The sequence below is a fragment of the Pontibacter sp. SGAir0037 genome (assembly GCF_005491705.1).
Taxonomy (GTDB): Bacteria; Bacteroidota; Bacteroidia; order Cytophagales; family Hymenobacteraceae; genus Pontibacter.
This window is the reverse complement of the sequence record NZ_CP028092.1, coordinates 2,939,688-2,997,358: the sequence shown is the minus strand read 5'-3', so window position 1 is coordinate 2,997,358 and position 57,671 is coordinate 2,939,688. Positions and strand designations below refer to the sequence as shown.

At 45.0% G+C, this 57,671-nt stretch carries 48 protein-coding genes (2 of these 48 cut by a window edge); 34 read left to right on the top strand and 14 right to left on the bottom strand.

Going from position 1 to position 57,671, the window contains the following annotated elements; translation table 11 throughout:
• On the top strand, window positions 1–79 hold the 3' end of the coding sequence (locus C1N53_RS12225) for a hypothetical protein (protein ID WP_137759581.1). The gene continues 674 nt to the left of window position 1, outside the view; the window shows 79 of its 753 coding nt (coding positions 675–753); its start codon lies beyond the left edge, outside the window; it ends in the stop codon at window positions 77–79.
• A 204-nt stretch (window positions 80–283) separates the two neighbouring features.
• A complete protein-coding gene (locus C1N53_RS12220) occupies window positions 284–595 on the top strand; it encodes a hypothetical protein (RefSeq protein ID WP_137759580.1) in 312 nt (103 codons plus the stop codon).
• 16 nt (window positions 596–611) lie between these two features.
• On the opposite strand, the gene C1N53_RS12215 is transcribed toward C1N53_RS12220, so the two are convergent.
• On the bottom strand, window positions 612–1,844 hold the full coding sequence (locus tag C1N53_RS12215; RefSeq protein WP_168194020.1) for a site-specific integrase: 1,233 nt from the start codon (window positions 1,842–1,844) through the stop codon (window positions 612–614).
• Between the two features lie 199 nt (window positions 1,845–2,043).
• Here C1N53_RS12215 and C1N53_RS12210 point away from each other — a divergent pair, with 199 nt between their 5' ends.
• From C1N53_RS12210 to C1N53_RS12200, 3 genes are all read left to right on the top strand, one after another.
• Entirely contained in the window at window positions 2,044–2,784 is a 741-nt protein-coding gene (locus tag C1N53_RS12210) for a GLPGLI family protein (protein ID WP_137759578.1), read from the top strand.
• Between the two features lie 17 nt (window positions 2,785–2,801).
• Window positions 2,802–5,600 (top strand): outer membrane beta-barrel protein, encoded by a 2,799-nt coding sequence (locus C1N53_RS12205; RefSeq protein ID WP_137759577.1) that lies wholly within the window; start codon window positions 2,802–2,804, stop codon window positions 5,598–5,600.
• 164 nt (window positions 5,601–5,764) lie between these two features.
• A complete protein-coding gene (locus C1N53_RS12200; RefSeq protein WP_137759576.1) occupies window positions 5,765–6,661 on the top strand; it encodes a LysR family transcriptional regulator in 897 nt (298 codons plus the stop codon).
• 115 nt (window positions 6,662–6,776) lie between these two features.
• Here the strand turns inward: C1N53_RS12200 and C1N53_RS12195 are convergent, their stop codons facing one another.
• From C1N53_RS12195 to C1N53_RS12165, 7 genes are all read right to left on the bottom strand, one after another.
• Complete coding sequence (locus C1N53_RS12195) at window positions 6,777–7,103, bottom strand: DUF3817 domain-containing protein (protein ID WP_137759575.1); 327 nt, start codon at window positions 7,101–7,103, stop codon at window positions 6,777–6,779.
• Between the two features lie 270 nt (window positions 7,104–7,373).
• Window positions 7,374–8,501 (bottom strand): chorismate mutase, encoded by a 1,128-nt coding sequence (locus tag C1N53_RS12190; RefSeq protein ID WP_137759574.1) that lies wholly within the window; start codon window positions 8,499–8,501, stop codon window positions 7,374–7,376.
• Window positions 8,488–9,678 (bottom strand): pyridoxal phosphate-dependent aminotransferase, encoded by a 1,191-nt coding sequence (locus tag C1N53_RS12185; protein WP_137759573.1) that lies wholly within the window; start codon window positions 9,676–9,678, stop codon window positions 8,488–8,490. Before C1N53_RS12185 ends, C1N53_RS12190 begins: the two co-directional genes overlap by 14 nt.
• A 7-nt stretch (window positions 9,679–9,685) precedes the next feature.
• Window positions 9,686–10,576, bottom strand: coding sequence for a prephenate dehydratase (locus C1N53_RS12180; protein WP_137759572.1), 891 nt, complete (start codon window positions 10,574–10,576; stop codon window positions 9,686–9,688).
• A 374-nt stretch (window positions 10,577–10,950) separates the two neighbouring features.
• Window positions 10,951–12,045 carry a chorismate mutase gene (locus C1N53_RS12175; RefSeq protein WP_240773209.1) on the bottom strand — a complete coding sequence of 365 codons (1,095 nt, stop codon included), beginning with the start codon at window positions 12,043–12,045 and terminating at the stop codon, window positions 10,951–10,953.
• A 318-nt stretch (window positions 12,046–12,363) separates the two neighbouring features.
• Entirely contained in the window at window positions 12,364–13,305 is a 942-nt protein-coding gene (locus C1N53_RS12170) for a TerC family protein (protein ID WP_137759571.1), read from the bottom strand.
• Between the two features lie 174 nt (window positions 13,306–13,479).
• Complete coding sequence (locus C1N53_RS12165; RefSeq protein WP_137759570.1) at window positions 13,480–14,214, bottom strand: polyprenol monophosphomannose synthase; 735 nt, start codon at window positions 14,212–14,214, stop codon at window positions 13,480–13,482.
• A 281-nt stretch (window positions 14,215–14,495) separates the two neighbouring features.
• Between C1N53_RS12165 and C1N53_RS12160 the strand changes: the two genes are divergently transcribed.
• Complete coding sequence (locus C1N53_RS12160) at window positions 14,496–15,029, top strand: HAD-IIIA family hydrolase (RefSeq protein ID WP_137759569.1); 534 nt, start codon at window positions 14,496–14,498, stop codon at window positions 15,027–15,029.
• 292 nt (window positions 15,030–15,321) lie between these two features.
• Here the strand turns inward: C1N53_RS12160 and C1N53_RS12155 are convergent, their stop codons facing one another.
• On the bottom strand, window positions 15,322–16,719 hold the full coding sequence (locus tag C1N53_RS12155) for an arginine decarboxylase (RefSeq protein ID WP_137759568.1): 1,398 nt from the start codon (window positions 16,717–16,719) through the stop codon (window positions 15,322–15,324).
• A 176-nt stretch (window positions 16,720–16,895) separates the two neighbouring features.
• Here C1N53_RS12155 and rocF point away from each other — a divergent pair, with 176 nt between their 5' ends.
• The 5 genes from rocF (at window position 16,896) to C1N53_RS12130 (ending at window position 21,906) form a co-directional block, all read left to right on the top strand.
• On the top strand, window positions 16,896–17,867 hold the full coding sequence (rocF, locus tag C1N53_RS12150) for an arginase (RefSeq protein WP_137759567.1): 972 nt from the start codon (window positions 16,896–16,898) through the stop codon (window positions 17,865–17,867).
• The gene (gene argS / locus C1N53_RS12145; RefSeq protein ID WP_137759566.1) at window positions 17,867–19,657 is read left to right on the top strand and encodes an arginine--tRNA ligase; all 1,791 of its coding nucleotides are present in this window, start codon (window positions 17,867–17,869) and stop codon (window positions 19,655–19,657) included. Before rocF ends, argS begins: the two co-directional genes overlap by 1 nt.
• A gap of 236 nt (window positions 19,658–19,893) precedes the next feature.
• Window positions 19,894–20,379, top strand: a complete 486-nt coding sequence (locus tag C1N53_RS12140; protein ID WP_240773208.1) for a glutathione peroxidase — start codon at window positions 19,894–19,896, stop codon at window positions 20,377–20,379.
• A gap of 78 nt (window positions 20,380–20,457) precedes the next feature.
• Complete coding sequence (locus C1N53_RS12135) at window positions 20,458–21,393, top strand: 1,4-dihydroxy-2-naphthoate polyprenyltransferase (RefSeq protein ID WP_137759564.1); 936 nt, start codon at window positions 20,458–20,460, stop codon at window positions 21,391–21,393.
• 222 nt (window positions 21,394–21,615) lie between these two features.
• Window positions 21,616–21,906: a hypothetical protein gene (locus C1N53_RS12130; protein ID WP_137759563.1), complete on the top strand. Its 291-nt coding sequence runs from the start codon at window positions 21,616–21,618 to the stop codon at window positions 21,904–21,906.
• A gap of 69 nt (window positions 21,907–21,975) precedes the next feature.
• On the opposite strand, the gene C1N53_RS12125 is transcribed toward C1N53_RS12130, so the two are convergent.
• Both C1N53_RS12125 and C1N53_RS12120 read right to left on the bottom strand, forming a co-directional pair.
• Window positions 21,976–24,435, bottom strand: a complete 2,460-nt coding sequence (locus C1N53_RS12125) for an outer membrane beta-barrel family protein (RefSeq protein ID WP_137759562.1) — start codon at window positions 24,433–24,435, stop codon at window positions 21,976–21,978.
• A gap of 350 nt (window positions 24,436–24,785) precedes the next feature.
• Entirely contained in the window at window positions 24,786–26,153 is a 1,368-nt protein-coding gene (locus C1N53_RS12120; protein WP_137761488.1) for a DEAD/DEAH box helicase, read from the bottom strand.
• A 773-nt stretch (window positions 26,154–26,926) separates the two neighbouring features.
• Here C1N53_RS12120 and C1N53_RS12115 point away from each other — a divergent pair.
• Together C1N53_RS12115 and C1N53_RS12110 are read left to right on the top strand one after the other, a co-directional pair.
• Window positions 26,927–27,682 carry a YebC/PmpR family DNA-binding transcriptional regulator gene (locus C1N53_RS12115; protein WP_137759561.1) on the top strand — a complete coding sequence of 252 codons (756 nt, stop codon included), beginning with the start codon at window positions 26,927–26,929 and terminating at the stop codon, window positions 27,680–27,682.
• A gap of 168 nt (window positions 27,683–27,850) precedes the next feature.
• On the top strand, window positions 27,851–28,522 hold the full coding sequence (locus tag C1N53_RS12110; protein WP_137759560.1) for a hypothetical protein: 672 nt from the start codon (window positions 27,851–27,853) through the stop codon (window positions 28,520–28,522).
• A gap of 87 nt (window positions 28,523–28,609) precedes the next feature.
• On the opposite strand, the gene C1N53_RS12105 is transcribed toward C1N53_RS12110, so the two are convergent.
• The 3 genes from C1N53_RS12105 to C1N53_RS12095 all read right to left on the bottom strand — a co-directional run bounded on the left by C1N53_RS12105 (window position 28,610) and on the right by C1N53_RS12095 (window position 31,570).
• Entirely contained in the window at window positions 28,610–30,493 is a 1,884-nt protein-coding gene (locus tag C1N53_RS12105) for an ABC-F family ATP-binding cassette domain-containing protein (RefSeq protein WP_137759559.1), read from the bottom strand.
• 96 nt (window positions 30,494–30,589) lie between these two features.
• The gene (locus C1N53_RS12100) at window positions 30,590–30,976 is read right to left on the bottom strand and encodes an SPW repeat protein (protein ID WP_137759558.1); all 387 of its coding nucleotides are present in this window, start codon (window positions 30,974–30,976) and stop codon (window positions 30,590–30,592) included.
• A gap of 84 nt (window positions 30,977–31,060) precedes the next feature.
• Window positions 31,061–31,570 (bottom strand): RDD family protein, encoded by a 510-nt coding sequence (locus C1N53_RS12095; protein WP_240773207.1) that lies wholly within the window; start codon window positions 31,568–31,570, stop codon window positions 31,061–31,063.
• Between the two features lie 324 nt (window positions 31,571–31,894).
• Between C1N53_RS12095 and murI the strand changes: the two genes are divergently transcribed.
• The 21 genes from murI to nuoL form a co-directional block, all read left to right on the top strand.
• Entirely contained in the window at window positions 31,895–32,698 is an 804-nt protein-coding gene (gene murI / locus C1N53_RS12090) for a glutamate racemase (RefSeq protein ID WP_168194019.1), read from the top strand.
• A 128-nt stretch (window positions 32,699–32,826) separates the two neighbouring features.
• Window positions 32,827–33,378: a hypothetical protein gene (locus tag C1N53_RS12085; protein WP_137759556.1), complete on the top strand. Its 552-nt coding sequence runs from the start codon at window positions 32,827–32,829 to the stop codon at window positions 33,376–33,378.
• 108 nt (window positions 33,379–33,486) lie between these two features.
• Window positions 33,487–34,662, top strand: coding sequence for a glutathionylspermidine synthase family protein (locus C1N53_RS12080; protein ID WP_137759555.1), 1,176 nt, complete (start codon window positions 33,487–33,489; stop codon window positions 34,660–34,662).
• 222 nt (window positions 34,663–34,884) lie between these two features.
• On the top strand, window positions 34,885–35,508 hold the full coding sequence (locus C1N53_RS12075) for an RNA polymerase sigma factor (protein WP_137759554.1): 624 nt from the start codon (window positions 34,885–34,887) through the stop codon (window positions 35,506–35,508).
• 204 nt (window positions 35,509–35,712) lie between these two features.
• On the top strand, window positions 35,713–36,777 hold the full coding sequence (locus tag C1N53_RS12070; protein WP_137759553.1) for a FecR family protein: 1,065 nt from the start codon (window positions 35,713–35,715) through the stop codon (window positions 36,775–36,777).
• 82 nt (window positions 36,778–36,859) lie between these two features.
• Window positions 36,860–40,267 (top strand): TonB-dependent receptor, encoded by a 3,408-nt coding sequence (locus C1N53_RS12065; protein ID WP_137759552.1) that lies wholly within the window; start codon window positions 36,860–36,862, stop codon window positions 40,265–40,267.
• A 22-nt stretch (window positions 40,268–40,289) separates the two neighbouring features.
• Window positions 40,290–41,828 carry a RagB/SusD family nutrient uptake outer membrane protein gene (locus tag C1N53_RS12060; protein WP_137759551.1) on the top strand — a complete coding sequence of 513 codons (1,539 nt, stop codon included), beginning with the start codon at window positions 40,290–40,292 and terminating at the stop codon, window positions 41,826–41,828.
• Window positions 41,829–41,967: 139 nt separating this feature from the next.
• A complete protein-coding gene (locus C1N53_RS12055; RefSeq protein WP_240773206.1) occupies window positions 41,968–43,035 on the top strand; it encodes a family 43 glycosylhydrolase in 1,068 nt (355 codons plus the stop codon).
• Between the two features lie 122 nt (window positions 43,036–43,157).
• On the top strand, window positions 43,158–44,183 hold the full coding sequence (locus C1N53_RS12050; RefSeq protein ID WP_137759550.1) for a glycoside hydrolase family 43 protein: 1,026 nt from the start codon (window positions 43,158–43,160) through the stop codon (window positions 44,181–44,183).
• Between the two features lie 49 nt (window positions 44,184–44,232).
• On the top strand, window positions 44,233–45,396 hold the full coding sequence (locus C1N53_RS12045; protein WP_137759549.1) for a glycoside hydrolase family 172 protein: 1,164 nt from the start codon (window positions 44,233–44,235) through the stop codon (window positions 45,394–45,396).
• Window positions 45,397–45,454: 58 nt separating this feature from the next.
• Entirely contained in the window at window positions 45,455–47,317 is a 1,863-nt protein-coding gene (locus C1N53_RS12040) for a glycoside hydrolase family 2 protein (protein ID WP_137759548.1), read from the top strand.
• Window positions 47,318–47,459: 142 nt separating this feature from the next.
• Window positions 47,460–48,545, top strand: a complete 1,086-nt coding sequence (locus tag C1N53_RS12035) for a family 43 glycosylhydrolase (RefSeq protein ID WP_137759547.1) — start codon at window positions 47,460–47,462, stop codon at window positions 48,543–48,545.
• A gap of 94 nt (window positions 48,546–48,639) precedes the next feature.
• Window positions 48,640–50,229, top strand: coding sequence for a family 43 glycosylhydrolase (locus tag C1N53_RS12030; protein WP_137759546.1), 1,590 nt, complete (start codon window positions 48,640–48,642; stop codon window positions 50,227–50,229).
• 77 nt (window positions 50,230–50,306) lie between these two features.
• Window positions 50,307–51,530: an aldose epimerase family protein gene (locus tag C1N53_RS12025; RefSeq protein WP_137759545.1), complete on the top strand. Its 1,224-nt coding sequence runs from the start codon at window positions 50,307–50,309 to the stop codon at window positions 51,528–51,530.
• A gap of 253 nt (window positions 51,531–51,783) precedes the next feature.
• Complete coding sequence (locus C1N53_RS12020; RefSeq protein ID WP_137759544.1) at window positions 51,784–52,887, top strand: complex I subunit 1 family protein; 1,104 nt, start codon at window positions 51,784–51,786, stop codon at window positions 52,885–52,887.
• Between the two features lie 105 nt (window positions 52,888–52,992).
• Complete coding sequence (locus tag C1N53_RS12015) at window positions 52,993–53,637, top strand: CoA pyrophosphatase (protein WP_137759543.1); 645 nt, start codon at window positions 52,993–52,995, stop codon at window positions 53,635–53,637.
• Window positions 53,638–53,709: 72 nt separating this feature from the next.
• Window positions 53,710–54,309: an NADH-quinone oxidoreductase subunit I gene (locus tag C1N53_RS12010; protein WP_137759542.1), complete on the top strand. Its 600-nt coding sequence runs from the start codon at window positions 53,710–53,712 to the stop codon at window positions 54,307–54,309.
• Between the two features lie 60 nt (window positions 54,310–54,369).
• A complete protein-coding gene (locus tag C1N53_RS12005; protein WP_137759541.1) occupies window positions 54,370–54,885 on the top strand; it encodes an NADH-quinone oxidoreductase subunit J in 516 nt (171 codons plus the stop codon).
• Window positions 54,882–55,202 (top strand): NADH-quinone oxidoreductase subunit NuoK, encoded by a 321-nt coding sequence (gene nuoK, locus C1N53_RS12000; protein ID WP_137759540.1) that lies wholly within the window; start codon window positions 54,882–54,884, stop codon window positions 55,200–55,202. The genes C1N53_RS12005 and nuoK overlap by 4 nt, the downstream gene beginning before the upstream one ends.
• Before the next feature lie 7 nt (window positions 55,203–55,209).
• Window positions 55,210–55,665 (top strand): energy transducer TonB, encoded by a 456-nt coding sequence (locus tag C1N53_RS11995; protein ID WP_137759539.1) that lies wholly within the window; start codon window positions 55,210–55,212, stop codon window positions 55,663–55,665.
• A 226-nt stretch (window positions 55,666–55,891) separates the two neighbouring features.
• Window positions 55,892–57,671, top strand: partial view of an NADH-quinone oxidoreductase subunit L gene (nuoL, locus tag C1N53_RS11990; RefSeq protein ID WP_137759538.1) — the 5' portion only. 407 nt of this gene lie beyond the right edge of the window; only the first 1,780 of its 2,187 coding nucleotides appear in the window; the start codon lies at window positions 55,892–55,894; the stop codon falls past the right edge of the window.

Sequence of the window (57,671 nt, the reverse complement as noted above, 5' to 3'; positions counted from 1 at the left end):
TTCAAAAGAGCGAGCAGAGTTGCCATTTGCTAAACCTCAGAACATTGTTTTAAAAATGAAGAGTTCGAGTGCCTTCTAAGCCTTTATGAATATAATATTTCAAAGCCCCTGTCAAAAGCAGGGGCTTTTTGTTTACATATTTAGCATAATTAGTCTAAATCTGAATTTCTTACTTCTTTTGTTATTTCTAATTAATCTAAATAGATTAATAACCCGCTAGTAAAAACACAACCAACCAAATATTACCGCATCCGCTAAGCGGAGGATGCAAACGGCCTTTTTTATGATCACAAACCATACACCCCCAGGTACAGGCGAACAGCCTGGTATCCAGCTGTGCACGAAAGGCAACAGCTGCCCGTTTAAAAAGAGAAACCGGCTTCCTGATTCTCCAGAATTGTATCTGGAGATTGAAAGGTTTATGCTGGATTCTGATTTTTCGGTATTGAAGCGATTCCTTTTTAAGGCGCTGGTTATGCAGGTGGAACACCCGGAGCTTGCCGATCTTCTGCAGGTAAAGCAGATCGGGGAGATATCCATGCTGTACGACCTGCTCTGCACCATGAACGAATCAAAAGCCAAGATGGCCTCATGAAAAAAGAAACCCCAGCCTATTCGGTTGGGGTTTCTTTTTTTTCATCGAAAAGCTTTTCCATGTTTTTCATCTCAATCCTTTGCCGGGATTGGCTTACGTGCACATAGTGCATGGTGGTGGTAATGATACTATGCCCCATCAATTTTTGAAGCACTTCAAGACTACCTCCTAGTTCTAAGTAAAGGGTTCCAAATGTTTCTCTACTAACGTGAAAATGCATATTGATATTAAGCCCTAATTTAGTAGCAGCTTCTTTTAAATACCTGCTATGAAGCACGTAACTGTAAAGTTTAAAAATATATTCTCCATTGCCACCTTCAGCTAATGCATCTTCGATTAAACTCATTGCCATTTCAGTAAGAGGAATCTCAATACGCCTATCATATTCAATCGTTTTTTGCGGCATGAAATACAAGGAGGGTGTTGAACCAAAGTTTATCCATGACTTTTTCACTCTTTTTACATCTGCCGTTCTAAGGCCTGAACAACAACTAAATAAAAAACCTCTTATGATGTTTTTTCTGGAGGATCTTGGCTCCAGAGATTGGTAGTATTTATATAATTGCGGCAGGTTTTCCTGATCCAGTGATTTAAAACTGCTGTTTCCTCTGGTTAAAGGGTAATTTGAGTACGGGTTTACAATATTGATATTGTCTTTTGTTATGGCGAGATTTAAATATGCTTTTATAACAGAATGCCTGGAATAGATTGAAGACTTTGCGGGGCCTTTAACCTTATTTTTGCAGTTCTTTTTTAATGATGATTCAAAATCTTTAGGGAATTTTGAGTTTATATCTCTGAATGGAATACAAGCTTTAAATTTTTTTAAAGCAAGGAGCACCTGTTCATGGTTGTCTTTAGTCTTTTTAACAATTTCTTTTCTCTTATACCTGTATATAATTTTCTTTTCCATGTAAGCAACAAAATCCTGCTTGCTTAACTCTGAATTATATTCATCTTTAAATATTTCGTTTGTTAGTATTTCGTTGTTCAATCTATACAGCTTAAATATTTCATTAGCCTTCGAGACTGCATCCCTAAGAATTATATTATAATCGTTAGCGTCCGTATCTGCTTTATTTCTCTCTAAACACAATTCTTTTTCGCTAAATTTTTCTGGTGGCCAGTACAGGTTGAGGTTGATTTTATCAGGCTTTGAATTAATGATTACCTGCAGATAAAGCAAAGCCGTGCCGTCTCTTCTAATGCTATCTTTTCTGATCTTAATTTTAGCAGAATATCTATTCATAAATTCTTCGGGAAATTTTCGGGAAATGAGTTTGCGAAAACAGCCAAAACAGAAAGTAATCATACACGCTGTAAAAGGGCTTTTTCCTTATTTAAAAGCTAATATAACAGTTTTAACATATGTTTAACTTTTCTTTAACTCATCTTAACTACTTCCGATAGCTCTTCATATATACTTTTACTGAAAAAGAAAAGTATATATGAAGAGCTTTATTTCAATTCTGTCGGCTTTTATACTGGCTCTGGTGCATACAGGTGCTATGGCACAGGACCAGGGAGCCATTACCTACGAATCCAGAATTAATCTGTACCGGAATATTCCGAAAGATCAGGAGGCCATGAAAGATATGTTGCCTGAATATCGGACTTCACGTCAGATCCTCACATTCAACGAGAAGGAGTCGCTCTACAAGCCTTTGGTAGACGAAGAAGACGACATGGCTATGGACGCAACAGGTGGTGGCACCCGCATGGTGCTCCGGACGCCCCAGAACGAGACCTATATGAGTACCGCCTCTTCCAGAAAGACCAGTCTTCGGAAGTTTATGGGCAAGAACTACATCATCAGCGATTCCATAACAATACAGCCCTGGAGGTTCAGCGACGAAACGAAAATCATACAAGGCTATACCTGCAAAAAAGCCTCTTATACCGATGAGAAGCGCCAGCAGGAAATAGTGGCCTGGTATACCGAACAGTTACGCCCCTTCCTGGGACCAGAGGCGTATGCCTCGCTGCCAGGTACAGTACTGGAGGTAGATGTGAACAATAGCCAAGTAATAACCAGAGCCACCAAAGTTGATCTGCGAAACCTGAAAAAGAATGAGTTGTATGAGCCGGTGAAAGGACAGCAGGTGACCGAGAAAGAATACCAGGAGCTTGTGCAGGAGCAGATGAAAAAGATGGGTGATGGCAACGGCAGAATTATCATCAGGAATTAAAGAAGGAGGCATTCGAGATGAAAAATATTCTACTTTTTTCGTTCCTGCTTTTAAGTCAGCTTGCTTTTGCGCAGAAGTATGTTGTAAAAGGGCGCGTGTCCGATAACACAGAGGAGGCCCTGCCTGCTGCAACGGTGCTGCTACTACAGGCTAAAGACTCCTCGCTGGTAAGTTTCAGTACAACTAATGCAGAAGGTGCTTTCGAGATAAAAAGCATCAACCAGGGCAATTACCTGTTAAAAATTACCTTTCTGGGCTTTAATCCATATTTTAAAAAGCTAGAGCTACCCACCACCACTGTTGTACTAGATTTGGGCAGTATAAAACTTCAGGCCCTTTCTAAAGAGCTGCAGGAGGTACAGGTGCAGGCAGACAAAAGTCCGGTTGTCATCAAAAAAGATACTATAGAATTTAATGCGGGTTCCTTTAAAACCAGGCCCAATGCAGCAGTAGAAGAGATGCTGAAGAAAATGCCCGGGGTTGAGATTGATGCCGATGGTGCTATTACAGTGCAGGGACAAAAGGTGCAGCGGGTAACAGTAGACGGCAAAGAGTTTTTTGGAAAGGACCCTAAAGTGGCAACCAAAAACCTGCCAGCCGATGCTATTGATAAAGTACAGGTGTTTGATAAAAAATCGGATCAGGCGACGTTTTCAGGTATAGACGACGGGCAGCGGGAAAAAACCATTAACCTGCAATTGAAAGAAGAAAAACGTAACAGTGCCTTTGGCAATGTGATGGCCGGGGCCGGTACAGATGAGCGTTATCAGGTAAAAGCCAGCGTTAACCGCTTCAAGAAGGGACAGCAACTGTCTTTTTTAGGAATGGCCAATAATATAAACAGCCTGGGCTTTGGCTTTGATGAATACATGAACTTTAACGGCGGTCCTCAGGCAGGTGGCGGAGGACTAAGCATTATCAGGCGGGGGAACAGCACTACAACAGAGTCTGGCATTCCATTGAACGTGGGTGGCCGCATGAACGGGCTAATGGGCACACAGGCAGGAGGTGTTAACATAAACCATCAGTTTAATAAAAAGACTGAAGCTAACGGCAGTTACTTCTTCAATAACCTAAGCCAGCACATCAACTGGGATGCTGAACGCGAAAATTTCGGGCAGGCAGGTAATTTCCTGTCGACGGAGAACGCGAGGCAGCACAGCTCCAACCTGAACCACAGGGGAAGCTTTACTTTAGATCATAAAATTGATACTGTTAATTCGGTAAAGATTACAGGCAGCCTGAGTTATAATGAAACAGGGCAGGAGCAGGTAAGCACCAACAGGACTTTTTCTCCGGAAGGCACGGTGGCCAGCAATAGCAAAACGGATGCCTACGACGAGAGCAACAGCTTTAACTTAAACACAAACCTGCTGTACCGGCACCGTTTTCAGAAAGCCGGTCGCTTTTTTTCTGCCAATGCACTGGCCACAGCCTATCAGCAGCGGTCCGACGGGTTCTTTAACGAAGAAACACAGCTGGAAAACAGGCCTGCCCGCATCCGAAACCAGGTGAACGACCAGAATAGCCTGAACCAGACATACCACCTCACTCTTTCTCATACAGAACCTTTAGGCAATAGAAGATACCTGGAAGGGAACTACAGCTACAGAGTAAACCTGAACCAATCTGACCGGAGTGTGTACGACATCGTGGAAAACGACCGAAACCTGAACAATAGCCTTAGTAACAGCTACAACAGTAATTACCAGTACCACAGAGCCGGAGTTAATTTTAAAATGAACCGCCAGAAGTACAACCTGACGGTCGGTTCGGCTATGCAGCAAAGTAACCTGAATGGGGAGGTGATGCTGATGAGTGAAGACAAGAGCAGGGTAATTGACAGGTCGTTTACGAACGTTCTGCCTACAGCTCAGTTCAACTACGATTTTGCCAACAACCGCAGGCTGAACTTTGGCTACGAAACAATGGTACAGGAGCCAACATTAAGGCAGTTACAGCCGGTGCCGGACATAAGTAATCCTTTGAGCATTTATATCGGCAATCCGGAGCTGGAGCCGGCTTATATGCACCAAGTCAGGTTAAGCTTTAACAGTTTTGATGCGCACACCTTAAAGAGCTTCTTTGGGAACATAAACGTAATGCATACGACCAACGCTATCATAAATGCCCAGACACTAAACCCGGAAACCTACGAAAGAACCACACAGCCTGTAAACGAAGGGAATACAACCATGATCAGTGCCTTCTTAAACTATAGTTTCCCGATTAAGAAGTATAATAGCCGGTTCAACTTCGGAGCCAATGTGCGCGACCAGTACATGGTAAATGTACTAAATGAAGTGGCAAGCGATGTAAACGTGAAAAGTGCAACCGGTAATATGCGCTATACTTACCGCTTTAAAGAAAGCCTGGAGCTAAGCCTGAGAGCCGACCTGACAGCGCAGCGCACCAGGTATGAAGAGGTAATGGATGGCAGAAGCAATCAGTTTTTCTTTAACAAGACCTTAGCCGGAGAAGCAAACTATACGTTCCTGGAGTCTTTTAATTTTAATGCAACCTTCGATTACCTGTTGTACAACAATCCCGGCACAAATTTTAACCAGGCTATCCCGTTGCTGAATATGTCTTTTTCGAAGCAGTTCCTGAAAAATAATACAGGCGAACTCAAATTATCTGCTGTAAACATGCTTGATAGAAATGTAGGCGTTACCCAAACAGCGAATGCTATGTATGTGGAACGGGAGACCCTGAACTCACTTGGGCAGTATTATATGCTGAGCTTTACCTATACTATCAACAAGCATCTTAACCCAACGGCCGGAAAAGGAGGCGCTGTTCAGATTATCCGGTAATAAGTTCTCAGGCCCAGGTATAATAGCAGGAGCCTTTGTAAGGCTATAGGTGCTTTGGAAGCAGAAAGGTTGCCAGGCTGAGAGGGCTGGCAACCTTTTTTGTGTTGCAGGGTGTGGTAAAGAATAAAGTCGGTTTATCTATAGCAGTTTACTACTTTTGCAATATGTTCGATTTTCGGTTAAAGGTCTTTTATACGGTAGCCCAAAAGCTCAGCTTTACAAAAGCCGCGCAGGCTCTGTTTGTGACACAACCAGCCGTTACCAAACATATTCGTGAACTGGAGCAGCAACTGGGTGTTGCCTTGTTTAAGCGGAATGGGAACAGTATTGCTTTAACTGCTGCAGGCCAGTTGCTCCTGCAACATGCCCAGAAAATACAGGAAGCCTACACAGCCCTGGAAAACGACCTGGCACAGTTTAGCAGCAATGCCGGAGGCAGCCTTAGAGTAGGGGCAAGCACTACACTGGCGCAGTATGTATTACCTAGCATACTTGCCTTGTTTAAAACATCTCAACCCACAGTTAATTTTAGCTTTGTTACAGGTAATAGCAACCAGGTAGAGCAACTCCTGATGCAGGGGCAGTTGGATATGGGCATTGTAGAAGGGAATTCACATCATCCGCAGGTTACCTACGAGCCTTTTGCCAGAGATGAAATTGTGCTGGTAACAAAGGCAGGGAACCAACTTTCGCGTTATGCTGAAATAAAGCTGGAGCAACTGCTGACAGTGCCTCTGGTAATGCGGGAACATGGTTCTGGTACGCGCGATGTAGTGGTGAGATCTTTAGCCGGAGCAGGTATACATGCCAAAGATTTAAAGGCAGAAATCTTCCTGGATAGTTCTGAAAGTATAAAACAGTACCTGCTGCATTCGCAATGCGCTGCTTTCCTTTCCATGCATTCTGTAAGTAAAGAGCTGAAGCAACGCGAATTAACCGTAATTGATGTAAAAGGATTGGATATTTCCCGTACGTTCCAGTTTATTTCGCTCCATGGGCAAAACGCACCTTTGGTAGATCTGTTTAAAAGATTCTGCCTGCGACACTATAACCTGGGGTAAGCCCAGATATTAGGCTGGTAAAGCAGCACGAGAGCTTTGTGTATGCCGCTCTACCAGAAAAGTTATTATGTATAAGTATGGCTGTGTAAGCGTGTATTGCTGCTGAAGCAAGGGGTTAAACAGCTTGCTTCGCCCCCTGGTGCTCTTTTGCTTTCTCTTCATTCTTAAGCAGGCGGGCATCCAGGATAAATGGTCCGAAAGGAATGAGCGAAGCCAGAACGCCGGCCGCTACTTTTAAAACCGACCACCGATGCACCAGCGTTACTTGTAGCAGTGCCATGATGTATAGTATAAAGAGCACGCCATGTGCCCAGCCTACATATTTTACAGCCTCCGGTATGCCAGCCAGGTACTTGAGTGGCATGGCTACAAAAAACAGAACCAGAGCAGAAATACCTTCATAAATGCCAATGGTGCGGAAGCGGGAGATAGGAGTCTTCATATCAGATGAAATTTTATGCAATATATCAGCACCCTAACAGAACAACAATAGAAATCGTGCCTCTTGCCTTTAGATTTAACAAAAAGCCCTGCAACAGTTGCGTTAAAGCTGTTACAGGGCTTTTTAGTAATTGGATATGAAATTAAACTTATCCCGCTCCAACTTTTGCAGATAAACGCCGGAAACGCTTTTGTACCTGCTGGTGAGTACGAGCTACAAGGCCTACTGCCTTTGTGTGTTCGGATAAGCGAAACTTTATAGGGCTTCTTCTTATTTTACAGCCTCAGTAGCTTTAGAAGAATTTACCGGTGTATTGAAAATCTCGTTTTGAATACCCATAGAGTGTACGTGGATAGCATCGAAGATAGCTCTGATAAGTGTTTCCTCCAGGCCTGTTTCCTGCGCCGCCTTTAGCCTTTTTTCCACCATCTGGTTCCAGCGGTCTGCCTGAAAAATATCCAGTCCGTTGGCTTTTTTATACTCGCCGATTCTTCTGGAAACATCAGAACGAAGGAACAATGTATTGATGAGTTCCTGGTCCAGCTTGTCGATCAGCATGCGCAGGTCCTGTAGCTGTTCAGCACTTGCCACATGTTCCGCATCCAGGTCGAGTGAGTTTAGAAGGGCGTCAAGGCCTGCCGGAGTTACTTGCTGCGACGCATCGCTTAGGGCTACAGCCGGGTTAATGTGCGTTTCAATCATCAGGCCATCCACACCCAGGTGAAGCGCCTGCTGGCTTACGGCCTGCAACAGATCGCGGCGTCCTGCAATATGGCTTGGATCTGTGAAAATAGGAACACCAGGTGCCAGTTCGCGGATCTGCTGGATAGACTCCCATTTCGGGTGGTTACGGTAAGGCTTGTTGTTAGGAGTTGAGAAACCTCTGTGGATTAAACCTAAATCTGTAATGCCTGCCAGGTTTAAACGCTCCAGGGCCCCTAACCAAAGCTGCAGGTCTGGGTTAACCGGGTTTTTTACCAGTACCGGAATATTTACGCCTTTTAAAGCATCGGCTACTTCCTGCACCGAGAAAGGGTTAACAGTTGTGCGGGCCCCAACCCATAGAATGTCTACGCCATATTCCAAGGCTTCTTCTACGTGTTTGGTGTTGGCAACTTCTACGGCCGTTGGTAAACCTGTTTCATGCTTTACAGTTCTCAGCCATTCAAGACCAACTCTTCCTACGCCTTCGAACATACCAGGGCGTGTACGCGGTTTCCAGATACCAGCTCTGAAGATGTGTACTCTTCGGCTGTCTTTTTGCAGCTCACGTGCTGTCTGGAGCATTTGCTCTTCGCTCTCGGCACTGCAAGGGCCTGCAATTACTGTTGGCAATGTACCTCCTTTCAATAAGCTTGATTTGGCGGCTAACTGAAGTGTTGAATTATTTGAGCTCATGGCTAACTGTAGATATAATGTGTTGATTGATTCGTTTAATGGATTCTTCGAGCTGAGGTATAGTGACACAAAGCGATACTCTTAGAAATCGTTCCCCTTGACTACCAAATACTTTGCCCGGTGTAAGAAAAACAGAAGCTTCGTAAAGCAGTTCGTCCAAGTAGGCTTCTACATCGGAAACATGGTCGGGTACCCTGGCCCATACAAACATGCCCACGGCATCTTTCTGATACTTGCATTCCAGCATATCCAGTAATCGGTATACCAGTTCTCTACGCCCGGCGTACTCGTTGTTGCGCTGCAGGTGCCACTCATCGTTGTTGTGCAGGGCCTCTATAGCGGCATGCTGAGTGGCTTGTAACATGCCAGAGTCTATGTTGCTTTTAACAGCCAGTATGGCATCGAGGTAGTCTTGCCGGCCAAGCACCATGCCTACCCGCCAGCCAGCCATATTATGCGATTTGCTGAGGGAGTTTAGCTCCAGGCAACAATCCATGGCATCGGGTATGCTGAGTAAGCTTTGTGGGGCAGTATTGGGCAATACCAGGCTGTACGGGTTATCGTTGATAAGAAGAAACCTGTGCTTTCGGGCCAGTTCTGCCAGCCACAGCAATGTTTCGGCTGTTGCCTGGGCGCCTGTTGGCATGTGCGGGTAATTGATCCACATCAGCTTTACGCCCTGGCGTGCCAGTTCCTCCAGCTCTGTTTTATCCGGAAGCCAGTTGTTTTCTTCACTTAAATTATAGTAAACTGGCTCTGCGCCGGCTAGCCTGGCAGTTGTGGCATAAGCAGGGTATCCAGGATTTGGTACCAGTACCTTATCTCCCGGATTCAGGAAAGCCATAGAGATGTGGAAGACACCTTCTTTAGATCCCATAAGCGGTAATACCTCGGTAGCAGGATTTAACTGCACCTGAAAGGTAGCCTCATACCATGTTGCCATGGCTTCTCTCAGGGCAGGTAACGAGCGGTAAGGCTGGTAGCCATGGCCGGAAGGCTGCGAGGCAGAGCTTTTCATAGCGGCTATGGTAGCCTCAGAAGGCGGCATATCCGGACTGCCAATACCTAAGTTAATCACATTTTTGCCCTGGGCATTCAGCGCACTTACTTCAGCCAGCTTTCTGGCGAAGTAGTACTCCTGTACATGGTTCAGGCGCTCTGCTTTAGGTATGATCATATGTTTGTTAGTTTAAGCTATTATCGATTAAGGCCAGACTTACTTTATTTTCCAGTTCCAAAGGATTTTCAGCTGTATGGTAAAGGCCTAAAATCTGCAGGTCCAGCACCAGCGGGCGAAGTTCTTCGATGGCAACAAGAAGCTTGTTCAGGTCCGGGTGCTCCAGGTCGATGGCCACGTTATGGTTCGTGTTAAGCGGAGGTGCAGGGATAGACTGTATTTGTGAAATGTGCATATCGAGCAGGTAGAGCTTATTAATTACAGCTCCCAGCGAACTGCCTACATGTGGTACCTGCAAAATAAGCGATGCTTTGTCGGCAGGTTTGGCTTTTGATTTCTGTGGCTCCCTGGAAAGCACCAGAAAGCGGGTATAGTTATCTTTTCTGTCGGCGATATTTGGCTCCAGTATTTCCATGTCATACAGGATGGCTGCCTGCTTGCTGGCAATGGCGGCTGCACCAGCCAGATTCTTTTCTTTGATAGCCCGTACACTGTCTGCCGTATCGCTTGATTCCTGGGGCAACATATGCGCATGATGCTTTAAGAAGTTGCCACACTGCAGCAAAGCTACCGGATGCGACGAAACCGTATGGATATCCTGTAGCTTTGTGCCTGGCAAGGCAATCAGGTTTTGATCGATGGAAAGCCAGCGTTCGCCAATAATGCTGAAGTTATGGTGCTGCAACAAGCTATAGTTTGTCAGGATACTGCCAGCCAAGGCATTTACAATGGCCATCACGGCATAATCCACCGTGCCATCCTGCAGGGCGTCGCACAGTTCCACAAACGAATCGCAAGGCAGAATATCCACCACATCCTGTGAGAAATACTGTCTTGCTGCAGTATCGTGAAAAGAGGCAGGCCCTCCCTGAATTGCAATTTTAATGTGTTTAGCCATAATAGTAGCCGTATAAAAGAAAAGCCCCGCTTTAGGCGGGGCTTCTGAAGTTTCGGTTTATGTTTTTACAACGCAATAGCCGTTCCTCTGGAGCCCCTGTGGGTACCAAAAAAGTAAAAGCTAAAGTAAAAAGCGTTGTTCTGAATCATGTCTGTCCTGTTTTGATGGCATAAACTTAGTGAGTTGTTTTTATTCTGCCAAATAAAATCTTTACTTTTTTTGAAAATTATGTTTTAAAGCCTCTGTGGCTATCAAAATCATAATTCAAATCCGATCCTGGAGAACAAAGAACCTGTCTCCGTTCAGATGATCATCAGTAAATTTTAAACAGGCAGTAAACATGATAAGTTCAGCTATATAGCAGAAATAACAGGTCAGGCTTTATAGAGATACGTTTTAGCGTAATGTTTCCGTACTTCCTGGAAAACAGTTTGCACAAACTCTTTGTCAACGCCGGCACTATCTGCTTTTGAAAGCAGGCTTTCCAGTACCTGGTCCCAATGAACAGCAGCCTGTGGCGCTTCTGTTGCCGGAGCCTTTTGCAGCTTTTCCAGCTTAGAAGTTACCTTCGAGCGACGCGATAACAGGTCCAGCAGCTCATCGTCGAGGTGTTCAATCTGCTTGCGTAGTTCCTCCAGGTGCACTTTCTTCCGGGCACCATCCACATCAATGCCTTCTATCCGAAGTGTCTGCAGAAGCATATCCAGTTCCTGTGGCATCAGTTGGTGCTGCGGGTCGCTTAAGGCCTTGGCCGGATTGTAGTGCGATTCAACAACCAGTCCATCGTAGCCTAAGTCCAGGGCGCGCTGGCTCACGGGGCGCAACAAGCTGCGTCGGCCAGCAATATGGCTTGGGTCGCAATACATAGGTATTTCGGGCAACACCTTTTTAAACTCCAGCACCTGATCCCATTTCGGGTGGTTGCGGTAAGGGGCATTGTCGAGGGTGGCAAAACCACGGTGTATAGCTCCTATATTGCGGATGCCGCTATGGTGGAACCTTTCTACAGCACCGATCCAGAGCTGCAATTGCAGGTGAACAGGGTTCTTTACCATAACCGGAATATCCACTCCCCGTAATGATTCCGCGATTTCCTGTACTAAAAAAGCATTTACCGTTGTATGGGCACCTATAATAAGGATGTCTACTTCATGTTTTAATGCCTCGGCCACATGAGAGGAGTTTGCCACTTCGCATGACGTAAGCAGGCCGGTTTCCTGCTTTACCGTTTTGAGCCACTCCAAACCAATAGTGCCTACACCCTGAAAGCTTCCCAGGCGGGTGCGGGGTTTCCAGATGCCGGCTCTGAAAACAGTAACACCCTGCAGCTTCTTCAGGCCAATAGCAGTTTTAAGCATTTGCTCTTCACTTTCTGCGCTACATGGGCCAGCTATAATGGTTGGCCCTGCCGTTTTAGCAAGCACATTGCTGTTCTTGTAAAGCATTTCAGGAGATGTGTTGGTAATCATCGGAACAAAATTTACTTATTCTATATAGTTATTAGGAAATAAAAAAGGCCACGCTTTGGGAGCGAGGCCTTTTCAGTTTATCTTTTCATTTTTTAATCAACGCAAAGCATCACCTAAAGGCCTCGGAGAGGCTGCAATAGATTTCAGATTAAATGCTTGTGTATAGACTAAATTCATATTCCCTGTTAAAATTTAAGTAAATATAGGCAGTAATAGTGCCAATAGCAAATTATTTTAATATTAATTTAAAATGAAGTCTTCATACCCTTGTTTTAACAGGGGGTGTAAAAGCATTTTTCGCTTTTTTAGCAGGAGGTGCTATAGAATTTCAGGGGGTGGTGGTAATTTGTTGTCTTTCTTGGGGAAGATAAGTGATAGTATAACCGAGGCAGCCAGTATAAAAGCAACAACCAGTAAAGCGTAGCGCATATCTATTTCTACCAGATCTGATAATAAAAGCTTAACACCTATAAAAGCCAGAATAAGAGAAAGGCCGTAGTTCAGGTAGTGGAACATCTGCATAATGCCTGCCAGTGCAAAGTATAGCGCCCGAAGGCCTAAGAGGGCAAACACATTTGATGTATAGACTATAAAAGGATCTTTTGAAATAGCCAGGATAGCAGGAATAGAGTCTGCTGCAAAAACCACATCGGTACTTTCTACCATAAGCAGCACTATAAACAAAGGCGTGGCATACAAGGCATGGTTATGGCGTACAAAGAATTTGCCTCCGTAGCTGGTTTTGGTTACGCGTATATAGCGGCTTATAAAATTAACCAACGGGTTGTTCTCCGGGTGTACTTCCTGATCCTGGGAAAAGGCCATTTTAACGCCTGTATACACCAGAAAAGCACCCAGTATATAGATGATGAAATGAAACTTAGCTATTAACGCTACACCAATCAGGATAAAGGCCGCTCTTAATACCAGAGCGCCTATAACGCCCCAGAAAAGGACTTTATGCTGGAATTTAAGTGGTACCGAGAAATAGTTGAATATCAGGATAAAGACAAAAAGGTTGTCAACGCTCAGCGACTTCTCAATCAGGTAAGCTGTCAGGAACTCCATGGCAGGCCCGGAGCCTTTCCAGTAGTAGATAATGGCATTGAATACCAGTGAAAGCAAAATCCAGAAGCCGCTCCACAGCAAGGCTTCCCTAATTTTAATTTCATGATCTTTGCGGTTGAACACAAACAAGTCGAGAGCCAGCAGCAAAAGCACAAAGCCATTAAACAAGATCCAGAAAATGATGTTATCCATAGAACAATCCAAAAAAGGTAATCGCTATCTTTCAGCCATAGCTACGGCTGTAAAGAACCGACAAATATAATCTTTTGTGAAACCTGTTCTTTAAAAGAGTGAATTAATATTTCCGGGTTATGAAACTATTTTCAGATCTGGAGGCAAAGTTTATGTATTACTTAGGAAAGGCCTTTAATAGCGGTCGAAGTGGCGGAAAAAGGAGCTTACCTTCATTTTGATTACGCCTAAAACAGCCTCCTTAAAAATGCCTTTCGACATTTTGGAAACACCCTTGGTGCGATCTGTGAAAATGATAGGCACCTCTTTTATTTTAAACCCATATTTATAGGCCAGGAACTTCATCTCGATCTGGAAAGCATAGCCTACGAAACGGATTTTGTTAAGCTGTATAGTTTCGAGCACAATACGGCGGTAACATTTAAAACCAGCTGTGGTATCCGCTATAGGCATACCTGTGATCAGGCGCACATAGTGGCTGGCAAAGTACGACATGAGTACGCGGCTCATGGGCCAGTTTACCACATTTACACCTTGTATATAACGGCTGCCGATGGCTACATCGTAGCCACCCTCTGCACAGGCAATATATAGCTTTATAAGGTCTTCCGGGTTATGCGAAAAATCGCAGTCCATTTCAAAGATGTACTCATAGCCTTCACGCAGGGCATATTTAAAGCCATGAATATAAGCGGTTCCTAAACCAAGCTTGCCTTTTCGCTCCTCTAAATGTAGCCGGCCAAGGTATTCCTGCTGCAGGCTACGCACCATATCGGCTGTGCCGTCTGGCGAACCATCGTCTATGATCAGCAACTCGAACGGGTGACTCAACGACATCACCTTTCTCACCATAGCCTCAATATTGTCCCGTTCGTTATAGGTTGGGATAATCACCAACGAGTCTTTCATGCTTCAAATATAGCTAATCAGCTATTGTGGATTAAATCTGATGTTAAATTAATTTAAAAGATATAAAAGTTGTTTCTGCCCGGAAGGCTGCTGTTGAAGTTGGATTATAAAGCTAATTAATTGGCAGGTAGCGGTTTAATGACAAATCTGTGGCTATGTTAGCTTAAGCTATACTTTAAACGCTGAAGCGGCATCTATCTTATACATAGCAGCATGAATTAATTTTAGCCACAAAGTTCGTGTTGCTTCTTTTACCTTTGTAGTAAATATATTACAAACGCATGCAACCAAAGCAGAAATGTGTGTTCCTGGACCGTGACGGAGTTCTGAACAGGGAACGGGGCGACTATACCTATAGACTGAACGAATTCGAAGTAATACCCGGCGTGCCGGAGGCCCTGGCGATGCTGAAGCAGGAAGGCTTTCTGTTGATCGTTATAACGAACCAGGGTGGAATAGCCAAAGGTTTATATAGTAAACTGGAGGTTATAGCCTGCCATCAGAAGTTACAGGAAAGCTGTGGCAGTTTAATCAATGCTATCTATATGGCTCCTGCACATCCGGCATACTCAGAATCGCTGGCCCGGAAGCCGGATAGCCTGATGTTTGAACGGGCGATTGCCAGGTATAACATAGACGCTGCTGCAAGTTGGATGGTGGGAGATGCCCTGCGGGATATGCAGGCTGCCGCGAAAGCAGGCGTAAAAGGAGTTCTGGTAGGAGAGCACCAACCGTCCGGAGCCTACAGGTGGCAGGCAAAAGATTTGCTGGAGGCAGCAGAACAGATTCTTTCAGACATAAAAAAACCAGCTTAAGAGCTGGTTTTTTTATGTCTGAAAGCAAGTATATTAACTATTTACTTTATTAGATACGGGTGAGGTTTCTGTATTTGATACTTTAGGTTTTGCCTGCGTGTCCTGCGCATAGTTATAAGCCGGGCAGTACGTTTTGCACGATCCTAAGCTTAAAGCCAGGCAAAAAGTGCCAAATAATAGAAGTTTTTTCATTTTGTTTTCGGTTAAAAGATTAAGGGATTTCAAAAATACTACAATCCTTATAAAAACAAAATTCCCTCATCATGAAAATAAAATAAAAAATTTCATGTTTTTAAACTTCGTACCCTAGGATTTTCAGCATTGCTTCGCTCGACTGCTCCGGTGCAAACTGCCACGATTTCAGCTCCCCGTTTTCATCTTTATCGATGATAACGTGCTGAGGGGCAGGAATCAAGCAATGTTTGATGCCGCCATAACCACTCAGCGACTCCTGGTAAGCACCCGTATGGAAAAAGCCGATGTATAATGGCTCCTTCTTTGTGTAGTGCGGCAGGAACACCTGGAACGAGTGCATCTCAGAATTGTAATAATCCTGGCTGTCGCACGTCATGCCTCCTAATTGTATTTTTTGGTAATTCTTATCCCAATGGTTAATGGCAAGCAGTGGCCAGCGCTGGTTCAGTGCCCAGGCATCCGGAAGGTTCGTGATAAAAGAACCATCAATCATATACCACAATTCTTTATCGTTCTGAAGTTTTTCATCCAGGATAGAATAAATAGTGGCTCCGCTTTCGCCAACCGTAAAAATACCGAACTCTGTAAAGATATTTGGCTCCGGCACACCCTCCGCGCCACAAATGCGCTTAATGGTACGCAGAATCTCCTCTATCATATAACGATAGTCGTAGTCGGCCTGAATAGAGGTTTTAATCGGGAAGCCGCCACCGATGTCTATCGTATCGAGCTCCGGGCAAATCTTCTTCAGTTCGCAGTACTTGCGCACAAAGCGGCTCAGTTCCGACCAGTAGTACGACGTGTCTTTTATACCTGTGTTGATAAAGTAATGGAGCATTTTCAGCTCAAACTTCGGATCGTTCTTTATCTGCTGCTCATATAAGTCAATTACATCGTTGTAGCGCACTCCAAGGCGGGAAGTATAAAACTCGAACTTTGGTTCTTCGTCAGACGCCAGGCGCATGCCCACTTTGCATTTCTCAACCGTTACGTGCTCTTTGTAATACTCTATCTCGCCCAAATGGTCAAGAATAGGCATGCAATTCTTAAAGCCGTCATTTATAAGCTCAGAAATCCACTGGCGGTAACGCTCACGCTTAAACCCGTTACAAACGATGTACGTGTCCTTCGTGATCTTGCCTTTCTTGTACAGTGCCCGCACAATCTGCATGTCGTAGCCTGAAGAGGTTTCGATATGGATATCGTTCTTCAGAGCCTCCTCCAACACAAAGTTAAAGTGCGACGATTTTGTGCAGTAGCAATAGGTGTAAGTGCCTTTATAATCAATTTTCTCCATCGACTCAGCGAACAGGCGCTTTGCTTTCTGGATTTGAGAACTAATCTTCGGTAAGTAAGTTAATTTAAGAGGGGTGCCATATTCTTTAATGATATCCATAAGGGGGATCCCATTAAAAAAGAGCTCATTGTTCTCCACCTGGAACTCCTCTGTAGGGAAATCAAAGGTTTGATGTATTAAATCTGAGTATTTATCCATTTAGTTTGATATAGTCTTAATAAGCTATGCAATATTGTCTGTATTTTACAATCTTTGCAAAAAGTTTGTTCAAATTATATAGCTGAGGCCGAACATATTTTATACCCTATACCTATACTTAGGTCAGGGAGGTTTGTTTGGCTTATCTTAAATTATAGTGAACGAATACATTACACATGGAAAAAGTAAAACTGATTGAGGTACGGTCGGAACTAGGCGCCGGAACACGCGGGGCCAGTATGGGCATTGAGGCGCTGCGGGTAGCCTGCTGGGACAAAGGCTCTGATTACTTTAAGCGTTTTAATGCTGTGAGCGTGCCAGACCTCAACTATACTTTGTTCGAAAAAGATGTTTTCCCGAACGCGCACCGCATCGATAGTATCCTGACGGTTCAGAAGAACATCAGTAATACCGTGGCACAAACTATCCGGATGGATATGTTTCCGCTGGTGCTCTCCGGTGATCACTCCAATGCTCATGGAACCATTGCAGGTATAAAGGCAGCTTACCCAGATAAAACATTAGGCGTGATCTGGATTGATGCCCATGCCGATATCCATTCGCCCTATACTTCTCCTTCGGGAAATGTGCACGGTATGCCGCTTGCCATGGCCCTTAACCTCGATAACCTTGACCGGCAGATAAACGACCCGGAGCCGGAAACAGTGTTTTTCTGGAACTCGCTTAAGAAACTCGGCTTCGACGGACCTAAGCTAAAACCGGAGCACCTGGTGTATATGGTAGTGCGTGATACCGAAGAACCCGAAGATTTCCTGCTACAGAAGTACGGCATTAAAAATTTTACGTATGCCGAATTGCTTTCTAAGGGCGTGCAGCAGGTGGTATCGGAAGCCCTGAAGCGTCTGGAGGAGTGCGACATCTTATATGTTTCATTTGATGTAGACAGCCTCGACTCTAAATTCTCCAAAGGAACAGGGACACCAGTAGAAATCGGATTGACTGTAGAAGAGGCAAAAGAAATTAACTACCTGCTCCTGCAGGACCCGCGTGTGGTTTGCTACGAAATGACAGAGATAAATCCTACCCTGGATACTGAAAACACCATGGCCGAAAATGCGTTCGAAATTTTGGAAACAGCAACGGAGGCCATCCTTTATAAAGAATCAAAAAATACACTCATACATTAATGCAACTAGAAGCTACTATTAGCCAGCGCATTAGCGAGGCACTAAAAGCCACATTCGATCTTTCTGTAGAGGCCGTGCAGATAAGCCTGCAGCCCACCCGTAAAGAATTTGCAGGCTCTTTCACGTTTGTTACTTTCCCATATACCAAACAGGTGGGCAAAGGGCCTGAGCAAATAGGAGAAGCGCTGGGAGCATACCTGAAAGAGCATGCTGCCGAAATAAAGAACTATAATGTAGTAAAGGGTTTCCTGAACCTGGAGGTAGAGGAGAAAGAGTGGTTGCGTTTGTTCCGGGACTTGCTGCAGAACCAGGGCTATGGCCTGGCAGAAGCATCCGGTAAAAATGTGATAGTAGAGTATTCTTCTCCTAATACCAATAAGCCGCTTCACCTGGGGCACCTGCGCAATAATTTCCTGGGTTATTCGGTGGCGGAGATTCTGAAGGCTAACGGACACCAGGTACTGAAAGCTAATCTGGTGAACGACCGTGGTATCCATATCTGTAAGTCGATGCTGGCTTACCAGAAGCTGGGAAATGGCGAAACGCCGGAAAGCAGCGGCATTAAAGGAGACCATCTGGCTGGCAAATACTATGTGCTTTTTGATAAAGCCTATAAAGAGCAGATAGATGAGCTGGTGGCCAATGGAATGGATAAAGAGGAGGCCAAGAAAAAAGCTCCGCTCATGCTGGAAGCACAGGAAATGCTGCAGAAGTGGGAGCAGGGCGATGCGGAGGTGGTAGCCCTCTGGAAGCAAATGAACAGCTGGGTATATGCCGGCTTTGATGAAACTTACCGTAACATCGGGGTTGACTTTGATAAATTCTACTATGAGTCCGGCACTTATATGCTCGGCAAAGAGCGGGTAGAAGAAGGGCTGCAAAAAGAGGTTTTCTACCGCAAAGAGGACGGTTCTGTATGGGTAGACCTGACGGATGAAGGGCTGGACCAGAAACTGGTGCTGCGTGGCGATGGTACCTCCGTATACATTACCCAGGACCTTGGAACAGCAGAACTAAAGTACAACGACTTTCCGTACGACCAGTCGGTATATGTTGTGGCCGATGAGCAGAACTATCATTTCCAGGTGCTCAAAGCTATCTTGAAAAAGCTTGGCAAGCCTTATGCCGAAGGAATATACCACTTGTCTTATGGCATGGTAGACCTGCCTTCCGGTAAAATGAAATCGAGGGAGGGTACTGTGGTAGATGCAGACGAGCTGGTGGCTGAAATGATTGACACCGCACGCCAGCAGACAGAGGAACTCGGAAAGATAGACGGGTTTACACCGGATGAGGCGCAGCGGCTGTATCATACGTTGGCAATGGGGGCGCTGAAATATTTCCTGCTAAAGGTGGATCCGAAAAAGCGGATGCTGTTTAATCCGCAGGAGTCGATTGACTTTAAAGGAAACACCGGGCCTTTCATTCAATACACCCATGCCCGTATCTCTGCAATTTTGCGTAAAGCAAATGAATTAGGGATTGCTGTGGATATAGCTGCTTTTGAACAGTTTGCAGAGCTGCACGAGACAGAGCAAGAGGTAATTGCCCAGCTCGTAAACTTCTCCAATACAGTAAAAGAGGCGGGCAATTTGTATGCGCCGTCTATCATTGCAAACTATGCGTATGAGTTAGCAAAAGCCTATAATCGTTTTTATCAGGAAATTTCGATTTTTAATGAAACTAATGAGGAGGCTCGTTGTTTTAGAATAGCACTGTCTGGAGCGGTAGCCCGCTTTATTCGTGTAAGCATGAGTTTACTAGGAATAGAAGTGCCGGAGCGCATGTAGCCTTTTTCTTTATTCTGTCTGAAGTTAGTGATAAAGAAAAAAAAGTCGTTTAGGTATTAGGTTATTTCCTATAATATTCATAATTCGTAGAACAATTCTGAATTTGAACTAAAATGACAAGAGAAGCTAAATTCTTATTCCAGACACTGGTATTTATATTGTTATTAGCTGCTGTAGTTTCGTGGGCTGCTCCTGATTTATCGCCAATAAGTGATATTACTAACCGAAATACAATTATGGAAAATACAAGTGCTGAAACCAAGGGCTTTTACAGCTTCAAAATGAAGTCAGTGGATGGAAAAGATGTTGATTTCTCGCAATATAAAGGAAAAAAGGTGCTGGTGGTAAACACAGCCTCTGAGTGCGGGTACACCAAACAGTATGCTGACCTTCAGAAGCTGCATGAAACTTACGGCAACAAAGTTATAGTGCTTGGCTTCCCTGCCAATAATTTTGGGGGCCAGGAGCCGGGTTCTAACGAGGATATTGCAGCTTTCTGCCAGAAGAACTTTGGCGTTACGTTTCCGCTATTCGAAAAAATATCAGTGGTGGGCGACGACAGAGCACCTCTTTATACCTGGTTAGAGCAAAACTCACCTAACAAGGATAAACCTAGCTGGAACTTCTGCAAGTATCTTATAAACGAGCAGGGCAAGGTAGTGGCATTCTTCCCTTCTAAAGTGAACCCAATGGGGGAGGAGCTGATCGCTGCTATAAAGTAAACCGGGCAGTTCGTTTACTGCACTCTTAAATTGCTGCCAGCATAAACTGTGCAGCGGTAATGGAACGAAGCAACTATTTTGGAATATACATCAACACAACCAGCATCAAATCCAGGCCTTGTCAGGGCCTGGATTTCCGCTTTTAGGCCGCGTACGCTGCCTCTGGCATTTTCCTGTATAGCGATGGGGGGCTTTATGGCTGCGGCTCATGGAGCCTTTAATGGCGCTATTGTTAGCCTGTGTGTGCTAACCACGCTTTTTTTGCAAATACTGTCTAACCTGGCCAACGACTATGGCGATTCTGTGCATGGGGCAGATAGTGTGCACCGGGAAGGGCCGAAACGGGCTGTACAGGCGGGCCTGATTAAGGCAGCGCATATGAAGAAGGGCATGATTGTTTTTAGCCTTCTTTCCCTGATTTCGGGGTTGCTGCTATTGTGGGTGGCATTTGGCACGGAGGGAATGCTGCTGGCATTGCTGTTCCTGGGAATAGGACTGGCCTGTATTTGGGCTGCCATCAACTATACGGCTGGTTCCAAACCTTACGGCTATGCAGGGCTGGGCGATATTTCGGTATTTATTTTCTTTGGATTGGTAGGAGTGCTGGGTACCTATTTTTTGCAGGCGCAGGTATTTCACGCCGATGTGGTACTGCCTGCGTTGGTTTGCGGCTTCTTCTCCACAGCGGTGCTGAATGTAAATAATATCCGCGATATTAATTCTGATCGTTTAGCCGGAAAAATATCTATACCTGTTCGTTTGGGGCCTGTGCGTGCCCGCATATACCATCTGTTTCTTTTGGCAGGAGGTGTGTTAAGCGCGGTGGTTTATGCAGCCCTGAACTTTGCCAGCTGGTGGCAATTCTTATTCTTGCTGGTGCTGCCGCTTTTGCTGTTAAATGGTATAAACGTTTGGAGGAAGCAAACATCACAGCAGCTGGATCCTTACCTGAAGCAAATGGCGCTTTCTACCTTGCTGTTTGTACTACTTTTCGGAATAGGGCAGTTGCTATAAAATTAGTAATCTGGTATTCAAAGGCGCAGCTAATATTAAATAAAATATAATTTTACAGAGGTATAGTTAAAAGGCTGCGGGTTTTTACAAGCTTTTATTTTTATTAAATTTTGATGTGTAGCCGATTTTCAGGAACCGATAAATTATTTTAATTGTCTTTTGCATTACAATAAATTAATGATTTATATTGTAAGAGCCAATCTTAAATAATTGAATTAATCCATGAAAACATTGCTTAAGAAGGTTGTAAAGCCTTTTCTTCCAAAGTATGAAGTAATTTGTACTAATTACCAGATTATACCTGGTATGCCTGTTAACAAAAACCAGTCGAAGCATTCTTTTGAGAGAGGTGCCAGCAAAGAAGCAAAAGAGTTTTATGGCAAAGTAATCTCTTCTGATTTCACTAAAAACATGGCTCCCGTTGAAGTACACCTGAGAAGATGGGGAATGACGGTGGCAAAGACGCAAATTGGACCAGTAGAAGACCTGAAGAAATTTAAAATATCTGCTTAGTTTTATCTAAGCCATAAACAAAGAGGGCCGCTTTTAAAGCGGCCCTCTTTGTTTATGGCTTAACCAGGTTTAGTTGCCCGATTTTTGTTCTCCGCCGCCGCCAGATAAGTCGTCGTTTTTGATACCGCGTTTCTTGCGGGCAATATCGCCTTTCAGCTTACCAAAGCGATAGTTAAAAGACAGGTTAAACCTCCTTTGAATAAAATACGATTCCATGAGCTGTGTAAATTCAGGCCCTTGTACTTCGTTAAAGTAACGGCGTTCTTTCTGGAAAGGGTTGGAGACGGAAAAATTAACGGTGGCCTTATTTTCTTTCAGGAATTGCTTACTCAGAGACAGGCTGTTAAACATATAGCCAGCTGATCTGCCTTGCAGCAATACACTCGGCGAGTTATAGCCTATGTTGCCGCTCAGTCTCCAGTCTTTCTCAAACCGATAGCTGCTATAGGCGAAGATATTGGCCGTTAAGCCGCTGTTATCCTGTGGCTGGCCATCAACAAAGCTATTCAGCTGAACATAATTAAGCGTACCATTCAGGTTTATACTGAGTTTCTTAAATAAGGTAGTGTTTCCGAAAAGCGATAGGCCATAGGTCCTGTTTTTGCCAATGTTTTCGTAGGTAGTTCTGGCGATAGAATCAGAACCTAAAGTGGTATAGCGCTGGATGGAGTTATTGGTAAAGTTATGGAACAGACTGGCATTGATAGACGAGCCCTTTATAAACGTATTATAGGCCAGGGTAAATACATTGTTAGTGGCTGGCTCCAGTTTAGGGTTGCCATAGCTGATGTTAAAAGTATCTATCGCATTTACGTATGGGTTAATCAGGTACAGGCTCGGTCGTTCAATTCGCTGTGTATAAGAAAACCGGACTGAGCTCATACTTTTGAGCATGCGCGATATGGTTACGTTCGGGATCGGGTTAAAGTAATCCTGTTCCACAAACCTTTTAGACGATCTGAAATTTGCATCAATTACAGTTTCTTCTAAACGGAGGCCCACCTTCATGCCCCATTTGTCTTTTTTCAGGTTAATGGAAGAGTAAGCTGCATAAATGTCCTGCCTGTAGTCGAAGTTGTTGCTCAGTTCCGGTACAAGCTCGTATGTTCCCAGATCAATGTTTGTAAACCGTTTATAAAAATAGTCGCTGCTGTTAAGCCTGAAAATACCTTTTACACCAACTTCGAAGGTGTGTTTCTTAATTGGCTGTACATAGTCTGCCTGAACAGTATGTTCGGTCGATCTGCCATCGTTTTCGGTAGCATAAGCTTCAGAGCTGTAGTTTAGGCGAGGCTCGGTTCTGAAGTTAGATAAGCTACCGTTACCGCTGGAATTGTACTTATAAGAAAGGGTAAAAAGCTGCTCTTTGCTCTTTTTAAAGGTGCGCTGGTAATCAACACCAAAGTCGTTGCCACTCCATTCGTTGGTGCCATCTGAAATGCGGGAGAAAGCACGAATTGGCTGGCCTGTATAATCCACCTGGTTTACGTCCTGGAAATTGGTATTTTCTCCGTTGCTTATGTTAAAGTTATAGTTGGCTGTAAACAGGTTAAGGGTGTCGAGCTCAAAACTTACCTCACCACTAAAATACTGGAAGTTTCCTTCGCTGTTGCTTCTGCCGATTTGTTCTAATTCGGTATTAAATATCCGGTCTTCCCGTAGCGAATAGTTTCTGCTTGTAGGGCTGTAGTAGGTGCTTTGGCCGAAGTAGCCTGAGAAACCGAATTTGCCTGCTTTGGCTGTTAAATAACCACCTGCGTTTACTCCTCTTGGTTCGCTTACTCCCAGGTTAATTGAACCATTATAGCCTCCAATGTTTTTCTTGTGTGTGATAATGTTAATGATGCCGCCTACACCCTCTGCCTCATATTTGGAAGGAGGGTTGGTGATAACCTCGATGCTTTTGATCGTGCTGGCGGGCATACTTTTAAACACATCTTTCGGGTTGCGCACAAAAAGAGACGAGGTTTTACCATTAATAAGGATTCTGTAGCTGCCACTGCCATTCAACTGAATATTGTCTTCGGCATCCACACTTAAAAGTGGTACTTTCCGCAGCATGTCCAGGGCTGTGAGTGTCTGGCTTTCGGGGTCTGCATCAACGTTATAGGCAATTTTATCTACATCCTGCGTTACCAGCAGCTTTTCGGCAGTTACTTCTACCTCTTTTAACTGTGTGGTTGTAGAGGTGAGAAGAATGCTCCCCAGATCGACGGTCGTATGGGTGGCGGAGAGGTTTGCAATATCGATGGTTTTGCGTTGATAGCCCATGTAGTTTATAATGAGCTGGTACTTGTTGTACGGTAAACCACTTATTTCAAAAGAGCCGTTGTCTTTGGTGTAGGTACTTTTGATAGCCTGATCTTTGCCAGCCTCTTTTAGTACAACTGTAACAAAACCTAATTTAGCGGCATTGGCGGAGTCTGCTACAACTCCTTTTATAACGCCATCCGAAACTGGTAAAATGGTTTGTGCATAGGATGCTGTAAAACAGCAGCAGAGAAAGAAGAGGAGGAAAGCTTGTCTCATAACATTTATTGTTGAAAAATTAGAAAACGAGGTATAGCCTATACTGCAGACTTCACTTGCTCTTTCTCACTCTCGCACTTTACTGCCGGTAGGTAAATTATTTATCCAAAGATAACAATTGTTCTAACATTAACTATTTTTTTAGTTAAAATTAATTAAAAATAATCTTCGATTAAGACTATTAAACGATTTAGCTCGGTAATGCTAAAACAATTTTGTATGATGTTATAATGATTGTTACTGTATTATATAAATACTAAAACGGTATCTCGCTTTATATAGTATAGGCTATATAGGATATAAACTACTTGTTGAAGAACAAAAAAGCCTTCCATTCGGAAGGCTTTTCATTAACTGTCAGTTTTTTCAGGTTTTGGTCCCAAAGGTTTGTTGCGGTTTCTATTTCTGTTTCTATTGTTTTTGCGAGGTTGACCTGAAGCTGGTGCCTGTCCTGCCTGTGCCTGTTCTACAGCTTGTGCTGTAGGTGCTGTGCCAGCCTGTTCCGGCTTTGGCCTGGACCGGTTTTTACTTTCTCCCCGATGGTGCTTGCTGCGTTTGTCTTTGTTATCGGGTCTGGCATTCGGGTTCCTGCTTTTGTTTCTGCCGCTTTTGTCATCCCGGCGTGTAGGATCATAGGCAGGGCCTGGACCAAAGTCTTCCGGTAAAGGCAGTTTCGGAAGTTCGCGCTCTATAAGCCGCTCTACCTTCTGCACCCGGTACATGTCTTTTTCATTTACAAAGGTAATGGCCATTCCGGTTGATGCAGCTCTGGCAGTACGTCCTACCCGGTGCACATAATCTTCGGCATCCTGTGGCATGTCAAAGTTTACCACGTGGCTCAGGCTGTCTATATCAATACCCCTGGAAAGAATATCGGTCGCTACCAGTATCTGATATTGTTTGTTTTTGAACCCTTGTAGTGCCTTCTCCCGCTCATCCTGGTTCATGTCGGATTGTATGCCCTCCGCTTCAAAGCCCATCTTCTGTAAAGATCTGACAATCTGGCTTACATTCGATTTTCGGGAAGTAAAGATGATCATGCTCTGTACTTCCAACTGGCGCAGTAAATGCTCCAGAAGAGGTAGCTTTTGGTTATCGAAGGTTAGGTATAGGCGCTGGTCTATACCTTCGGCTGGTTTCGAAATAGCCAGGTTTATCTCTTCAGGTTGCTGCAGAATCTGCTTTGCCAACTCCCTGATTTTGCGAGGCATGGTAGCAGAGAATAAAAGCGTTTGGCGCTTGGTAGGTAACTGGCGTACAATTTTAAGTATATCGTCCATAAAACCCATGTCCAGCATCTTGTCGGCTTCGTCTAAAACCAGGTAGTCGAGCTGGTCGAGTTTTACATAACCAAGCGCCATGTGCGACATTAGCCGGCCTGGCGTAGCTATTATAATATCGGCACCGGAGGTAAGAGCCCGTTTCTGTTGGTCCCACTCGCCGCCTTTGTTGCCACCGTAAATGGCGATAGAGCTAACCGATGCGAAATAGCCAAAGCCTTCCACCTGCTCGTCTATTTGCTTGGCGAGTTCCCGGGTTGGCACCAGTACCAAGGTGCTGGTGTGGCTGGCATTTGCATGTGAAATACGGTCTATAAGTGGCAGAAGGTAAGCAGCAGTTTTGCCGGTACCCGTTTGCGCACAGGCTATAATATCTTTCTGATCCAAGATGAGCGGAATAGCCTGCTGTTGAACTGGTGTAGGGGAATTGTATCCCATCGATTCTATACCAGTTATTACATCTTCGTGTAAGTTAAACGAACGAAAGTCCAAAGTTTCTAATGATTTTGCTTTTTGAAAAAACCTATTTGCTTCAGCAAATACAGTTTAGATTAAAGTAAAGATACAATAATTATGTTGCTAACAATACGCTTCGTGCAAACTAATCATGTTTTAGGTTATACGCCTGAGCTATTTACGTTTGATAAATGCCAGAAGGAGATGTGAGGCTGTGAGAATAATTCAATTTTAGTTCTTGCTGCTCATGCTTACAGGCTGCCACAACTGTCTGCAAATGCCTGGTTGCGTATTGATAGAGCTTATATAATAATATCCTTATATTTATTTTACTATATGTTAAGTTATATTTAAGGTGAAACAAAGCCAATTTTACGACGTAATGTTCCATAAAGCTTTTGTAATTACAATAGACTTAATTTGAAAATATAATACTAGAAATAGGATATGAAAAAAGCCATACAAGAATCACCAAACTTCTATTTGTTGCTTGGTGTTAACATAATTAATGCGATCTTTCTATTTTTATAGGATATAGACTCCGTCATACCAGACATGAAAAGAGAGTCCTGCTCGTGAGCAGGACTCTCTTTTTATTTTGCAGGCTCCTGCAAAATTATTGCTTCAGCAAAGCAGCCTCAATAAAAATTTACATTTTGTTAATTTTGAGCTGACAAAACCTGTGGAAATAACCTTCAGGGGTGTTAGCAGGTAAAGAGAAACCCATATCATTACAACAAAGCATTTCTGATACAATGGCTGGGCACAACAAATGGTCGCAGATTAAACGAAAAAAAGGAGCCTTAGACGCGAAGCGCTCTAAAATCTTTACCAAGCTAATTAAAGAGATAACGGTTGCCTCCAAAGAGGGAGGTCCTGATCCTGCCGGTAACCCTCGCCTGCGCCTGGCTATACAAAGTGCAAAGGCTGTTAACATGCCAAAAGATAATATAGAGCGGGCCATACGCAAAGGAGAGGGGAACGATGCCAATTACATGGAAGTTAGCTACGAGGGCTATGCTACAAATGGTGTGGCCATATTTGCGGAAGCCATGACAGATAACATTAACCGGACGGTACAGAACCTTCGCACGCTTTACAATAAGTACAACGGTAGTTTAGGTACCAATGGCTCTCTGGAGTTTATTTTCGACAGGAAAGGCGTGTTCGTTCTCAAAAATAAGGCAGATGAGCTCCCGGATGAGGAGGAATTTACGCTCCTGATGATTGATGCCGGCGCTGAGGAAGTTGTGTTTGATGAAGAGTATATAACGGTATACTGTGCGATGGAAGATTTTGGGGCAATGCAAAAGAAGGTGGAAGAGTTGGAGCTTGAATTGGAAAGTGCCGAACTGCAGCGTATCCCGAAAACAACAGTGATGGTGGAAGACAATGAGGCAGTAAGAAAGATTTTGCAGTTTATCGAGGCGCTTGAAGATGATGACGATATACAAAGAGTCTATCATAACCTGGAGCTGAACGAGGAGCAGTTACAGGAGCTTGATGCCTGATTTGTAGAAATGCCGAAAGCCCCGTATTATAGGCGGTGCTGCTTGCTTGAAGCATCTTCGGAGTACAAATCAAGCCTTATGAGTTGTTTTGCAGCCATGGCTAATTTTAAACCTAGTAACTTAAATTACTGTACATAAGGCAAGGACCAAATGATATTCGACACCTCTATGGAAGACAGACTAGATAGTATTGTAAACGGGATGCAGCAAAAGTCTGCGACTAAACAGCTCATATTCCGCAATACAAAAGAGACATTTGCAAAACTGAAGGAAGTAGCCCGGGAAGTAGTAGATGAACTTTCTGAGCGTATCACACAATACGATGCTAACATAATTATTGAGTATAAAGAGATTAACGAATACGAATTCAATATTAAGTTCTCTGGCGACCTGCTCATCTTTATAATGCACTCCAACATCATTACGTTTCCTGACGATTATAAAATTATGCAGAGCAGCTATGTGCAGGAAGATTTCAGGCGAAGGTTCTTTGGCCATATCATGGCTTATAATTTTATGGCCGACTCCATCAAGTATGGTCGCCTGGATGATCCGGGTTACCTGATTGGGCGCATGCTGATCAATTTTGAAAAGCATTTTTGCCTGGAAGGAGTAAAGCAGATGGATTTGCCATTCGAGGGCTTCTCCAAAAACCCGCTTAAGGACGAAGATCTTCGCATAATAGTTGAAAGTGCTATGATAGCCGCAGTAAACAATGATCTAATGGGGCAGGATGTAAGTGATATCGAAAAGATAAGTTTAAAGCAGAAGTTCGATAACATGCACCTCACTTCAAATAAAAAACTCGGCTTTATGATGAACCACCAGCTAACACATTAGCTGATGGCAAAATGTAATGCAATACATAAGCCCCGCTTCTATAGCAGATGTATATCTATAGAAGCGGGGCTTAATGCTATAAGGGGCTTAAATAACTTCAGATAATTCGAGCCAGCGCATTTCCTTCTCTTCCAGTTCTTCGTTTAGCTGCTCCAGTTCCTTTGCCCAGGCCGTAAGCTGCTCGTGGTCGGTGGTGGTGCCGGCATTCATCAGGTTAATAACTTCGGTCTTACGTGCCTCCAGTTTAGGAATCTCTTTTTCGAGTTGCTCATACTCTTTCTTCTCGTTATAAGATGCTTTTCGCTTGCCCGATGAGGCTGCAGGCTGCTGTTGTTTCAATACAGGAGCTGATGCGGCAGGTTTCTTAACTTCCTGTTCCTGCTTTTCCTGTTCTTTAAGCCATTCGCGGTAATCGGTATAGTTGCCCGGAAAGTTTCGGATGTTGCCTTCTCCCTCAAATACAAACAAATGCTCTACCAGCCTGTCCATAAAGTAGCGGTCGTGTGAAACAATAAGCAGGCACCCTCCGAAATTCAGGAGAAAATCTTCCAGAATATTCAGTGTGATGATATCGAGGTCGTTGGTTGGCTCATCCAGAATAAGGAAATTCGGGTTTTTGATGAGTACACGCAGTAACTGAAGCCTTCTTTTTTCGCCGCCACTCAGTTTGCTGACGAACGTATACTGTTGAGCTGGCGGAAACTGGAAATGCTGTAGGAACTGCGATGCAGTGATCACTTCTCCGTTAGCCATTTCAACTACTTCGGCTATTTCCTTTACAATGTCAATCACGCGCTGGTCGTCGCGGAAGGTAAGCTCATCCTGGGTATAATAGCCGAAAATAGTTGTTTGTCCTGCTATAATAGTGCCTTGGTCTGGCGCAAGCTTACCGGTTAGCATGTTCAGGAAAGTAGATTTGCCTGCACCATTTGGCCCGACTATACCTAAGCGGTCTTTCTTTTTGAAGACATAAGTAAAATCGTCTACAATTTTCTTGTCTCCGAATGTTTTCGAAATATGCTCTACCTCTATTACTTTGCCTCCCTGGCGGGTTGTTTTAACAGATAGCTCCAGTTGTGGAGCAGCTGTTTTCTTGGCAGCTTTTTCTTTTAGCTCCTCAAACGCATCTACCCGGTATTTTGCTTTGGTCCCCCTGGCTTTGGGCTGTCGCCTGATCCAGTCCAGTTCTTTGCGCATCAGGTTACGGGCCTTTTCTGTTTCGGCAACAGCCATTTCCTCGCGCTCTGCTTTTTTCTCGACAAAGTAACTATAGTTGCCCTTGTAAGTATAGAGCTGGCCATTATCCAGTTCAGCAATCTCATTGGCTACCTTATCCAGAAAATAACGGTCGTGGGTTACCATCAGCAGGGTCGTATTCTGGGTAGAGAGCAAATTCTCCAGCCACTCAATTGTTTCCAGGTCGAGGTGGTTGGTTGGCTCGTCCAGGATAAGCATGTTCGGTTCTTCTATCAGTACACGGGCCATGGCAATTCGTTTGCGCTGGCCTCCGGAAAGATGCTTTATGTAGTTGTCGAGGTTATGAATACCAAGTTTCGAAAGGATCTGCTTTACCTTCACTTCAAAATCCCAGGCCTGGAGTTCATCCATACGCTCCATCAGTTGCTGCATTTTAGCAGAGCTGGTGTTGGTATCGGCAATGGCAGCTTCGTATGCCTTAATAGTCTCCAGCACCTCGTTCTGGTTCGAAAAAATGGCTTGCTGTACAGTCGCTTCCTCGTCAAATTCAGGATTCTGGCCCAAATAGCCTATGCTCACCTCCTTGCGTACACTTACACTGCCTTCGTCGGGCGGAATTTTTCCTGCCAGCACATTCAGTAATGTTGTTTTGCCTGAGCCGTTTACACCCACCAGCGCCACACGCTGGCCCTGGCTGATACCGAAGTTTAAGTTTTTAAACAGCCAGCGTTCGCTGAAGCTTTTAGATATATTTTCTGCAGATAAATAATTCATATACAAATTTAAGCATTTAAAAGCTTTGTAGGCTGTAAAATAAAACAGGCTAGCCAAAATGGCTAGCCTGTTTTATTTTACAAAGAGATGTCTTCTTTAAATTCTTTCTTTTTGTACGTTGTTAGTGTTGTATGCACGGCTTGGCACACGGTGTGTGGTAAGCGATGCCAGTATAGAAAATACACCGAAAATTACATGTGGTAAATATACCTGATCGGCAAACCCAAACAACCAAGGCGAAAGCGCTAAAATAACACCTATACCAAAGTCGAGCATCAAGTGTGTTGGCATTGGGATCATTTTAACAATACCTACCTCAAAATCGGTTAAGATAGTTTGTATCAATACCATGGCACCAATCACTACAGGCACCCATGTTTCTGCGCCACCTGCAGCAAAATTGAACAACCATGGCGAGGCAATCAACAGAATGCCTACTATATAATCCAAGATTCCGTGGAATCGTGTCGGGATAAATCTCATAACGTCCTCCTTTCTGTTAATTTATGATCTGAATATACGCAGGTAACCAGAGGAGGTTGGTGATTTTTGTATTATGTTAATATTTTAGCTAAATACTATTATGGTTTTTGATATATAGTCATGCAGCATTTGTTTGCGTCTGCTACTCATAATCAATAAGAAACCTAAAAAGAAAGGCAGGGCAGAAAGAGCCTTGGCGAAGTAGCGCAAATTGGCTTGAATAAAGTTAATGCGCTTTCCGCGTATATCGGTCACTTTCATGCCAAGTGTAAATTTGCCAATGGTAGCCTGCTTGGGAGACGATTCGAAAATAGTATAATAAAACCAGTGAAGAACTAGGAAGTAAGAATTGTAAAATAGTGACCTAAAAATAAAATTGGCTTCTTTGAAACTGATAAAGCCATCGGCAATCATGCTTTTCCACGAAAGAAGGTGCATGGTTTCGTCAGATGCCGAGTACAATATAATAGAGTATAAAAACACAATAATAGTAGAGTCAACCAAAAAGGCAACCAGGCGGGTAGTAAAGCCTCCGTAGAGAGACAGCTTTTTATAAGTCGGAGTTGAAGCCATTACAGGCATGAGTGTTTTCATAAAAAGGTAGCACTATACAGCTCCGGAAGTCCAGGAGCAAGCCCAATAGTTTTGTTGGAAGCTGCAGGGCAGGCTGAAAGTATCATTTATTCTTTTGTTCAGCAGAGACGTCAATAAGTAGGATAAAAGTATAAAAAATTATTTATATACCAAAATATTATTTAAAATAATATGGTTATAGTTAAATAATGTAGATCATTTATGTCGTTGAACCTGCCGTTCAGCACCTGTTATAATAAATGCCTATATTCTAAAACTTACTTATGACAGGCTAGCATTTCTTTTAACACTTTTTGCCATAACTTCGCGATTATGGTACAAGAAATGAAACAGAGGCCTATCGGTGTTTTTGATAGCGGTATAGGCGGACTTACAGTAGCGCAGGCTATTATTAATGTTTTACCCAACGAAAGAATAATTTATTTTGGTGATACAGCGCACCTGCCTTATGGCGATAAATCAACAGCAGCAATTCAGTCTTATGCTGTAAAAATATGTGATCTGCTTATCCGGCAGCATTGCAAAGTAATCCTGATTGCCTGCAATTCGGCCTCTGCCGCTGCCTATGAACTGGTAAAAGAGTATGTGGGCAGTAAAGCAAAGGTGCTGAATGTAATCGACCCGATTGTACAGCATATAGGGCAAACGTATCCTGCGAAAACAATCGGGCTGATTGGTACAAAGCAAACTGTAAACTCGAACGTATACCGGAAAAAGGTAGATGAACTGGACCTGGATATATATTTAAAGTCGGTTGCAACACCTTTACTGGCAGCCATGATCGAAGAAGGCTTTTTTAATGATTCCATTTCAGAAAGTGTGATCAATGCTTACCTTTCCGATCCGGAGCTTCAGCAGGTGGAGGCTCTTATTCTGGGGTGTACCCATTATCCGCTTATAAAAAAGCAGATAGAAAAATATTACCAGGGAAAAGTAGATGTGCTGGATGCCAGCCAGATTGTGGCTGCGCATGTAAAGCTTTTCCTGGAAGAACAGGGTTTGCTGGCGGAAAAGCAGCAGGGCGACCATAAATTTTATGTGTCGGATTTTACACGTTCTTTTGAAGAAAGTACCCGTATCTTCTTTAAAAGACAGGTGCACCTGGAGCACTATCCGCTCTGGGAATAAGGAAGCAATAAACCTGGGTTCTAATAAGAAGGATTGCCTGCTTTAGATAAAGAGGCCGTTTTAAAGCAATATTAGATAAAGAGGCCGTTTTAAAGCAATAATTGATTTCATTATCAGTATAAAAAAAAATGAAGAAAAGATACTTATCTATAGGAGATATAAGAAGGAATGCCTTTATCGTGGCAGCTGCAGCCTGTATGGGTTTGTCTGCCTGCGACTCCGGTGCAAACAGAAACGCCGACTGGAGCACAGGAGAAGAGGTAGCCGCACCGGATGGCATTATAACAGAACTTACAGAAGAAGCCCCTGACCAATGGAAAATAACAGATGAGCGTACTACTGCCCCCGGTCAGAGCATGGCTATTCTGAAGTATAGCGATGGGCGAGTGGATACGCTGCAGGGGCTTGCGCTGGAGAACCGCATGCGGGATGTTGCTTCTAATGAAAGCACCTACAGAGCCGGTGGTTTCGGGCTGGGCAGCGTGTTGTGGTGGAGCGGCCTTGGTTTTATGGCTGGCCGTATGACAGCACCCCGTCCTGCTTACTATGCTAACCCGGGCGTAATGCAACGCACCGATACCTGGCGCCAGAATGTGCAGTCGTACCGCCAGCGATCTGCTGCACCAAGATCGGGCAGAAGCGGTTTCTTTAATGGCCGCAGCAGTGGCTCCGGCGCTTAAACACAGCAAAAGGTATAATTCTCCTGCTCCTGATCGGCAGGAGCTTGGGCTAATCTTTAAAGTAAATGGCAGCTTAGAAACAGGCTGCTGAACTAATTGCAGAGATGTATGAATAATCTGACTATTCGCCTGGAGAAACATCAGGGCGATATTGATAAAGCTGTTCGTGGATTGGGTTGGGATTGGGTAGTGGAAGAAGATTGTGCGAATTATGTGCCGGGAGAAGCAGTGCTATTGCCAGAGAAAGAAGCTGACTCGTTGCTTGAGGCCACCGAAACGCTTTATGATATGCTGGTACAGGCCGTGCCGGATGACTTACCGGATCCTTTTTTAACAGTGTTGGGGATTCCCGAAAATCTTTGGCAACTGGTGCGTCATTCGTGGCAGGATGAAAGGCAGTGGCATCTCTATGGCCGTTTTGATCTGGCTTTAACACCAGACGGACCCAAACTGATCGAGTTTAACGCCGATACCGCTACCTCTATTCCGGAAACAGCCGTTGTGCAGTGGGCTAGTCTGGCAGCAGCCGGAAAAAACGACGCCAATCAGTATTCTGGTTTGTATGAGGCCCTGGTAGAGCAGTTGAAAACTTGGCGTATGCTTAACGATGACCTGGCTCCGAACCTATTGCTTACCTATATAGGTGCAAGTGCCGAAGATGAAACCAACTGTACCGTTATTGCTCAGGCTGCCCGCGAAGCTGGATTTGATGCCCATCTCTGTCCGATAGATCAGATCAGCGTTTCTACAGAAGGAGAAGAAAAAGGCATTTGGGCACAGGTGGGTGCTGAGCAGTGGCAGCAGTTTCCCTTCCTGTTTAAGTTATTGCCCTGGGAAGAGATTGCCTGGGAAGAGCCTGAACTGCTGGCAAGCCTGACACTTTTAACCCGTACCCGAACGGTTACTATTGCAAACCCGGCTTATAGTCTGCTTTTCCAGAGCAAAGGAATGTTGGCCTGGTTGTGGAAAGCATTTCCTTACCACCCGCTTTTGCTGGCAGCCGATTTAGAACCACTTAGTGGCAAGTACATCCGCAAGCCGTACTTTGGCCGCGAAGGGCAGAGCGTGCAGGTAGTAGACAAGGGGGAGGTAACTAAAATGCAGGGCGATTACGATGAACAGCAACAGGTATACCAGCAATGGGTGGAGCTGCCTCAGGACAAAGACGGCTACCAGTACCAGGCCGGTGTTTTCTGGGCAGGAGAGGGGTGTGCAATTGGTTTCCGTAGAGAGAAAGGAATTATTACCAACTTATCTCAGTTTGTGCCGCACCGGGTAGAGTAGTCTAAAGCTATAGTTTTCCCCCTGCTAATAATATAGTTTTATAGCGATCAACTATTCTTTGATTACGTACTGTGATTACTTCTTCAGTGGCTTAAGATGCAGGCGAAGGTGAAGCGTTAGAGACATAATATCAGTGTTATGTATTTGATTGCTCACTTTTTAAAAGTACCTTGGAAGCCAGTTTTAATACTTTACTGAGGAGGTAGAACAGTTAAGGTAAAAATGAAGGGTTTAGCAAACGAAGAAATTATTTGGGATAACTTCCGTGCCGGTAGTGAAGAAGCGTATGCCCTTATTTACGAAACGTACTCTTCCATCCTCTATAGTTATGGCTGCAGCTTAAATCATGACAAAGAACTGGTGAAAGACTGTCTGCAGGACCTGTTTGTCAATCTCTGGCATAAAAGAACCTCTCTTGGGCCAACCAATTCCATTAAGTATTATCTTTTTCGCTCGCTGAGGCGGGAGTTGGTGCGTACGCTCCGGCAACGTTCCATTGTAATGGAAGCTTCAGATACATTAACAGAATACTCTGCTGAAGACAGGTGGATCGGATCCGAAGATAATTCTTCTATGAAGCGAATGCTGGAAAATGCCCTGAGTAAATTATCGGAGAGGCAGCGGGAAGCCATATACCTGCGGTTCTTTCAGAGCATGGAGTTCGAAGACATTGCACGAATAATGGATATTACACCGAGAGCTGTGTATAAATTGATTTACAGGGCAATTGATGTGCTACACAAAAACTATTTTCCTGCTGCGCAGAAAGATTCCCCTGCCTTACTAGTCTCTTATCCTGAATTTCAGCTGTACCTCCTCTTGCTGCTGTTTTGCATCTCCTTTTAAGGAGATGCTTGTAATTCTGCTCTAACTCCTTCTTTCGGGGGCGAAGTCGTCAAACATGCCTTTAGAAAGCAAAAGCCCTCCAGCAAACAAGTACCACATTCATCCTTCAATCTCTCATTTAAAATTTTTTTAAAAAATATTTAATGTGATGGGTCACTCACAAGAGATGTGCTCTTTATGGTAATATAAGGCACGTATAGTTTCATGACCAATTACCAGACCATACAAGATTTAATGCTGGATGCCCACTTCTGCAGTTGGGTAAATGGCACCGATCCGGAAGCGGAAGCGCACTGGAAAGCCTGGCTAGACGAGCATCCGGAGAAGGCTGAACTGGTACGGCAGGCAAAGTCTTTGGTGCAGTCTTTAAATAGCACCAGTAACACCTTGTCTGAGCAGGATAAAGCTTTCATGTGGGAGGCCATACGTAACAGAAATGCCCACGAAGCACAGCACGGTTATTTAAGAGTAGCAGAGGAGCCTGCTGTAGGAGATAGCCTCAGGGGCTGGGGCTTCTACACAAGGGTAGCAGCAGGATTTGCAGCCTTGCTTGTTTTGGGAGTAGCTATGTTCTGGCTTCTGTCTTCCGGTAACGAGGAGTACACGGAGTATAGCACTGCCTATGGAGAGGTGAAAAACTTAGAGCTGCCCGACGGGTCTTCCGTAGTACTGAACGCTAATTCTACTCTCAGGTATGCAAACAAGTGGAGCAAGGAAAAAGCCAGAGAGGTACAATTAAGTGGCGAAGCATTTTTTGCTGTAACACATCAATACAATAACCAGAAGTTTCAGGTGAAACTGCAGGACGGGGTAGCTGTTGAGGTATTGGGCACCACGTTTACCGTAACCATGCGGCCCGAGAAAACAAGAGTTGTACTGAATGAGGGTAAAGTAAAGCTTTCGGTTTTTGAAGAAAGAATGTTTGGCCTTTATTCAGCCACAAAACATGAAAATACTTTAAAGCCAGGTGAACTAATAGAACTGGGGCGCCTGCAGCAGGTTGTGCATAAAGAGCAGCTTGCCGATCCGGATGTTTATGCGGCCTTTAAGCGTAACGAGATAGTTTTCAGAGATGCACCACTTACCGAAGTAGCCAGAATACTGAAGGATAACTACGGCTACCAGGTTACGTTTGCCGATCCGGAGCTAGCTAAAAGAAGGTTTACAGGTACTGTGCCTGTAGCGGGTATACAAGTTTTGTTTACCGCACTTGAGAAGCTATTTGATGTAGAGATAGCTGTTGAAGACAAAGAAATCAGAATAACGTAATAAATAATACCAACAGAAAAGCCCGGTTGGGCTGCAATGCACCATTCAGGTTATTAAAGACTAATTACTTAAGGATAAATTAATGATGAAACGTTTACGAAAGATTCCATTCCTGGTGCCGATAGTATTGTGCACTAGCTTGGAGCTACCAGCACAGGCACAGGTGCTTACAGCGCTTGCCAAGTCTCCTGTAAACAGACTTGAGTCAGTCGATTCAAATTTTAAACCACTGGCTGATATACTTGGCGAGCTTGAGAAACGGTATAAAGTTAGCTTTAACTATGATAGTGAACTGATTTCGAAGAAGTATGCAGATGCAGAGGCACTGAAAGCAAGTGGTGCCGAACTGGAAAAGGTGCTGCTCCTGATTCTTGATAACCAGAAACTTACTTCGGAGAAGATTAACGATAGCACCTATCTGATTTTACCTCGTGCAGAACAACCCAGAGAGGCAACTCCTGTAAAAGCCGCTACCCAAATTGAAAAAAGTGCGGCTATTACGGTAACAGGTAGAGTAACAGATGAGAACGGAGAGGGGCTGCCTGGTGTAACGGTTGCCTTAAGAGGCACATCTGTGGGAGGCACTACCAATGCCGAAGGTAATTATACCTTAGCAGTGCCTGATGGGCAGGAAAATGGCGTGTTAGCGTTTTCATTTGTGGGGTATGTAACACAGGAGGTGCAGATTGGAAACAGAACCACCATAAATGTACAGTTAGCACCGGATAACCAGGTGCTGGATGAGGTAGTGGTGATCGGTTACCAGACCGTAAGAAAAAGTGATTTAACGGGTGCGGTTTCTGTTATCAATCCTGAGGCAGCCAATAGGGTTACCTCTAATTCGGTGGCTGAATCAATTCAGGGCTTGGCACCGGGTGTTACGGTAAGAAATGGTGGTGCGCCAGGGCAAATGGCCCGGATTGAAATCAGGGGTGCCGCCAGCTTTACCAATACAGATCCGCTCTATGTTATTGATGGTATGATCGCAGATGCCAATACCACTATTAACCAAAACGATATAGAGTCTATTCAGATTTTAAAGGACGCCTCTGCTGCTGCTATTTATGGTTCCAGAGCTGCAAACGGTGTAATTATTATCACAACCAGGCAGGGTAAAGAAGGGCCGGCAAAGGTTAACTTTTCTGCAAAATACGGAATTCAGCAAGTGCCGAAGCGCTGGGATATGATGAACAGCGCTGAATTTGCTGAATTGCAACGAATTCAATACGAAAACTCCGGATTAACGCCTCCCACAAGTGTCGGCTCTGCTTATGATCCGAATGTGGATACCGATTGGCAGGATGAGGTGCTTAGAACCGGGAACATGCAAGACTATAACCTGTCTATTTCTGGTGGTTCTAATACGAGTAATTACTTAGTGTCAGGTAGTTACTTTAATAACACGGGTGTTTTAATCGGGAACTCATTTGAGAGGGGAAGCCTTCGGGTAAACACCCGCAGCCAGAAGGGGCGTGTTACGTTTGGTGAAAACATGGTCATCACCAATACAATTGCTAAATCTCCAGGAGAAGGAAATCCTTTTCTGGATATGCCTCAGATGCTGCCTGTTATACCTGTTAGAGGTAGCAGGTACATTACAGAATCTAATCCTGAAGGCTGGGGAATTGGTACGGTGCCTGATGCTTCTTTTGCGGCTACAACGTATGCCTGGAATCCTTTGGCTGTTAATAGCCTGGCATCTTCCAGAAACAACTATGCAAAACTTGTAGGTAATGCCTATGCAGATGTCAAAATCCTGGACTGGTTAAACTATAAGTTTAATGCTGGTGCTGAAGTGAGCTTCGACCATAACAGTAATATCCGGAAAATTGGTATCTGGCAGATGAGTGCGGCACCCCGGCCGAGTTCTATAAATGAGGCGCGTTCCAGGTTTTTAAGCTTATTATTTGAGCATACAGTTAACTTTAACAAAACACTTGGTGCGCATAATATTAATGGTGTTTTAGGTTATACACAGCAGCATACCTCTCGTGAGACAACAGCAGCTGGTCGTACCAATCTGTCTGTTTTCAATAACGAATACTTTACGACCATAGGTTCTGCTACAGGGGATCCTTCTGCAGATGGTGGCAGGCCTGTTGATTACAGGATATACGGTTACTTAGGAAGGATAAATTATACCTATAACGATAAGTACCTGTTAACTTTAACAGGTCGTGTAGACCAGGACTCAAGATTTGGGGAAAACTACAGAACAGGTTTCTTTCCTTCTGTTGCGGCTTCCTGGCGAATTAGCAACGAAGACTTCTTTGATGTAGCCTGGGTATCAGATCTAAAAATTAATGCCTCATACGGTGAGTTAGGAATCGTTACGGTAGGGTCGTGGGATTATACCTCTTACATAAACAACAGCCCTATTGCTGTTTTCGGCCCTGACCAGAATCCTTATTTCGGTGCATACCAGGCCGCACTGGCAAATCCGGATTTAAGGTGGGAAGAAAGAGTTGTGAAAAACATCGGCTTAGATGCCAGTTTATTGAATAACAGAGTTTCGCTTTCTCTAGAGCTGTACAACTCTTTATCAAAAGATGCACTGTTACGCTTACCTGTAGCTGGATACTTAGGTAACTTAACCGGAGATCCGTTTGTAAATGCAGGTTCGATCCGGAACACAGGCATTGAGGTATCTGCTACTTACCGCAATAGTGTTAACGACTTTAAATGGGATGTATCTGCAAACATAACCACCATCAAAAACAAAGTTGAAAGTGTGGGCAGGAGAGCCGGTGGTATCGATTATATAACAGCAGGCGATACCCGTACGCAGGTAGGTCGATCTTTAGGAGAGTGGTTTGTGCTGAAAACGGATGGGCTTTTCCAGAGCTATGATGAAATAAATAATTACAGAAATGCAGACGGTGTCATTATTCAGCCAAATGCCCAACCAGGTGACATCAGGTATATTGACCTGAACGGAGATGGTACTATCAACGATGCTGACAGAACGTTTGCCGGCTCACCATGGCCGACATTACAGTCAGGCGCACAATTTAATGCCGCTTACAAACAGCTTACGTTGAATGTGCAATTAATAGGCGTGTTCGGGAACACCATTTATAATGGGGTAAGACGGGAACTGGATGATTACACAGGTACTAACTTCCGCCGCGATATAAGCCCATGGTCTCCTACCAACACCAATACCACAGATCCAAGAATAGGTGTATTAGAGGGAGATCCCGGCATAGATTTAAACAACCGGTCCAACACGGATCGCTGGTTGGAAAACGGGTCTTATGTACGTCTTCGTAACGTTGAACTTGGGTATAACCTTCCTGCAAATCTTTTAGGAAGAGCAGGTATCACCAATTCAAGGCTGTTTGTGAGTGGCCAGAATCTTTTTACTATCACCAAATATACCGGACTGGACCCTGATGTGGTAGGAAGTGGAATTCTGGAGAGAGGGTTAGATAACGGGAACTGGCCGGCGAGCCGTGTCATTTCGGTTGGCATTCAAGGTGAATTTTAAGGAAATTACTTAAGAAGTAAATATGAAAAAGAAAATACTTTGCTCATTAATGGCTGTAGGTTTGGTTATGATGAGCTGTAAGAAAGAATTAGATATTCCAAATCCAAACGAGGCATCGGTAGAAGTATACTGGACAAATGCGGATGAGGCGGTAAAAGGTGTACATGCTATCTATAGCACACTGCACCGAGGCGCAATTTCCAGATGGATGCCTTTTTACTATATTATTCGCTCCGATGAAGGTAGAAGTAGCAGTGGCGATCCTAATATTATTAATAACATGGATCAATTTCTGGTAACTGACTATAACTACGGCAATGCCTACGATATCTGGAGAGACAACTATGTAGGTATTTTCAGAGCTAACCAGGTTATTGCGAATGTTCCCGGTATTGATATGGATGCTAATCTGAAACAGCGGTTGATAGGGGAAGCTCATTTCTTAAGGGCACTTTTCTATTATCACCTGGTAACCTTGTGGGGAAATGTGCCGCTTATGTTGGAGCCTTCGACACCTGAGGATGTGCCTCCAACTGCAACTCAGGCAGAAGTGTGGGCGCAGATTCAAGCTGACCTGACAGAGGCAGTTAATAGTCTGCCAGCCAGATACGACAACCCCAGTGACCTGGGACGAGCCACAAAAGGTGCTGCTTATGCCATGTTAGCAAAGGCATTGATGCAGCAGCGAAAATATAATGAAGCCTTAACGCCACTCGCATGGCTTGTGGAAGGAGAAGGGAAGAGTATCTATAATCTGATGCCTAACTATCGGGATAATTTCTTGGTAAGTACAGAGAATAATGTGGAATCAGTGTTTGAATGGCAATTTCTGATGAATCCTGCTGAAAACCATGATGATGACACAGATCCGCGCATAGATAATCTAAACACAGGCACCTCCATAGCCCAGTTTTTTGCCCCTCCTGGTGTTGGTTGGTCTGATGGGGAAGCGCGCAGGTGGTTAGTAGACGAGTTTTTGGAAGAGGAAACTACCAGTGGAGGAAGAGATCCTCGCTTAGCTGCATCGCTCCTTTTTAACTACACCGATGAGAGAGGCCCTCAAAATACAATGATTTATGGCGAATCTTTTGCACAACGTTATGGTGCCGATAATGAACGTGTGTGGTTTCGAAAATTCCTGAACGACCACTGGAAAAACCAGGAAGGCTATAGTTCACCTAATAACTGGCGCTACATTCGGTATGCGGATGTGCTGCTGATGTACGCGGAGTCTTTAAATGCGACTGGGCAGACTGCACAGGCTTACCAGTATGTGGACAGAGTTAGACAAAGAGCAGGCCTGGCCCCTTTAACAGATGTCATGCCCGGACTAAATCAGCAGAGCTTTTTAACACAGTTAAAGCATGAAAGAGTTACAGAACTCACTGGAGAGGGCCATCGCTGGAATGATCTGGCAAGATGGGGTGATCTGGGGCCTCAGCTAGTTCAGAGAGATCCTGCTTTCAGTAATTTTGTAGTGGGCAAGCATGAGTTACTACCAATTCCGACGCAGGAAATTGACATTAACCCTAACCTGATTCAAAACGAAGGCTGGCGATAAGAAATTGCAAGAGGGTGCTGGTACTCTGAATCGGTCGGCACCCTCTTTTTTATTGCTGTTGGTATAAGCTACTTTGGTTAAATAACATTATTCTTTCTCTACTAAAATGACTTCCAAACCTTTTGTAAAACAAGCTCTCATGAAATACCGCATGGTTATTAGCCTCTTCTTATTTTTTCAGCTTTCTTTCTTAACCGGCTGTGGTAAGGAAGATGCACCCAGGAATGATCCCGCCTTTAATACAAATACCACTTTTACGAACCCTATTATGACGAACGGACCTGATCCGTGGGTGGCACAGAAAGATGGCATTTATTATTATACCCACACCATGGGCAACAGGATAGGTATCTATAAAACCAATGCTGTTACACAACTTCGGGCTACATCAAGCAAAACAATCTGGACACCCCCTGCTACCGGGGCTTACTCAAGAAATATTTGGGCTCCTGAATTTCATTTTGTAGCTAGCAAGTGGTACTGCTATTTTGCTGCAGACGACGGGAACGATGAGAACCATCGCATGTATGTTATAGAAAACAGTTCTCCTGATCCAACAACAGGCACCTGGGAGTTTAAAGGTAAAATAAGTGATCCTTCTGATAAATGGGCCATTGACGGAACTGTGCTGGAGCACGAAGGCCAGCTTTACTTTTTATGGTCAGGCTGGGAGGGCACCGATCCGGGTAGTAATTCGGGGAGGCAGCAAATCTACATTGCCACCATGAGTAACCCCTGGACCATTAGCAGTGAGCGGGTCATGATATCGAGGCCGACTTACAATTGGGAAATGAATGGTTTGGTAAATGAAGGACCAGTTATCCTGAAGAACAAAGAAGGCGATGTCTTTTTAATTTACTCCGGCAGTGGCTGCTGGACGGACGACTATTCTTTGGGTATGCTTCGTTTAAAAGAAGGAGGTAATCCTATGAGTGCAGACGATTGGGAAAAGAAGGCTACACCGGTTTTATCTAAAAATCCGGCAAATGGTGCTTACGGCCCTGGGCATAATGGTTTCTTTACATCTCCTGACGGAACGGAAGACTGGATTATCTATCATGCCAATACCTTAAGCGGACAAGGCTGTGGCGGCACCAGGAATACCCGTATTCAGAAGTTTAGCTGGAATGCAGACGGAACCCCCAACTTCGGTGAACCAGCAAACATTAACATCAGACACGATAAGCCAAGCGGTGAAGTGCAGTAAAAGCCGCTCCATACTTTAAATGGCAGGTATAATTCATCAGATTAGTAGTATAGGCTTGTATTTATACCTAAGAATATATTAATTTAATGTGTATTCAGAGTAAGCCATCACATTCATCATACATGAAAAACTTTACCGGACGTAAGGGATTCTTAAGTACCATAGCCGTCTGGCTGCTCGTAGCATTGGGTACAGTCCCTTTGATAAGTTACGGACAGGCGCACAAATCAGGGAAGGCTGTGCAAGCAGAGAACATTCCTCTTGCAGATCCGACCATATTTTATCACGAAGGGACCTATTACCTCTACGGAACGGTGGAAGGCGGGGCTAACGAAGGCTTCTTTGTATATACCTCCTCTGATATGAAAACATGGGAAGGGCCAAAAGGTATAAAAGAGGGCTATGCGTTAAAAAAAGGGGATGCCTACGGTAGTAAAGGCTTTTGGGCTCCTCAGGTGTTTTATACTGGCGGGAAATTCTACATGGCTTATACAGCCGACGAAAACATTGCTATCGCAACAAGTAACTCTCCCTTAGGCCCGTTTACACAAGCAGAAAAAGCACCTTTGGCAGCTCCTGTAAAGCAAATTGATCCTTTTGTGTTTATAGATGCCGATGGGAAAAAGTACCTGTACCATGTCAGGCTAACCAATGGAAACAGAATTTTTGTGGCGGAAATGACTGATGATTTTTCTGCCATAAAGCAGGAAACACTGCGTGAATGCATCAGCGCGCAGGAACCCTGGGAAAACACAGTGCAGGCAGAATGGCCGGTTACAGAAGGGCCTTCCATTCTCAGGCAGGGTAAGCTGTATTATCTGGTATACACTGCCAACGACTTCCGCAATCCCGACTATGCCGTTGGGTATGCTACCAGCACCAGTCCGCTGGGGCCTTGGGAGAAGCAAAAAGATAGTCCTATCCTTAGCAAAGCAGCTATTGGTATAAACGGTACGGGCCACGGCGATTTTTTCACCGATAAGAAAGGGCAGTTGTATTACGTATTTCATACCCATTACTCCGACACCAAAGTAGGGCCCAGGCAAACAGGTATTGTAAAAGCCCGGTTTGCCGGAAAAAGCGCTGATAATACAAAACAGCTGACGATAAGCAATAAAAGTTTTTACTACCCTAAGCTAGAGAAGTAGTAGCTAAATCCTTTTTCTACTGAAGAAACAAAGTTTAATACTTTATTATATGTTTAGATACAGTGTAAGCGTAATAGTAACAGGTATCGTTTGCTGCCTGGCAGTACTACCCTCTTTTGCCCAAAAAGCTGGTAGCTTCAATGGCCTGGAAATGAACATGGGCAACCTCTATCGCCTCTCCAATGCAGAAACCCGCTCTATCAGTCCTGAAAATTTTACAGGTGAAAAAGGCAAAGGCGGTATGGCTACGTTAAAGGAGGGCGTGCACGGGCACCAGGCCCGGGAACTGGGGCAGGGGTGGAAAGTTAATCCTTTTGTCTGGATCGAGGGCGGGCAAACCATTACGCTGGGTGAGATAGAAGGTCCGGGTGCCATACAGCATATCTGGATGACACCAACAGGCAACTGGCGCTACTCTGTTTTGCGCTTTTACTGGGACGATGAGAAAGAGCCGTCGGTGGAAGTGCCGGTGGGCGATTTTTTTGGAATGGGCTGGGGCGAGTATGCTCCGCTAAATTCGCTGCCTGTACAGGTAAACCCCGGCAGTGCCTTTAACAGCTATTGGGTAATGCCTTTCAGAAGAAAATGCCGGATTACCATGGAAAACCTCAGCTCCGAAAGAATGAACCTGTTTTACCAGATCGACTATACGCTGACACAGGTGCCGGAGGATGCTGCCTATTTTCATGCTCAGTTCAGAAGAAACAATCCTACCCAGGGATCACTCTATACGTTGGTGGACGGCATAAAAGGCAAAGGGCATTATGTCGGTACCTACATAGCCTGGCAGGTAAACAACAAAGGCTGGTGGGGCGAAGGAGAAATCAAGTTTTACATGGACGGTGACAATAAGTTTCCCACTATAAACGGTACCGGTACAGAAGATTATTTCCTGGGCTCCTATAATTTTGAAAATAAAAAGACAAGGCAGTATGAAGAATATTCAACGGCCTATGCCGGGCTGCACCAAGTAATAAGACCGGACGGACTTTACGAATCGCAGCAGCGTTTTGGCATGTACCGTTGGCATATAATGGACCCGGTACGTTTTAATAAAGATCTCCGGATAACAATACAGGACCTGGGCTGGAGAAGTGAACACCGTTACCTGCCACAAAAGTCAGATATTAGTTCGGTGGTTTATTGGTACCAGACTGAACCACACGCCCCTTTTCCTAAATTACCTTCCAAAAACGATCTGGAAGTTAATTAATGTCATCTTCCCTAGGTGGTATAGTTAGAATTTACTTGTCATAGCATAGCAAATTATCATGAAAAAAACTTCTTGTCTTTTTACGCTGCTCTTTATCCTGATACAGGCAGGCACCGTTGTGGCTCAAAGTCCCAACTGGCGTCCTGTGCAGGGCAGAATTACATCGCCCTGGGCCGAAAAAGTAAATCCGGCCAATCCGCTGCCAGAGTACCCACGCCCACAACTGGTGCGCAAAAACTGGCAGAACCTGAATGGTCTCTGGGATTATGCTATCGTACCTAAAGCACAGCAGACCAACATGCCGGCTTCATTTAACGGGCAAATCCTGGTGCCCTTTGCGGTAGAATCTGCTTTATCGGGAGTGGGAAAGACAGTTGGCAAGGATAGCGTGTTGTGGTACAAGCGCAGCATGAGTGTGCCAGCCAGTTTACGTAAGCAAAGGGTGCTGCTTCATTTTGGGGCAGTAGACTGGCAGTGCGATGTTTATGTGAACGGGCAGAAAGCTGGCAGCCATCAGGGCGGCTACGATCCATTTTATTTTGATATAACCTCTCTCCTGAAAAACGGTAACCAGCAGGAAATCGCGGTAAGCGTCTGGGACCCCAGCGATGACGGACCGCAACCCCGCGGTAAGCAGGTGAAGAAGCCGGAAAGTATCTGGTACACACCCGTAACAGGTATCTGGCAGACGGTATGGCTTGAGGCGGTGCCCCAAACTTATATCACGGCCACACGCCATACGCCCGACATCGATAAGCAGCATATAGCTGTTACGGCCCAGGTGCAAAACCTGCAGGCGAACGATAAACTGCGTGTTACTGCCTGGGATGGTAAAAGAAAAATTGCAGAGCAGGAAATAGCCGGTAACAGTGCAGCGGTGCTACAGGTCCAGAACCCAAAGCTTTGGTCGCCGGAGAATCCTTTTCTGTATGATCTGCAGGTTGCAGTAGTGAGAAATGGTAAAGTGGTTGACGAAGTGAAAAGCTATTTCGCTATGCGCAAAATCAGCATGGAACCGGATGCCAACGGCACACAGCGCATGTTGCTCAACAATAAATTTGTTTTTCAGTATGGTCCGCTCGATCAGGGCTGGTGGCCCGATGGTTTGTATACAGCTCCAACCGAAGAAGCTTTGCTGTTTGATATTGAAAAGACAAAGGAAATGGGCTTTAACATGATCCGGAAGCACGTTAAAGTAGAGCCTGCCCGCTGGTACAACCATTGTGATAAAATGGGCATGCTGGTTTGGCAGGATATGCCAAGTGGCGATCTGGGAGCCAGATGGGGAAATCATCCGGGCATTGAGGGGCCGGGGCAGGATATGCAGCGTTCTGCCGAATCAGACAAGATTTTCCGTACGGAATGGACAGAGATAATGGACGATCTATATAATTTCCCGAGCATTGTGGTATGGGTGCCTTTTAACGAAGCCTGGGGGCAGTTTAAGACGGCTGAAATTACCAACTGGACAATGGAAAAAGATCCTAGCCGCTTGGTGAACAGCGCCAGCGGTGGTAATTTTCATCCGGTAGGCCATATCATCGATCTGCACAACTACCCGGATCCTGCTATGCCTCGAGCCGATCTGTTTGGAGCGAAACAAGTGATCGTGCTGGGAGAATTTGGCGGGCTGGGCCTGCCGCTGGAAGGACATACCTGGCAGCAAAAAAACAACTGGGGCTATCAGAGCTTTAAAAATGCGGATGAATTGTTTACGCGCTACGAAGCTTTCATGACAAAACTGGAAGACCTGGTAAAGAGAGGACTGTCGGCCGCTGTTTATACCCAGACAACAGATGTAGAGATAGAAACAAACGGCCTGATGACCTACGACAGAAAGGTAATCAAGGTGCCGGCAGAGAAGCTGAAGCAGGTGCATACCAAACTGTACAATCCGGCGCTGGTAAATACGAAGCGCTAAATCATTAAAACTGCCGGTGATTGTTAGCCAGGTTATGAAAGCCTGTGGCAGCTAGCAATCACTGTGCAGAAGCTACTGTGGCCGTATAAAATAAATTTCATAACTCCTTCAAAGAGATTAAGTGTTCAAGCACAACATATTTATGAACCCCAAAAGCTTAGTCGTGCCATTGTTTTATGGGTTACTGCTTAGTGCATGTGCCTTTTCCTGTGTTGGTACCAGCCAGCAGCAAGCTGAGGAGAGCAAAGCAGCTACAGAAAAAACCTTTACAAACCCGATAGCAGATGGAGCCGACCCGTGGGTAATCAGGAAAGACGGGTATTACTATACATGTGGCTCAGGGAGAGGAGGCATTTACGTTTCTAAATCAAAAAAGCTTACGGAGCCGGGAGAGCGGGTAGTGGTTTGGAAAGCTCCTGAATCCGGCTGGAACAGAAGTAATGTGTGGGCGCCGGAACTGCATTTCTTTGGCGGGAAGTGGTACATTTACTATGCAGCCGCCAAAAAGCCCGGCGGACCATTTATTTTTCAGCGATCCGGTGTGCTGGAGTCTGTTTCAGATGATCCTTTTGGCCCTTACACCGATAGAGGAATGCTGTATACAGGCGATAATTTACAAGATACGGCAACCGTCAAGTGGGCGATAGACCTGACACCACTGGAGCTGAATGGCCGGTTATATGCCATCTGGTCGGGCTGGGAAGAAAACGCGCCTACTGATAAAACGAAGCAGCACCTGTACATTGCCCGGATGCAGAACCCCTGGACCATCAGCAGCAATAGGGTGAAGATATCTTCACCGGTAGAACTCTGGGAAACAGGCGGTGAACTGGATCTGAACGAGGGGCCGCAGGTGCTGAAGCATAAGGACAGGGTTTTTATTGTCTACTCCACCCGTGAGTCGTGGCTGAAGGAGTATCGGCTGGGGCAGTTGGCTTTAACAGATACCCTGCAGGATCCGATGCAGGCAAAAAACTGGATTAAGTCCGGCCCGGTGTTTCAGGGCACGGATCAGGTTTTCGGAGTCGGGCACTGTAGTTTCGCCAAATCACCGGATGGCACCGAAGACTGGATAATTTATCATGCCAAGAAAAGCACAAAGCCAGGCTGGGAGCGTGATATCAGGTTGCAGCCCTATACCTGGAAGGCAGACGGCTCTCCTGATTTCGGTGTGCCGGTACCAACTGGTGTACCTGTAAAAGTACCTTCCGGCGAGGAAGATTTATAAGAGGTGTTCAACTGGCTGTGGAACGTCTTTTATTCACTATTTAAAAATGAGCTTATATCTTTTAACAATACGTCAGAATTCTATGAAAATTCAAATGCTACTTTTTCTCCTGGTGGCCGCACTGGGCTTCTCCTGCAGCAGTAACAGTTCTAAAAATCAGGACGAAGCTTCGGGCGAGAGCAGTACCGGGCAAAGCGTCAGCTATACTAACCCTGTGTTGCCCGGCGATTATGCCGATCCGTCTGTGGTTCGGGTGGGAGACGACTACTGGGCTACCGCTACTTCCTCGGAATGGGCGCCCTTGTTCCCGCTGCTGCACTCCAAAAACCTGGTAGACTGGGAAACAGTAGGGCATGTATTTCCTGACAAGCTACCTGATTGGGCCGAAGCCCATTTCTGGGCTCCGGAGATAGCGTATGAGAATGGTAAATATTATATCTACTATACAGCAAAAAAGAAAGGCGGCAATCTTTGTGTGGGAGTAGCCAGCGCATCCAGCCCTACAGGACCTTTTACCGATCATGGGCCACTGGTGTGCCAGGAGGTAGGTTCTATCGACGGATTTGAAATGCGGGATGAGAACGGGGAGCTGTACCTGGTCTGGAAAGAAGACGGGAACAGCCGTGGTTTGCCAACGCCTCTCTGGGCACAGCGCATGAACGAAGAGCGTACAGCCCTGACAGGCGAGATGTTTGAAATGTTCCGCAACGATCCGGGGACCTGGGAAGGAGGATTGGTGGAAGGACCGGCTATTGTGAAGCGAGGCGATTACTTCTATACTTTCTATGCCGGAGACAAGTGCTGTGGGCGTGAGTGTACTTACGGTGTAGGCGTGGCAAGGGCCAGAAGCCTGCGGGGGCCGTGGGAGAAACATCCTCAAAACCCTATTATGGAAAAGAATGACGACTGGAAATGCCCGGGACATGGTACCGTGGTTACAGACCAGAACGGCAAAGATTACTTTCTCTACCATGCCTATAACGCTAAAAGTACCGTTTATCCGGGCCGCCAGGGGATACTGGATGAAGTGACCTGGGGTGAAGACGGCTGGCCGAAATTTAAGAACAATTCACCTAGCGTAACAGCAGAAGTTCAAACAGGTGCATCCTCCGAAGAAAAGACAAACCTGAACATCCGGGAAGAGTTTGAGGCCGGAGAACTAGCAAAAACCTGGCAATGGCCGGTAGAGCAGAAAGTTAGTTACAGCAGTAACAATGGCAAGCTAGTACTGCCTGCCAGCCCCGACAGAATCGGAAACCTGTTGGGCCAGCGAACCGCTAAAGCAGATTATACAGCCACAACAGCGGTAGAGGTAGGGACTCTAGGTAAAAATACGGCTGCAGGTTTGGTGGCAATAGGAGACAGAGAAAACGCCGTGGGAGTATCTGTAAGCGGTGCAGAAATAGTGCTTTGGTCAGCCAGGGGAAATAATACCACTACATTGGCAAAGGCCGCTGCTCCCAAACAAGGTTCGGTTCAGCTAAGGCTACAGGCCCGAAACGGAGATCAGATGCAGTTTGCCTGGAGCGCCGACGGAAACAACTGGAACCAGTTGAACGATGGAAATGCAGTGGATGCATCCTATCTGCCACCATGGGACAGAGGTGTTCGGGTTGGGGTATCCGCCAAAGGGCCTGCCGGCGAAACGGCTGCTTTCGAGTGGTTCAGATTAGAGCAGCAATAGTAAAAATACCTTATAAATTAGGTATCTATTCTGAAGTTTTAGATATTAGACTATATATTTAACACGAAATATACTGCATGAAAAAAAGACAAATAAACAAAAAGCTGTTACTGCTTGCCATAGCGGGCAGTATGGGGGCTACCTCTTTGGTTAGTTGCTCCAGCCAGGGTTCCGGCGAGGCAGACAGCCAGACAGCATCTACATCAGACCAACAGAATAACATGGAGATTAAAAAAGAATCTTTTGGTAAAACAAAAGATGGGCAGGAAACCAGCCTTTACACCTTAACAAATGCCAATGGTATGGTCGTGAAAATTACCGACTATGGCGCTACCATTACCTCTATTGTTACGCCCGATAAAAATGGTGAAATGGGAGATGTAGCTTTAGGTTTTGATAGCATGGAAGGTTATCAGAGCGATGAGTACCTGAAAAGCGGTCCGTATTTCGGGGCCATTGTAGGCCGCTATGGCAACAGAATTGCCAAAGGTAAATTTGCTATAGATGGCCAGCAGTATACGCTTGCCACCAACAACGGCGAGAACCACTTGCACGGAGGTAAAAAAGGGTTTGACAAGGTAGTGTGGCAGGCAGAGCCGGTGTCGGGCCAGAATGCCTTAAAGCTGACCTATGTAAGTCCGGACGGAGAAGAAGGTTATCCGGGCACGCTTACCTCTACTGTTACCTATACCCTTACTAATGATAACGAAATCAGGATCGATTACCAGGCAACTACAGATAAGCCAACGCATGTAAACCTGACAAACCACAGCTACTTTAACCTGGCTGCCGGTGAGGCTGAGAATATCCACGACCATGTGCTCACCATAAATGCAGACCGGTATACGGTGGTAGACCAATCACTTATCCCGACAGGCGAACTAAGAAAGGTAGAAGGAACTGTGATGGATTTTAAAACGCCACATGCAATAGGGGAGCGTGTGGAGCAGGTAGAAGGTGGCGGCTACGACCACAACTATGTGCTAACAGACGGAAGCGATAACATGAAGCTTGCTGCTACAGTTTATGAACCTGTTTCCGGACGTGTTATGGAGGTTCATACTACTGAACCCGGTATTCAGTTTTACTCCGGCAACTTCCTGGACGGCACCATCACCGGCCGTGGCAACAAAAAATATGCACATCGCTATGGTTTTGCGTTAGAAACGCAGCATTTCCCTGATACACCTAATCAAAAGGATTTCCCTTCTACTTTACTAAAGCCGGGAGAAACTTACGAAACAACTACTGTTTACAAGTTCTCGTTAAGAGAAGGCGGAGAGCAGGCACAGGGCCAATAAAAAGTTAAGCTTCTGTTTTAAATACCACATCCTGTCAGGAGGGTGTGGTATTTTTATTTACAGAGAAATTAGAATCTATATTTCCGTCGAACTTCCTAAAGAGTTACTGGATGCATCTCTACATCCTCACAGCTTCCATCAGCACCTCAAACAGTACATTCCTTCCTCTTTAAATTTCCAAATCTTCAAAAGTATACATCAGCACAATAAAAAATTAAACCCTAACTTTGCCTGCTGAAAAACAGAATTGCTTATGCTCGCTTTTGTACTTACGCTGGTGCTCATGCTTATTGTAGTGATCGTTGTGGTGTATGCCGAGCGTAAAGTAGCAGCGTTTATACAAGATCGTATTGGTCCTACAGAAGCTGGGCCACATGGTACTCTGCAACCTTTGCTGGATGTACTCAAGCTTTTGCAGAAAGAAGACATTATTCCGGTAGCAGCTGATAAGAAGTTGTTTGCAGCGGCTCCCATACTCATTTTTGCGGCAGTGTTTGCAGGATTTGCCGTAATCCCGCTTTCGCCTTCGCTGGTGGCATCCGGAATAGGTATAGGTGTTTTTTATTTTCTGGCAATTGTTTCCCTGGATGTGATCGGCTTGCTGATGGCGGGCTGGGGTTCCAATAACAAGTATGCCATGTTGGGCGCAATGCGTTCTGTGGCACAAATTGTTTCTTATGAGATACCGGCCGGGCTGGCAGTGTTATCGGTAGTAATGGTGTGTCAGTCGCTGGATTTTCAGGAGATTAGTTACCAGCAGGGCGTTCTCATGAACCTGTTCCCGGGCTTAGAAAATGAAGAAAACTGGTTTCTGGGGATAAAAGCACTTGGAATAAATACCACCCATATTGGCGGCATGACCACCTGGAACATTTTCAGGGCACCCATGCTGCTGGTTGCCTTTATCATTTACTTTATAGCCTCGCTGGCAGAATGTAATAGGGCACCTTTCGATATACCGGAGGCAGAATCGGAACTGGTAGCAGGATTCCACGTGGAATACTCCGGGTTTAGGTTTGCCACGTTCTTTCTGGCAGAATATGCCATGATGGTGCTGGTGTGCCTTGTTGCTGTTATTTTGTTTTTAGGAAGCTGGAATACACCCTTGCCAAATATTGGGCCTGTTCACCTGGCTCACTGGACAACAGGTACCATAGGAGGTTTGTCAGGTATGCTGTGGGGAGCGTTCTGGTTAATCTGCAAAACACTGGTGTTAGCCTTTGTGCAGCTCTGGGCCCGCTGGACCTACCCACGTTTACGAGTAGACCAGCTGATGTACCTGTGCTGGAAAGTATTAACTCCCATCGCACTTGGTGTTATGCTAACCGCAGGCATCTGGCGATTGTTAATGATTTAACTGAGGGAGAACGTTATAAAGCTGTTCAAGAAATTTCAGCTGTTCTGCTGCACAGGTTGTATATATGGTGTAGCAGAACAGCTGAATAGATGATCTGATAAATTGATGCAGAAGTTTATTGAAGCACTTGGAAAGAGATTGCGTGAGCCACTACCCGGTGAAGCTGCTCATAACTTAATGGCAAGTACAGCCAAAAGTAATATTAGATTCAGAACGAAGCCTGACAGTAAGACCAAAGAGAGTGCCGTATTGATATTATTCTATCAGGATGAAGATGCAATTAAGCTACCACTCATCTTAAGGCCGGTTTATGAGGGTGTACATAGCGGCCAGATTGGATTGCCTGGAGGCAGAATGGAGAAATCTGATAAAGATTTTTACGAAACAGCTTTAAGAGAATCCTACGAAGAAATAGGTGTTAATCCATCGGAGGTTACAGTTATAGGTACCTTAAGCGATCTCTTTGTATTTGCCAGTAATCATATGGTGCATCCGGTAGTAGGTTACATTAACCAAAAACCGGTTTTTTCGGCTGACCCCAAGGAAGTAGACCAACTAATAGAAGTATCTCTCTCCACGCTGCTCGATAAAAGCATCAGGGGCATCACCAATATTATAGTATCGGGCAACATGGAAATTTCTGCCCCTTACTTTGATGTAAACGGCCATACTGTATGGGGTGCTACTGCTATGATGCTGAGTGAGTTGCTGAGTGTTATTGCTGAGCTGAATGACGAAGCCTTTCAATAAGGATGGCTGCAGCTGTGTTTGTTTAATTTAGGTATAAACATGTAAACGTTTTAACCTTCTAATCTTATAAGGATGAAAGAAGCTGTTAAATATAAAAGTGGTTTTTGGGATGTGATCAGCTCTATATTAAATGGGGCGAAGCTTACCTTGCATCACTTTCTTAATTTCAGAACCCGCCGTACGCAGGAGTATGTGTCGGATGAAAATTATTTTAAGCAACCGGACGGGCTCGTGACGCTAAAATACCCTTACGAAGCCTTACCCGTGCCTGATAAAGGTCGTTACCGCCTGCACAACGAGATAGACGACTGTATTGTTTGTGATCTCTGTGCGAAAATATGCCCGGTAAATTGCATTACTATCGATTCTATTAAGGCTACTGAAGATATAGGTGTTACCTCTGATGGTACCAAAAAGCGCCTCTATGCCGCTACCTTCGACATTGATATGGCTAAGTGCTGCTATTGTGGCCTCTGCACAACAGTATGCCCAACCGATTGTCTTACCATGACTCCGGTGTATGATTTCAGTGAAGTGGATATCAAAAACATGATTTACCATTTTACAGATCTCACCCCGGAACAGGCAAAGGAAAAGCAATTGCTTTACGAAAAACAGCAGGAGGAAATTGCCGCTGCTAAAGCAGCGGCTCTGGCAGCCAGAAACAAGTAAGCAAGCATATTGAACAGCGAAACATTAATTAACCTCATCTATAAAGAGTAGTTTTAGAACATGCTTTTCTACATCTTCGCCGCACTGGCAGTACTTTCGGGAGCTTATGTTGTACTAACGCGAAACCTGTTGTATGCAGGCTTTTCGTTACTGGTTACCCTACTGAGTCTGACGGGAGTTTATGTGCTGCTTTATGCTGACTTTGTTGCGGTAACACAACTGATGGTCTATGTGGGTGGGGTGCTGGTGTTAATTCTGTTTGGTATAATGCTGAGCAGCAGGGTAGGCGATAAGTCGTTGCTGTCGCAATCGGTGAATAGGGTGTGGGGAATTCTGGTATCGGTGCTGGTACTGGCAGGGCTGGCTTACGCCATTCATAAAGCTGATTTTGCATTGCTGCCCTGGTTGCAGACTGCAGGTGCCGATGTGCTGGGAGAGCAGAAAAGCACGGTACAGGTCATTGGCATTAAGCTTATGACTGATTTTGTAGTGCCTTTCGAAGTGGCTTCGCTTTTACTACTGATGGCATTAATTGGAGCCGCACTTATTGCTACAGATAACCAAAAAACAAAATGATGGAACAGATTCCTCTGGCACATATCCTTTTTCTGGGTGCTGTACTCTTCAGCATAGGACTTTTGGCGGTTATCACAAAACGGCATGCGGTAGTGGTGCTGATGGGCATTGAGCTGATATTTAATGCGGCAAACCTGAACCTGGTTGCTTTCAGCCGGCACGATCCTTCTCTTTTTCAGGGGCAGGTCTTTTCATTATTCGTCATGGTTATAGCCGCTGCCGAAGCTGCTGTAGCATTGGCTATTGTGTTGCGGGTGTACCAGCATTTCAAAACTGCAAATCTTAACCAGCTAACAGGTCCCAAAGAGATAGAATAAGCAGGCAGTGAGGCTTTCTATAATTTTAATTGTCCTGAACCTGTTGCATCTCAGGCTCTATGCGCAGGAAGCAAAGCAGAAACAGTTGCCTTGCGACACGGCTGTTTACCAGGAGGCATTGCCTGTGTTTCCGGGAGGCGAGCAGGCCCTGTTTAAGTTTATAGAAGAAAACATGCAATACCCTGCAGCCGCGCTTCATGATAAAGTAGGTGGTAAAGTGGTGGTAAGCTACCTGATAGACACCACTGGTACAGTAACAGATGTCAGATTGGTAGCAGGAGTTAGGGAAGACCTGAACCAGGAGGCAATGCGCTTGGTTGCTGCGCTTCCGGCTTTTACTCCGGCCACACAGCAATGTAAAAAAGTTAGTGTTCGCTATACCTTACCAATGCACTTTTACCCGAACAATCGCTGGAAGCGGAAATATAAAAAAGGCAAGATAGCTTCCGGAGAACCACTTTAGAACCCTTCGGTTGTTAATAAAATATACTGTGGCTGATGATACAAAACAGGCAGAAATGCCCTGCTACCTGCTCTCTGCATCTTAAGTCCGTAGCAGTTTTAGCTGATTCTACTCAAAGTATAAGTATAAAATTAACACAATATACTTAACTTTGGCCCTCTGTTACCTGAATGGCTAAGACCTGCAGGAACAATCGGTATAAACAGCAAAAGATATCAACAATATTTTGGAGCTTACTTCATTGATAGAGCCGCTGGCAGGTACATCCCAGACCACTATGGCATTAGTGGTGCTGCTGCTGCCTTTGCTGGCATTCTTGCTGTTGTTTCTCTTAGGTGATCGCTTACCCCGAAAAGGCGATTGGCTGGGCATCGCTGTAACAGCAATTTCTTTTGGTTTATCGCTCTGGCTTTTTACCCAGACCTGGAATACCGCTACCTACCACAGCCGCGTCAGCTGGTTTAGTTTGCCGGCGCTTGCAGGTTCCTTTACCAGCTTTACTGCAGGCATTCTGCTTGATAACCTCACGGTGCTCATGCTGGTAGTGGTTACGTTCATCTCTACGCTGGTACAGTTATTTTCCGTTGCCTACATGCGGGGTGATAGCGGGTATAGCCGTTATTTTGCATACCTGGGTTTGTTTACAAGTAGCATGCTGGGAATTGTGCTGGTGGATAATCTGCTGCTTTTGTTTATGTTCTGGGAGTTGGTAGGCTTTTCGTCTTATCTGCTCATCGGCTTCTGGTTTGAGCGCCCTGCCGCAATAGAAGCCAACAAAAAGGCTTTTCTGGTAAACAGGGTAGGAGATATAGGGCTGCTGCTCGGGCTCTTTGCCTTTTATGCCTGCTTCCGCACCTTCGATCTGGAGGCATTGCGCGCCTTCATCAGCGCAGGTACCTGGACAAGTGAGGGCTTTGTCTTGCCTTATACCTTAAACGGACAGGAACAGCTGGTGCAGGTAAGTCCGCTGTTTCTGACTTTGGCAGGCTTGGGATTGTTTATGGGATGCGTGGGTAAATCAGCGCAGTTTCCGCTGCAGGTATGGCTGCCGGATGCCATGCAAGGGCCAACGCCTGTTTCATCGCTTATACATGCGGCTACAATGGTGGCGGCCGGTGTATACCTGCTGGCCAGGTGTTATGCTTTTTTTACAGTAGATGCACTCACTATTATTGCTGTTGTAGGTGCTGTCACGGCACTGCTGGGAGCGATTGCCGCCCTTACGCAGTACGATATAAAAGCAGTGCTTGCCTTCTCAACCATTTCTCAACTGGGGTATATGGTGATGGGTATGGGAACAGGCGCACATGATGCTTCTCTGTTTCACCTTACAACGCACGCTTTCTTTAAAGCAGCACTCTTCCTGAATGCTGGCATCATCATCCATGCCATGCATCATGGGCTGCATCATACACACCAGCCGGAGCACATAAATCCGCAGGATATCCGGAATATGGGAGGGTTGCGTAAAGCAATGCCCTTAACATTTTATGCATACCTGCTGGCCGCCGCCGCCTTGGTTGGCCTGCCTTTATTTTCCGGTTTTCTTTCGAAAGATGCCATCCTTTCGGGCAGTTGGGCCTGGGCACAAACAATGAGTGCCAATGGAAATTTTCTTTTCTATGTAGTGCCTCTGATTGGTTTTACGGTAGTACTGCTTACGGCTTATTACATGGGGCGCCACCTCTGGCTAATCTTCTTCGGAGAATTCAGGCTGCCATTCGAGGTGCGGAAGCTCAGGTTCTCAGAAGGAAAAGAGCTGGAGTGGGTAATGGCATTGCCGGTTATACTGCTAGGGCTGCTTTCCCTCGGGTTTTTCTTTTCGCTGAATCCTCTCTCTTTTGCCGGTAGTTGGGTAATGCATGGAGTTGGTTTAGAACAACTGGCCAACAAAAGCTATTTACTGAGCAATAAGCTGCTTGAAGCAATTAAAGTACAGGATGCCGGTAACCATACTGCTCATTTGCTTATCGGTGTGCTTTCGGCAGTGCTTGGAGTTGCAGGTA

Bases quoted from the DNA above. Each gene is read 5' to 3' on its own strand.
- C1N53_RS12185 (WP_137759573.1), bottom strand. From the start codon at position 9,678: ATGATCATACCTAAAGCAGAGCGCCTGAACCATGTACAGGAGTACTAC.
- C1N53_RS12205 (WP_137759577.1), top strand. From the start codon at position 2,802: ATGAAAAATATTCTACTTTTTTCGTTCCTGCTTTTAAGTCAGCTTGCT.
- C1N53_RS12055 (WP_240773206.1), top strand. From the start codon at position 41,968: ATGAAATACCGCATGGTTATTAGCCTCTTCTTATTTTTTCAGCTTTCT.
- C1N53_RS12085 (WP_137759556.1), top strand. From the start codon at position 32,827: ATGAAGAAAAGATACTTATCTATAGGAGATATAAGAAGGAATGCCTTT.
- C1N53_RS12190 (WP_137759574.1), bottom strand. From the start codon at position 8,501: ATGAGCTCAAATAATTCAACACTTCAGTTAGCCGCCAAATCAAGCTTA.
- C1N53_RS12220 (WP_137759580.1), top strand. From the start codon at position 284: ATGATCACAAACCATACACCCCCAGGTACAGGCGAACAGCCTGGTATC.
- C1N53_RS12120 (WP_137761488.1), bottom strand. From the start codon at position 26,153: ATGGGATACAATTCCCCTACACCAGTTCAACAGCAGGCTATTCCGCTC.
- murI (WP_168194019.1), top strand. From the start codon at position 31,895: ATGAAACAGAGGCCTATCGGTGTTTTTGATAGCGGTATAGGCGGACTT.
- C1N53_RS12110 (WP_137759560.1), top strand. From the start codon at position 27,851: ATGGAAGACAGACTAGATAGTATTGTAAACGGGATGCAGCAAAAGTCT.
- C1N53_RS12105 (WP_137759559.1), bottom strand. From the start codon at position 30,493: ATGAATTATTTATCTGCAGAAAATATATCTAAAAGCTTCAGCGAACGC.
- C1N53_RS12040 (WP_137759548.1), top strand. From the start codon at position 45,455: ATGAAAAAAACTTCTTGTCTTTTTACGCTGCTCTTTATCCTGATACAG.
- C1N53_RS12155 (WP_137759568.1), bottom strand. From the start codon at position 16,719: ATGGATAAATACTCAGATTTAATACATCAAACCTTTGATTTCCCTACA.
- C1N53_RS12005 (WP_137759541.1), top strand. From the start codon at position 54,370: ATGCTTTTCTACATCTTCGCCGCACTGGCAGTACTTTCGGGAGCTTAT.
- C1N53_RS12025 (WP_137759545.1), top strand. From the start codon at position 50,307: ATGAAAAAAAGACAAATAAACAAAAAGCTGTTACTGCTTGCCATAGCG.
- C1N53_RS12195 (WP_137759575.1), bottom strand. From the start codon at position 7,103: ATGAAGACTCCTATCTCCCGCTTCCGCACCATTGGCATTTATGAAGGT.
- C1N53_RS12100 (WP_137759558.1), bottom strand. From the start codon at position 30,976: ATGAGATTTATCCCGACACGATTCCACGGAATCTTGGATTATATAGTA.
- C1N53_RS12045 (WP_137759549.1), top strand. From the start codon at position 44,233: ATGTTTAGATACAGTGTAAGCGTAATAGTAACAGGTATCGTTTGCTGC.
- C1N53_RS12095 (WP_240773207.1), bottom strand. From the start codon at position 31,570: ATGAAAACACTCATGCCTGTAATGGCTTCAACTCCGACTTATAAAAAG.
- C1N53_RS12210 (WP_137759578.1), top strand. From the start codon at position 2,044: ATGAAGAGCTTTATTTCAATTCTGTCGGCTTTTATACTGGCTCTGGTG.
- C1N53_RS12035 (WP_137759547.1), top strand. From the start codon at position 47,460: ATGAACCCCAAAAGCTTAGTCGTGCCATTGTTTTATGGGTTACTGCTT.
- C1N53_RS12165 (WP_137759570.1), bottom strand. From the start codon at position 14,214: ATGAAAGACTCGTTGGTGATTATCCCAACCTATAACGAACGGGACAAT.
- C1N53_RS12075 (WP_137759554.1), top strand. From the start codon at position 34,885: ATGAAGGGTTTAGCAAACGAAGAAATTATTTGGGATAACTTCCGTGCC.
- C1N53_RS12060 (WP_137759551.1), top strand. From the start codon at position 40,290: ATGAAAAAGAAAATACTTTGCTCATTAATGGCTGTAGGTTTGGTTATG.
- C1N53_RS12140 (WP_240773208.1), top strand. From the start codon at position 19,894: ATGGAAAATACAAGTGCTGAAACCAAGGGCTTTTACAGCTTCAAAATG.
- C1N53_RS12065 (WP_137759552.1), top strand. From the start codon at position 36,860: ATGATGAAACGTTTACGAAAGATTCCATTCCTGGTGCCGATAGTATTG.
- C1N53_RS12130 (WP_137759563.1), top strand. From the start codon at position 21,616: ATGAAAACATTGCTTAAGAAGGTTGTAAAGCCTTTTCTTCCAAAGTAT.
- rocF (WP_137759567.1), top strand. From the start codon at position 16,896: ATGGAAAAAGTAAAACTGATTGAGGTACGGTCGGAACTAGGCGCCGGA.
- argS (WP_137759566.1), top strand. From the start codon at position 17,867: ATGCAACTAGAAGCTACTATTAGCCAGCGCATTAGCGAGGCACTAAAA.
- C1N53_RS12080 (WP_137759555.1), top strand. From the start codon at position 33,487: ATGAATAATCTGACTATTCGCCTGGAGAAACATCAGGGCGATATTGAT.
- C1N53_RS12020 (WP_137759544.1), top strand. From the start codon at position 51,784: ATGCTCGCTTTTGTACTTACGCTGGTGCTCATGCTTATTGTAGTGATC.
- C1N53_RS12170 (WP_137759571.1), bottom strand. From the start codon at position 13,305: ATGGATAACATCATTTTCTGGATCTTGTTTAATGGCTTTGTGCTTTTG.
- C1N53_RS12050 (WP_137759550.1), top strand. From the start codon at position 43,158: ATGAAAAACTTTACCGGACGTAAGGGATTCTTAAGTACCATAGCCGTC.
- C1N53_RS12200 (WP_137759576.1), top strand. From the start codon at position 5,765: ATGTTCGATTTTCGGTTAAAGGTCTTTTATACGGTAGCCCAAAAGCTC.
- C1N53_RS12070 (WP_137759553.1), top strand. From the start codon at position 35,713: ATGACCAATTACCAGACCATACAAGATTTAATGCTGGATGCCCACTTC.
- nuoK (WP_137759540.1), top strand. From the start codon at position 54,882: ATGATGGAACAGATTCCTCTGGCACATATCCTTTTTCTGGGTGCTGTA.
- C1N53_RS12015 (WP_137759543.1), top strand. From the start codon at position 52,993: ATGCAGAAGTTTATTGAAGCACTTGGAAAGAGATTGCGTGAGCCACTA.
- C1N53_RS12030 (WP_137759546.1), top strand. From the start codon at position 48,640: ATGCTACTTTTTCTCCTGGTGGCCGCACTGGGCTTCTCCTGCAGCAGT.
- C1N53_RS12180 (WP_137759572.1), bottom strand. From the start codon at position 10,576: ATGGCTAAACACATTAAAATTGCAATTCAGGGAGGGCCTGCCTCTTTT.
- C1N53_RS12010 (WP_137759542.1), top strand. From the start codon at position 53,710: ATGAAAGAAGCTGTTAAATATAAAAGTGGTTTTTGGGATGTGATCAGC.
- C1N53_RS12125 (WP_137759562.1), bottom strand. From the start codon at position 24,435: ATGAGACAAGCTTTCCTCCTCTTCTTTCTCTGCTGCTGTTTTACAGCA.
- C1N53_RS12160 (WP_137759569.1), top strand. From the start codon at position 14,496: ATGCAACCAAAGCAGAAATGTGTGTTCCTGGACCGTGACGGAGTTCTG.
- C1N53_RS12175 (WP_240773209.1), bottom strand. From the start codon at position 12,045: ATGATTACCAACACATCTCCTGAAATGCTTTACAAGAACAGCAATGTG.
- C1N53_RS12115 (WP_137759561.1), top strand. From the start codon at position 26,927: ATGGCTGGGCACAACAAATGGTCGCAGATTAAACGAAAAAAAGGAGCC.
- C1N53_RS12215 (WP_168194020.1), bottom strand. From the start codon at position 1,844: ATGAATAGATATTCTGCTAAAATTAAGATCAGAAAAGATAGCATTAGA.